Source organism: Nocardioides thalensis (assembly GCF_013410655.1).
Taxonomy (GTDB): domain Bacteria; phylum Actinomycetota; class Actinomycetes; order Propionibacteriales; family Nocardioidaceae; genus Nocardioides; species Nocardioides thalensis.
Genome location: NZ_JACCFP010000001.1, coordinates 2,374,753 through 2,430,010, shown reverse-complemented (window position 1 = coordinate 2,430,010; position 55,258 = coordinate 2,374,753). Strand labels below are relative to the sequence as shown.

General features: G+C 72.1%; 55 protein-coding genes (2 of these 55 running past the window's edge). 27 read left to right on the top strand and 28 right to left on the bottom strand.

Features of this window, described 5'->3' with window-relative positions; genetic code table 11:
* Nucleotides 1–911, bottom strand: the 5' portion of a protein-coding gene (gene pdxR, locus HNR19_RS11965) for a MocR-like pyridoxine biosynthesis transcription factor PdxR (RefSeq protein ID WP_179668126.1). It extends 424 nt beyond the left edge of the window; only the first 911 of its 1,335 coding nucleotides appear in the window; the start codon lies at nt 909–911; its stop codon lies beyond the left edge, outside the window.
* A gap of 88 nt (nt 912–999) precedes the next feature.
* Here pdxR and HNR19_RS11960 point away from each other — a divergent pair, with 88 nt between their 5' ends.
* Together HNR19_RS11960 and HNR19_RS11955 are read left to right on the top strand one after the other, a co-directional pair.
* Nucleotides 1,000–1,680: a pyridoxamine 5'-phosphate oxidase family protein gene (locus HNR19_RS11960; RefSeq protein WP_179668125.1), complete on the top strand. Its 681-nt coding sequence runs from the start codon at nt 1,000–1,002 to the stop codon at nt 1,678–1,680.
* Nucleotides 1,677–2,999: an amino acid permease gene (locus tag HNR19_RS11955; RefSeq protein ID WP_343047165.1), complete on the top strand. Its 1,323-nt coding sequence runs from the start codon at nt 1,677–1,679 to the stop codon at nt 2,997–2,999. Before HNR19_RS11960 ends, HNR19_RS11955 begins: the two co-directional genes overlap by 4 nt.
* Here HNR19_RS11955 and HNR19_RS11950 read toward each other — a convergent pair.
* From HNR19_RS11950 to HNR19_RS11940, 3 genes are read right to left on the bottom strand one after another with little or no spacing between them, the layout of a single operon-like run.
* Nucleotides 2,930–3,658 carry an NUDIX domain-containing protein gene (locus HNR19_RS11950; protein WP_179668124.1) on the bottom strand — a complete coding sequence of 243 codons (729 nt, stop codon included), beginning with the start codon at nt 3,656–3,658 and terminating at the stop codon, nt 2,930–2,932. The two genes, HNR19_RS11955 and HNR19_RS11950, sit on opposite strands and share 70 nt — an antisense overlap.
* Nucleotides 3,655–4,251: an isochorismatase family protein gene (locus tag HNR19_RS11945; protein WP_179668123.1), complete on the bottom strand. Its 597-nt coding sequence runs from the start codon at nt 4,249–4,251 to the stop codon at nt 3,655–3,657. The genes HNR19_RS11950 and HNR19_RS11945 overlap by 4 nt, the downstream gene beginning before the upstream one ends.
* The gene (locus tag HNR19_RS11940; protein ID WP_179668122.1) at nt 4,248–5,561 is read right to left on the bottom strand and encodes a nicotinate phosphoribosyltransferase; all 1,314 of its coding nucleotides are present in this window, start codon (nt 5,559–5,561) and stop codon (nt 4,248–4,250) included. Before HNR19_RS11940 ends, HNR19_RS11945 begins: the two co-directional genes overlap by 4 nt.
* Before the next feature lie 146 nt (nt 5,562–5,707).
* Here HNR19_RS11940 and HNR19_RS11935 point away from each other — a divergent pair, with 146 nt between their 5' ends.
* From HNR19_RS11935 to HNR19_RS11920, 4 genes are read left to right on the top strand one after another with little or no spacing between them, the layout of a single operon-like run.
* Nucleotides 5,708–7,111: an N-6 DNA methylase gene (locus tag HNR19_RS11935; RefSeq protein ID WP_179668121.1), complete on the top strand. Its 1,404-nt coding sequence runs from the start codon at nt 5,708–5,710 to the stop codon at nt 7,109–7,111.
* Between the two features lie 9 nt (nt 7,112–7,120).
* Nucleotides 7,121–8,059 carry an ABC transporter ATP-binding protein gene (locus HNR19_RS11930; RefSeq protein WP_425490671.1) on the top strand — a complete coding sequence of 313 codons (939 nt, stop codon included), beginning with the start codon at nt 7,121–7,123 and terminating at the stop codon, nt 8,057–8,059.
* Complete coding sequence (locus tag HNR19_RS11925; protein WP_179668120.1) at nt 8,059–8,850, top strand: ABC transporter permease; 792 nt, start codon at nt 8,059–8,061, stop codon at nt 8,848–8,850. Before HNR19_RS11930 ends, HNR19_RS11925 begins: the two co-directional genes overlap by 1 nt.
* Nucleotides 8,847–9,659, top strand: coding sequence for an ABC transporter permease (locus tag HNR19_RS11920; protein ID WP_179668119.1), 813 nt, complete (start codon nt 8,847–8,849; stop codon nt 9,657–9,659). The genes HNR19_RS11925 and HNR19_RS11920 overlap by 4 nt, the downstream gene beginning before the upstream one ends.
* A 7-nt stretch (nt 9,660–9,666) precedes the next feature.
* Here the strand turns inward: HNR19_RS11920 and HNR19_RS11915 are convergent, their stop codons facing one another.
* From HNR19_RS11915 to HNR19_RS11905, 3 genes are all read right to left on the bottom strand, one after another.
* Nucleotides 9,667–11,259 carry a non-homologous end-joining DNA ligase LigD gene (locus tag HNR19_RS11915; RefSeq protein WP_179668118.1) on the bottom strand — a complete coding sequence of 531 codons (1,593 nt, stop codon included), beginning with the start codon at nt 11,257–11,259 and terminating at the stop codon, nt 9,667–9,669.
* Between the two features lie 39 nt (nt 11,260–11,298).
* Nucleotides 11,299–12,096: a VOC family protein gene (locus HNR19_RS11910; protein ID WP_179668117.1), complete on the bottom strand. Its 798-nt coding sequence runs from the start codon at nt 12,094–12,096 to the stop codon at nt 11,299–11,301.
* Nucleotides 12,097–12,185: 89 nt separating this feature from the next.
* Nucleotides 12,186–12,947 (bottom strand): IclR family transcriptional regulator, encoded by a 762-nt coding sequence (locus HNR19_RS11905; protein WP_179668116.1) that lies wholly within the window; start codon nt 12,945–12,947, stop codon nt 12,186–12,188.
* 84 nt (nt 12,948–13,031) lie between these two features.
* On the opposite strand from HNR19_RS11905, the gene hutH reads away from it, so the two are divergent.
* The 8 genes from hutH to HNR19_RS11865 all read left to right on the top strand — a co-directional run bounded on the left by hutH (nt 13,032) and on the right by HNR19_RS11865 (nt 22,098).
* Nucleotides 13,032–14,579, top strand: a complete 1,548-nt coding sequence (hutH, locus tag HNR19_RS11900; protein ID WP_179668115.1) for a histidine ammonia-lyase — start codon at nt 13,032–13,034, stop codon at nt 14,577–14,579.
* Entirely contained in the window at nt 14,576–16,216 is a 1,641-nt protein-coding gene (gene hutU / locus HNR19_RS11895; protein WP_179668114.1) for a urocanate hydratase, read from the top strand. Before hutH ends, hutU begins: the two co-directional genes overlap by 4 nt.
* A gap of 123 nt (nt 16,217–16,339) precedes the next feature.
* On the top strand, nt 16,340–17,614 hold the full coding sequence (locus HNR19_RS11890) for an allantoate amidohydrolase (RefSeq protein ID WP_179668113.1): 1,275 nt from the start codon (nt 16,340–16,342) through the stop codon (nt 17,612–17,614).
* Nucleotides 17,611–18,822 (top strand): formimidoylglutamate deiminase, encoded by a 1,212-nt coding sequence (locus HNR19_RS11885; RefSeq protein WP_179668112.1) that lies wholly within the window; start codon nt 17,611–17,613, stop codon nt 18,820–18,822. The genes HNR19_RS11890 and HNR19_RS11885 overlap by 4 nt, the downstream gene beginning before the upstream one ends.
* Nucleotides 18,819–19,991 carry an imidazolonepropionase gene (hutI, locus tag HNR19_RS11880; protein WP_179668111.1) on the top strand — a complete coding sequence of 391 codons (1,173 nt, stop codon included), beginning with the start codon at nt 18,819–18,821 and terminating at the stop codon, nt 19,989–19,991. The genes HNR19_RS11885 and hutI overlap by 4 nt, the downstream gene beginning before the upstream one ends.
* A gap of 40 nt (nt 19,992–20,031) precedes the next feature.
* A complete protein-coding gene (locus HNR19_RS11875; RefSeq protein WP_179668110.1) occupies nt 20,032–20,589 on the top strand; it encodes a DinB family protein in 558 nt (185 codons plus the stop codon).
* A 4-nt stretch (nt 20,590–20,593) separates the two neighbouring features.
* Nucleotides 20,594–20,788, top strand: a complete 195-nt coding sequence (locus HNR19_RS11870; protein WP_179668109.1) for a DUF3046 domain-containing protein — start codon at nt 20,594–20,596, stop codon at nt 20,786–20,788.
* Nucleotides 20,785–22,098, top strand: a complete 1,314-nt coding sequence (locus tag HNR19_RS11865; protein WP_179668108.1) for an MFS transporter — start codon at nt 20,785–20,787, stop codon at nt 22,096–22,098. The genes HNR19_RS11870 and HNR19_RS11865 overlap by 4 nt, the downstream gene beginning before the upstream one ends.
* Here HNR19_RS11865 and HNR19_RS11860 read toward each other — a convergent pair.
* Nucleotides 22,088–22,501 (bottom strand): RidA family protein, encoded by a 414-nt coding sequence (locus tag HNR19_RS11860; RefSeq protein ID WP_179668107.1) that lies wholly within the window; start codon nt 22,499–22,501, stop codon nt 22,088–22,090. The genes HNR19_RS11865 and HNR19_RS11860 overlap by 11 nt on opposite strands.
* A gap of 239 nt (nt 22,502–22,740) precedes the next feature.
* Between HNR19_RS11860 and recA the strand changes: the two genes are divergently transcribed.
* Genes recA through HNR19_RS11835 form a run of 5 tightly spaced genes read left to right on the top strand, consistent with a single transcriptional unit; the run spans nt 22,741 to nt 26,357 of the window.
* The gene (gene recA, locus HNR19_RS11855) at nt 22,741–23,793 is read left to right on the top strand and encodes a recombinase RecA (protein WP_179668106.1); all 1,053 of its coding nucleotides are present in this window, start codon (nt 22,741–22,743) and stop codon (nt 23,791–23,793) included.
* Complete coding sequence (locus HNR19_RS11850) at nt 23,777–24,304, top strand: RecX family transcriptional regulator (RefSeq protein ID WP_179668105.1); 528 nt, start codon at nt 23,777–23,779, stop codon at nt 24,302–24,304. The genes recA and HNR19_RS11850 overlap by 17 nt, the downstream gene beginning before the upstream one ends.
* A 42-nt stretch (nt 24,305–24,346) precedes the next feature.
* The gene (locus HNR19_RS11845) at nt 24,347–25,195 is read left to right on the top strand and encodes a polyphosphate kinase 2 family protein (protein WP_179668104.1); all 849 of its coding nucleotides are present in this window, start codon (nt 24,347–24,349) and stop codon (nt 25,193–25,195) included.
* Complete coding sequence (locus tag HNR19_RS11840) at nt 25,192–25,959, top strand: HipA family kinase (RefSeq protein WP_179668103.1); 768 nt, start codon at nt 25,192–25,194, stop codon at nt 25,957–25,959. The genes HNR19_RS11845 and HNR19_RS11840 overlap by 4 nt, the downstream gene beginning before the upstream one ends.
* Nucleotides 25,956–26,357: a DUF3037 domain-containing protein gene (locus HNR19_RS11835; protein WP_179668102.1), complete on the top strand. Its 402-nt coding sequence runs from the start codon at nt 25,956–25,958 to the stop codon at nt 26,355–26,357. Before HNR19_RS11840 ends, HNR19_RS11835 begins: the two co-directional genes overlap by 4 nt.
* A gap of 7 nt (nt 26,358–26,364) precedes the next feature.
* Here HNR19_RS11835 and HNR19_RS11830 read toward each other — a convergent pair whose 3' ends face one another.
* From HNR19_RS11830 to HNR19_RS11815, 4 genes are read right to left on the bottom strand one after another with little or no spacing between them, the layout of a single operon-like run.
* Entirely contained in the window at nt 26,365–27,108 is a 744-nt protein-coding gene (locus HNR19_RS11830) for a sirohydrochlorin chelatase (RefSeq protein WP_179668101.1), read from the bottom strand.
* A gap of 58 nt (nt 27,109–27,166) precedes the next feature.
* Nucleotides 27,167–27,913, bottom strand: a complete 747-nt coding sequence (locus HNR19_RS11825; protein WP_179668100.1) for a phosphoadenylyl-sulfate reductase — start codon at nt 27,911–27,913, stop codon at nt 27,167–27,169.
* The gene (locus tag HNR19_RS11820; RefSeq protein WP_179668099.1) at nt 27,910–28,104 is read right to left on the bottom strand and encodes a hypothetical protein; all 195 of its coding nucleotides are present in this window, start codon (nt 28,102–28,104) and stop codon (nt 27,910–27,912) included. Before HNR19_RS11820 ends, HNR19_RS11825 begins: the two co-directional genes overlap by 4 nt.
* Entirely contained in the window at nt 28,101–29,825 is a 1,725-nt protein-coding gene (locus HNR19_RS11815) for a nitrite/sulfite reductase (protein ID WP_179668098.1), read from the bottom strand. The genes HNR19_RS11820 and HNR19_RS11815 overlap by 4 nt, the downstream gene beginning before the upstream one ends.
* A gap of 366 nt (nt 29,826–30,191) precedes the next feature.
* Between HNR19_RS11815 and HNR19_RS11810 the strand changes: the two genes are divergently transcribed.
* Nucleotides 30,192–31,652 (top strand): glycine hydroxymethyltransferase, encoded by a 1,461-nt coding sequence (locus tag HNR19_RS11810; RefSeq protein ID WP_179668097.1) that lies wholly within the window; start codon nt 30,192–30,194, stop codon nt 31,650–31,652.
* A gap of 27 nt (nt 31,653–31,679) precedes the next feature.
* Here HNR19_RS11810 and HNR19_RS11805 read toward each other — a convergent pair whose 3' ends face one another.
* Nucleotides 31,680–32,327: a class I SAM-dependent methyltransferase gene (locus HNR19_RS11805; protein ID WP_179668096.1), complete on the bottom strand. Its 648-nt coding sequence runs from the start codon at nt 32,325–32,327 to the stop codon at nt 31,680–31,682.
* A gap of 7 nt (nt 32,328–32,334) precedes the next feature.
* A complete protein-coding gene (locus tag HNR19_RS11800; RefSeq protein WP_179668095.1) occupies nt 32,335–33,486 on the bottom strand; it encodes a phosphotransferase in 1,152 nt (383 codons plus the stop codon).
* A 113-nt stretch (nt 33,487–33,599) separates the two neighbouring features.
* Here HNR19_RS11800 and HNR19_RS11795 point away from each other — a divergent pair, with 113 nt between their 5' ends.
* Entirely contained in the window at nt 33,600–34,568 is a 969-nt protein-coding gene (locus HNR19_RS11795; protein WP_343047164.1) for a YihY/virulence factor BrkB family protein, read from the top strand.
* A 4-nt stretch (nt 34,569–34,572) separates the two neighbouring features.
* On the opposite strand, the gene HNR19_RS23540 is transcribed toward HNR19_RS11795, so the two are convergent.
* Together HNR19_RS23540 and HNR19_RS11785 are read right to left on the bottom strand one after the other, a co-directional pair.
* A complete protein-coding gene (locus HNR19_RS23540) occupies nt 34,573–35,259 on the bottom strand; it encodes a response regulator (protein ID WP_343047163.1) in 687 nt (228 codons plus the stop codon).
* A 2-nt stretch (nt 35,260–35,261) separates the two neighbouring features.
* Complete coding sequence (locus HNR19_RS11785) at nt 35,262–36,851, bottom strand: sensor histidine kinase (RefSeq protein ID WP_343047162.1); 1,590 nt, start codon at nt 36,849–36,851, stop codon at nt 35,262–35,264.
* Nucleotides 36,852–36,986: 135 nt separating this feature from the next.
* Between HNR19_RS11785 and HNR19_RS11780 the strand changes: the two genes are divergently transcribed.
* Nucleotides 36,987–38,354: a cation:dicarboxylate symporter family transporter gene (locus HNR19_RS11780; RefSeq protein ID WP_179668093.1), complete on the top strand. Its 1,368-nt coding sequence runs from the start codon at nt 36,987–36,989 to the stop codon at nt 38,352–38,354.
* Nucleotides 38,355–38,446: 92 nt separating this feature from the next.
* Nucleotides 38,447–39,562, top strand: coding sequence for a potassium channel family protein (locus HNR19_RS11775; protein WP_343047161.1), 1,116 nt, complete (start codon nt 38,447–38,449; stop codon nt 39,560–39,562).
* 3 nt (nt 39,563–39,565) lie between these two features.
* Here HNR19_RS11775 and HNR19_RS11770 read toward each other — a convergent pair whose 3' ends face one another.
* The 4 genes from HNR19_RS11770 to HNR19_RS11755 all read right to left on the bottom strand — a co-directional run bounded on the left by HNR19_RS11770 (nt 39,566) and on the right by HNR19_RS11755 (nt 44,576).
* The gene (locus HNR19_RS11770; RefSeq protein WP_179668092.1) at nt 39,566–40,456 is read right to left on the bottom strand and encodes a family 16 glycosylhydrolase; all 891 of its coding nucleotides are present in this window, start codon (nt 40,454–40,456) and stop codon (nt 39,566–39,568) included.
* Entirely contained in the window at nt 40,453–41,823 is a 1,371-nt protein-coding gene (locus tag HNR19_RS11765; RefSeq protein WP_179668091.1) for a fibronectin type III domain-containing protein, read from the bottom strand. Before HNR19_RS11765 ends, HNR19_RS11770 begins: the two co-directional genes overlap by 4 nt.
* 88 nt (nt 41,824–41,911) lie before the next feature.
* A complete protein-coding gene (locus HNR19_RS11760) occupies nt 41,912–42,514 on the bottom strand; it encodes a TetR/AcrR family transcriptional regulator (RefSeq protein ID WP_179668090.1) in 603 nt (200 codons plus the stop codon).
* Nucleotides 42,504–44,576 carry a neutral/alkaline ceramidase gene (locus HNR19_RS11755; RefSeq protein ID WP_179668089.1) on the bottom strand — a complete coding sequence of 691 codons (2,073 nt, stop codon included), beginning with the start codon at nt 44,574–44,576 and terminating at the stop codon, nt 42,504–42,506. Before HNR19_RS11755 ends, HNR19_RS11760 begins: the two co-directional genes overlap by 11 nt.
* A 78-nt stretch (nt 44,577–44,654) precedes the next feature.
* Here HNR19_RS11755 and HNR19_RS11750 point away from each other — a divergent pair, with 78 nt between their 5' ends.
* The 3 genes from HNR19_RS11750 to HNR19_RS11740 all read left to right on the top strand — a co-directional run bounded on the left by HNR19_RS11750 (nt 44,655) and on the right by HNR19_RS11740 (nt 48,891).
* Nucleotides 44,655–46,133: a flavin monoamine oxidase family protein gene (locus HNR19_RS11750; protein WP_179668088.1), complete on the top strand. Its 1,479-nt coding sequence runs from the start codon at nt 44,655–44,657 to the stop codon at nt 46,131–46,133.
* Nucleotides 46,130–47,233: an SMP-30/gluconolactonase/LRE family protein gene (locus HNR19_RS11745; RefSeq protein WP_179668087.1), complete on the top strand. Its 1,104-nt coding sequence runs from the start codon at nt 46,130–46,132 to the stop codon at nt 47,231–47,233. Before HNR19_RS11750 ends, HNR19_RS11745 begins: the two co-directional genes overlap by 4 nt.
* A 77-nt stretch (nt 47,234–47,310) precedes the next feature.
* Nucleotides 47,311–48,891 (top strand): AMP-binding protein, encoded by a 1,581-nt coding sequence (locus HNR19_RS11740; protein WP_179668086.1) that lies wholly within the window; start codon nt 47,311–47,313, stop codon nt 48,889–48,891.
* A gap of 9 nt (nt 48,892–48,900) precedes the next feature.
* Here HNR19_RS11740 and HNR19_RS11735 read toward each other — a convergent pair whose 3' ends face one another.
* The 6 genes from HNR19_RS11735 to HNR19_RS11710 form a co-directional block, all read right to left on the bottom strand.
* Nucleotides 48,901–49,725 (bottom strand): MBL fold metallo-hydrolase, encoded by an 825-nt coding sequence (locus tag HNR19_RS11735; RefSeq protein ID WP_179668085.1) that lies wholly within the window; start codon nt 49,723–49,725, stop codon nt 48,901–48,903.
* Nucleotides 49,722–50,120: a hypothetical protein gene (locus HNR19_RS11730; RefSeq protein ID WP_179668084.1), complete on the bottom strand. Its 399-nt coding sequence runs from the start codon at nt 50,118–50,120 to the stop codon at nt 49,722–49,724. The genes HNR19_RS11735 and HNR19_RS11730 overlap by 4 nt, the downstream gene beginning before the upstream one ends.
* A 10-nt stretch (nt 50,121–50,130) precedes the next feature.
* Nucleotides 50,131–51,270, bottom strand: a complete 1,140-nt coding sequence (locus HNR19_RS11725; protein ID WP_218910645.1) for a zinc-dependent alcohol dehydrogenase — start codon at nt 51,268–51,270, stop codon at nt 50,131–50,133.
* Between the two features lie 24 nt (nt 51,271–51,294).
* Nucleotides 51,295–51,573, bottom strand: a complete 279-nt coding sequence (locus HNR19_RS11720) for a DUF1360 domain-containing protein (protein ID WP_179668082.1) — start codon at nt 51,571–51,573, stop codon at nt 51,295–51,297.
* Nucleotides 51,574–51,625: 52 nt separating this feature from the next.
* Nucleotides 51,626–52,084 (bottom strand): DUF4383 domain-containing protein, encoded by a 459-nt coding sequence (locus HNR19_RS11715; RefSeq protein WP_246303504.1) that lies wholly within the window; start codon nt 52,082–52,084, stop codon nt 51,626–51,628.
* Between the two features lie 199 nt (nt 52,085–52,283).
* Nucleotides 52,284–53,585 carry a glycosyltransferase gene (locus HNR19_RS11710; RefSeq protein ID WP_179668081.1) on the bottom strand — a complete coding sequence of 434 codons (1,302 nt, stop codon included), beginning with the start codon at nt 53,583–53,585 and terminating at the stop codon, nt 52,284–52,286.
* 77 nt (nt 53,586–53,662) lie between these two features.
* On the opposite strand from HNR19_RS11710, the gene HNR19_RS11705 reads away from it, so the two are divergent.
* Nucleotides 53,663–54,298, top strand: a complete 636-nt coding sequence (locus HNR19_RS11705; protein ID WP_179668080.1) for a TetR/AcrR family transcriptional regulator — start codon at nt 53,663–53,665, stop codon at nt 54,296–54,298.
* A gap of 7 nt (nt 54,299–54,305) precedes the next feature.
* On the opposite strand, the gene HNR19_RS11700 is transcribed toward HNR19_RS11705, so the two are convergent.
* Entirely contained in the window at nt 54,306–54,761 is a 456-nt protein-coding gene (locus tag HNR19_RS11700; RefSeq protein ID WP_179668079.1) for a VanZ family protein, read from the bottom strand.
* Between the two features lie 50 nt (nt 54,762–54,811).
* Nucleotides 54,812–55,258, bottom strand: partial view of an MFS transporter gene (locus HNR19_RS11695; RefSeq protein WP_179668078.1) — the 3' portion only. Its footprint extends 990 nt past the window's final position; only the last 447 of its 1,437 coding nucleotides appear in the window; the start codon falls outside the window, past its right edge; it ends in the stop codon at nt 54,812–54,814.

The following is a 55,258-nucleotide window of genomic DNA, read 5'->3' as shown; positions in this document are numbered from 1 at the left end:
ACCCAGCCCAGTCGCAGCCCCGGCCCGACCGACTTCGACGCGGTGCCCAGATAGGCCACCCGCTCGCGGTCGAGCGACGCGAGCGCCGGGATCGGCGCCACGTCGTAGCGGAACTCGGAGTCATAGTCGTCCTCGACCACCAGCACGTCGTGGGTCCGCGCGGCGTCGAGGAGCGCGACCCGGTCGGCCGCGGCGAGCACGTGACCGAGGGGGTGCTGGTGCGCGGGCGTGACGTACGCCGCCGCGAGCCCGGCGACCCGCAGCGGCGCGGTCGCGGGCAGGTCGACGACCTCCCGGCCGGCGGCGCGCGCGCACGCGACGGCGGCGCCGTAGCCGGGGTCCTCGATGCCGACCGGCCCGGGCGCGACGTGGGGGAGCAGCTGGCGGAGCCCGTCGGCGGTGCCCGCGGTGAGCAGCACATCGTCCGGGTCCACGGTGAGGCCGCGGGTGCGAGCAAGCCGGTCGGCGAGGGCGGCGCGCAGCTCGGGCATCCCGCGCGGGTCGGGATAGCCCATCGGCGGCGCGCTCGCCGACACCTCGCGCCACGCCCGCCGCCATCCCGCCCGGTGCCGCGGGTCGATCCACGGCGAGCCGGTGTCGAGGAGGTGCAGGTCGGGGCTGGCGGGTCGCCGCTGTCGCATGGGTACGGCGGCCGCGGTCGTCCCGGCGGAGGCGACGAACGTGCCGGCGCCCTGGCGAGCGGCCAGCCACCCCTCGGCGAGGAGCTGCTCGTAGGCCTGCTCCGCGACCGAGCGCGCTACGCCCAGGTCGGCCGCGAGGGCCCGGGTGCTCGGCAGCCGGTCGCCCTCGGTGAGGGTGCCGGCGACCACCAGCTCGCGGATCCGGTCGGAGAGCTGGACGCCCAACGGATCGGGGAGGTCGCGGTCGAGGCGGACCGGGATCGTGCGCACGGGGGCTCCTCACGAGCAGAAGTGGCCTGCCGAAACGGTAACGGATTGGACCGTGACGCGGGGCCAATCCGCCGGAAGGATCGTCACCATGGAGACCCTCTCGCCGACGCCGCGGACCACGCCGACCCGCGGCGCCCACCGCGCGGTCAGCGACCGCGGCCGCCTCCACGCGCTCCTCTCCGAGGCGCTCATCGCCCATGTCGGCGTCGTGGTCACCCGCGACGGGGTCACCCAGCCGCTCGTGCTCCCGATGGCCTACGCCGTCGACCTCGACGGCCCCGACGACGGCGGCACGCTCTACCTGCACGGCTCCACCGGCGCCGGCTGGCTCGCCGCCGCGCTGACGTCCGACCTCTGCGTCACCATCACCGAGCTCGACGGGCTGGTCGCGTCGCGGTGCGCGTTCGGCCACTCGATGAACTACCGCTCGGCTGTGCTGCTCGGCCGCGCGCGCCGGGTCGACGACCCCGCCGAGAAGCAGCGCTCCCTCGACCTGATCATCGACCACATGGTGCCCGGCCGGGCGCTCACCCTGCGCCCGTCGACCCGCAAGGAGCTCGCGGCCACCTCCGTGCTCGCGCTGGCGCTGCGCGAGGCCTCCCTCAAGGAGCGCGCCGGCGGGCCCGACGACGAGCCCGAGGACGTCGCGACCGGCGTCTGGGGCGGCCACATCCCGCTGCGGCGCGTCGCCGGCGCGCCGGTCAGCGGCGCCGACTCCCACGACCGGGTGCCCATCGACGTCCGGCTGCGCGCGGAGCTGCTGGCGTGAGCCGCGTGACGAGCCCGGCCGCCGCGACCGGCGGCCTCAGCGTCCTCCAGGGCACCGCGCTGACCCTCGCCGCGGTGCTCGGCACGGGCGTCATCTCGCTGCCCGCCCTCGCCATCGGCGCCGCAGGCCCCGCCTCCCTCGTCGCGTGGGTCGCGCTGCTCGTCGTCTCGGTGCCGCTCGCGGCGACGTTCGCCGCGCTCGGTGCGCGGCACCCCGACGGCGGCGGCGTCGCGACGTACGCGCGGCTCGCGTTCGGCGAGCGCGCCGCGACGATGGTCGGCTGGTCGTTCTTCCTCGCCATCCCGATCGGGGCCCCGGTCGCCGCAGGCTTCGCGGCGTCGTACGTCGCCGATGCGCTCGGCGGCGGACGCACTACCGAGGTGGCGGTCACGGCCGGGATCATCGGCATCGTCGCGGTGATGAACTGGATGGGCATCCAGGTCTCCGCCGCGGTGCAGCTCGGCATCACCGGCGTCATCGCGACCTTGCTCCTGGTCGCGGTGGTCGTCTCGCTGCCCGACATCGAGGGCGAGCGGTTCACGCCCTTCCTCACCCATGGCTGGTCGGGCGTCGGGTCCGCCGCGGCCCTGCTGGTGTGGGCGTTCGCGGGCTGGGAGATCGTCAGCTCGCTGTCAGGGGAGTACCGCCACCCGGCGCGTGACATCGGCCGCGCGACCGCGATCACGCTCGTGGTCGTCGCCGTGCTCTACCTCGGCATCGCGGTCGCCACCATCGGCGTGCTCGGCGCCGCGACCGGCGAGGCGCCGCTCGCCGACCTGCTCGCCGGGGCGCTCGGCGGCTGGGCGCGACCGGCGACGGCGGTCGTCGCGGTGCTGATGACCGTCGGCGCGATCAACTCCTACTTCGCCGGCGCCTCCCGGCTCGGCGCCTCCCTGTCGGTGGCCGGCGCGATGCCCGCCTGGCTCGGCGCCGACATCGCCGCCGGGGCCCGTACGCCGCGCCGCGCGCTCGCCTTCGTCGCGGGGCTCGGTCTCGTCGTCACCGTCGGCGGCGCGCTGCTCGGCCACGACACCGACGCCACCCTGCTGGCGACCACGGGCACGTTCGCCCTCGTCTACGTCGTCGGTACGGCGGCCGCGGTGCGCCTGCTGCCCGGCGGCTGGCCGCGCGTCGCGGCCCTGGTGTCGCTGCTGGCGTCGGCGGTGCTCGTCGTCCTCACCGGACCCGCGGTGCTGATCCCGGTCCTGACCGGCCTCGTCGGGCTCTGCTGGCCGCGGCGCCGTCGCGCTCAGCCGGCGTCCGACGCCGTCGACCGGGCCATCGGCGGCGACACCGTGGTCGCGGAGCCCCTGCGGTAGAGCAGAGCGCTGCGGCCGCCGCCGCTCGACGTGCCGTGGGTGTTGGTCGGGACCACGAACCCCTCGGTGCCGAGCACCTTGCGGCGGAAGTTGCCGAGGTCCGGGGGAGCGCCCCACACGGCCGTGTAGACCCGCCGCAGCTCCGCGAGCGTGAACGGCTCGGCCACGAACGCGGCGGCCAAGGTCGTGTACTCCAGCTTCGCCCGCACCCGCTCGCGGGCGTCGAGCAGGATCTCCCGGTGGTCGAACGCGAGCGCGAGCGCCTCGCCCTCCTCGGGCTCGAGCACGTCGTCGACCGCCCACCACCGGGCGTCGGCCGCGTCGTCACCGGCGGAGGGGTCGGGCAGGTCGGGGGCGAGCGCGACGTGCGCGACCGACACGGTGCGCCCGCGGGGGTCGCGGTCGGGAGCGGTGTAGGTGCGCAGCTGCTCGAGGTGCCACGCGGCGCGCTCGAGCCCGGTCTCTTCCTGGAGCTCGCGCCAGGCCGCGGTCTCGGCGTCCTCGTCGGGGTCGATGAACCCGCCCGGCAGCGCCCACGAGCCGGCGTACGGGTCCTTCGCCCGCTCGACCAGCAGCACCGAGAGCGCGCCGTCGCGGATCGTGAAGACCGCGATGTCGGCGGTCACCGAGAACGGCGGGTACTCGCTGACGTAGCTCACACCGTCACCCCCGCGGCCCGCATCTCCGCGACCGCCGCGGTCGACGTCTCCGGTGCGACGCCGGCGTGCAGCCCGTCGAGCAGCCGTACGGCGAAGCCCTCCTTGCGCGCGTCGAGCGCGGTCGCCCGCACGCAGTAGTCGGTGGCGATACCGGTCACGTCGACCTCGGTGACGCCGGCCGCACGGAGCACGTCGGCGAGCGCGGCGCCGTCGTCGGTGACGCCCTCGAACGCCGAGTAGGCCGGCACGCCCATGCCCTTGCGCACGTGGTGGGTCACCGCGTCGGTGACCAGCTCCGGCGCGTAGTCGGAGCCGCCCTCCGACGACACGCAGTGCACCGGCCACGTGGTCACGAAGTCGGGGTCCTCGCCCGGCGCCGCGAAGTGCCCGCCGTTGGTCTCGTGGCCGTCGGGCCCGGGTGCGTGGTGCCAGTCGCGCGAGGCGGCGATCACGGCATAGTCGCCGGCGTGCGCCGCGACGTGCTGGCTGATGCGGGTCGCCACGTCGCGGCCACCGGCGACGCCGAGCGATCCGCCCTCCACGAAGTCGTTCTGGACGTCGACGATGACGAGTGCGCGCTTGTCGTGGCTCATGCTTCCTCCAGGTGGGTGACGGTGAGGTACGGCGCGCCGGCGGCGACCGAGCGGGCGTCGGACGGGAGCGTGGCGAGCGTGGCCGCCGTGAACTCGCGGATCTCGTCGAGGGTGGGGGCGTGGACAGTCTCGCCCCCGCGCATCACGGGGATCTGGACCGGCCGCGGGTCGGCGCCCGGAGGTTTCGAGGCTCCTCGCTGCGCTCGTCGCACCTCAACCACCGGAGCGGCTGTGAAGTGCTCCGACACGAGTAGGCCGGCCTCGTCGTACCGCCGCCAGGCGAGCTTCCGCCCGCCCACCGAGATCTTGTCCTTCGACTTCTTCGACACCGGCCGGCCGGCGATCTCGACCAGCTTGTAGACCATGCTCGCGGTCGGGTGGCCCGACCCGGTGGCGACCCGGGTGCCGACGCCGTAGCCGTCGATGGGAGCGTCGGCGAGCGCCGCGATCACGAACTCGTCGAGGTCGCTGGTGACCACGATCTTCGTCGAGGTGGCGCCGAGCTCGTCGAGCAGCGCCCGCGCCTTGCCGGCCTCCTCGGCGAGGTCGCCCGAGTCGATCCTAATCGCACCGAGCTCGCGGCCGGCGACCCGCACCGCGGTGCGGATGCCCTCCGCGATGTCGTAGGTGTCGACGAGCAGCGTGGTGCCGACGCCGAGCGCCGCGACCTGGCTGCGGAACGCGTCCTCCTCGGTGGCGTGCGCCAGCGTGAACGCGTGCGCCGCGGTGCCGACGGTCGGGATGCCGTGGTCGCGGCCGGCGGCCAGGTTGCTGGTCGAGCCGAAGCCGGCGAGGTACGCCGCCCGCGCCGTCGCGATCGCGGCCTGCTCGTGGGTGCGCCGGGTGCCCATCTCGATCAGCGGCCGGCCGCCGGCGGCGTCGACCATCCGCAGCGCGGCGCTGGCGATCGCGGCGTCGTGGTTGAGCACGCTGAGCACCAGGGTCTCGAGCGCCACGCACTCGCCGAGGGTGCCGCTCACCGTCAGCACCGGGCTGCCGGGGAAGTAGAGGTCGCCCTCGCGGTAGGCGTCGATGTCACCCCGGAACCGGAAGTCGCGCAGGTAGGCGGCGGTCTCCTCGCCGACCACGCCCTGCTCCTGGAGCCAGGCCACCTCGTCCGCGTCGAACGTGAACCGCTCGATCATCGGCAGCAGCCGGCCCAGCCCGCCGAGCACGCCGTACCTCCGACCCTCGGGGAGCCGCCGGGCGAACGCCTCGAAGACCGCCGGCTCGTCGACGCTGCCGTCGCGGACCCAGGAGTCGAGCATGGTGAGCTCGTAGCGGTCCGTCAGCAGCCCGGTGCGGTCCATGTGCGGCTCCTCGATTGTAGTCACTTTGACTATACATGCCGCTGGTGGTTGAGGTGCGAGGCCGCCCGCGGCCTTGCCTTGTCCTGAGGCGCGAGGTCGCGAGCCTCGAAGGGCTCGAAACCTCCGGCGGCCCTACGCTGACGTCCGTGGACGAACGCGAGCGAGCCGAGGAGCTCGCCGCCGCCTACGAGGCGCGCCTCGCGGCCGATCGCGACGGCCGGCGCGCGAAGGGGGCGTTCTACACCCCGCCGGAGCTCGTGTCGTGGGTTCTCGACCGGGCCGTCCCGCCGGGCGCGCGCCGCGTCCTCGACCCGGCCTGCGGCACCGGGCACTTCCTGGTCGCGGCGGCTCGGATCGTCGGCGTGGCCGGGGTCTTCGGCTCCGATCTCGACGCGGAGGCGGTGGCGATCGCGCGTCAGCGACTCGCCGCGGAGGACCCGTCGGTGCCGGTCGCGCAGATCGAGCGCCAGGTGCGGGTGGCCGACGGCCTCACCGCGTGGACGGGCGAGACGTTCGACGCGGTCGTCGGCAACCCGCCCTTCCTCGGCCAGCTCAAGCGCGGTACGGCGGCCGCGGGCGCGCGTGCGCACGGGCTCGGCGCCTACACCGACACCAGCGCCGTCTTCCTCCACCGCTCGCTCGACCTCGTGGCCGACGGCGGCACCGTCGCCCTTGTCCAGCCGCTGTCCGTGCTCGCCGCGCGCGACGCCGCGAAGGTGCGCACCGCGGTCGCAGGGCGCGGGCGGGTCGGCGAGTTGTGGGTGTCCGAGGGCGCGGAGTTCGCCGGCGCCGCGGTGCGCACTTGCGTGCCGGTGGTGCGGGTGGGGGAGCCCGGCGGGCAGACCGAGTGGGGCCGGCTCGCGGCGCCCCACTTCGGGATCCCCGAGGTCGAGATGCCCCGCGGCACCGGGGTCCTCGGCGACCTGGCCGCGTGCACGGCCGACTTCCGCGACCAGTACTACGGCCTCGTCCCGCACGTGCGCGACGGCGGTGACGGCGCGCCGCTCGTCACGACCGGGCTGCTCGAACCGGGGGCCTGCGAGTGGGGCATGCGCCCGACCCGCTTCGCGCGCAGGTCGTACGCCGCCCCGGTGGTCGACGTGGCCGGGCTCCGCGCCGCGGACGCCCGCCTGGGCGCGTGGGCCGACGCGCGGCTGGTGCCGAAGGTGGTGGTGGCCGGCCAGGGGCGGGTGATCGAGGCCGCCGCCGACGAGCACGGCGCGTGGCTGCCGTCGGTGCCCGTCGTCTCCGTCGTGCCGCACGACCCCGCGGACGTGTGGCGGGTGCTCGCCGTGCTGCTCGCGCCGCCGGTCGTCGCCGACGCGGCCGCGCGCTACCTCGGCGCCGGTCTGGTGCCGGGCTCGGTCAAGGTGAGCGCGCGGCAGATCGCGGCGCTGCCGCTGCCCGCGGACGAGACGGCGTGGCGCGAGGGTGCCGCGCTCGCCCGCGCGGCGCTGCTCGAGGAGCTCGCCGGCGTGATGTCCGCGGCCTACGGCTGCGCCGATCCCGCGGTCGCCCGGTGGTGGCTCGACCGTGCGCGCCGTACCTAGGATCTTCGGGTGAGCAGCGCCGCCCCGGAGTCGATGATCCGCGCCCGCGCGCTCCGGAAGCGCTTCGGCGAGTTCGAGGCGGTCCGCGGCATCGACCTCGACGTGCGGCGCGGGGAGGCGTTCGGCTTCCTCGGCCCCAACGGCGCCGGCAAGTCGTCGACGATGCGGATGATCGCCGCGGTGTCGCCGGTCAGCGGCGGGGAGCTGCGGATCCTCGGCCTGGACCCGGCGTCCGACGGCCCGGAGATCCGCGGCCGGCTGGGCGTCTGCCCGCAGGAGGACACGCTCGACAACGAGCTCAACGTCTTCGACAACCTCTACATCTACGGCCGCTACTTCGGGCTGCCGAAGGCCGAGGTGCGCGAGCGGGCTGCCGAGCTGCTGGAGTTCGTGCAGCTCACCGACAAGCGACGCAGTCGGGTCGAGGAGCTCTCCGGCGGCATGAAGCGGAGGCTGACCATCGCGCGCTCGCTGATCAACCGGCCCGAGCTCCTGCTGCTCGACGAGCCGACCACCGGCCTCGACCCGCAGGCGCGGCACCTGCTCTGGGACCAGCTGTTCCGGCTCAAGCAGTCGGGCGTGACGCTCGTGATCACGACGCACTACATGGACGAGGCCGAGCAGCTCTGCGACCGCCTGGTCGTCATGGACAACGGAGTGATCGTCGCCGAGGGCGCCCCGCAGGAGCTGATCCGCGCGCACTCGACGCGGGAGGTCGCCGAGCTGCGCTTCGGGGTGGGCGACAACGAGGCGCACGCCGACAAGGTCTCCGACCTCGGCGAGCGGGTCGAGGTGCTGCCCGACCGGCTGCTGGTCTACGCCGAGGACGGCGAGGAGGTCGTCGCGAGGACCCACGAGCGCGGCCTCGAGCCCGTGGCGACGCTGGTGCGGCGGTCGACGCTGGAGGACGTCTTCCTCCACCTCACCGGTCGGACGCTGGTGGACTGATGGCCGACCTCACGTTCGCGGACGGGGTGGGCCGGCAGGTCGACTACTGGCTCACCGTCTGGAAGCGCACCTGGCGCTCGTCGGTCGTCACCTCGTTCATCTCCCCGCTGTTCTACGTGGTGGCGATGGGCGTGCTGCTCGGCGGGTTCGTCGACGCCGACCCGGCCGAGCTCGAGGGCGCCACGTCCTACCTCGCGTTCGTCGTGCCCGGACTGATCGCGGCCCACGCCATGCAGACCGCGGTCGGCGAGACGACCTGGCCGGTGATGGGCATGATCAAGTGGCACAAGGTCTACGACTCGATGCTCGCGACCCCGCTGGAGGTGCAGCACGTCGTCGGGGCGCACCTCGGTGCGGTCATCGTGCGGCTGGCGGCGACGTGCGGCGTGTTCACCGTCGTGCTCGTCCCGTTCGGGGTCTACGAGAGCTGGTGGGGTCCGGTGCTCGCGTTCGGCTCGCAGGTCCTGTGCGGCACCGCGTTCGCGATGGTGGTCTACGGGTTCTCCACGCGGAGCAAGTCCGAGGAGGTCTTCAACGTCGTCTTCCGGCTCGGCGTGCTCCCGATGTTCCTGTTCTCGGGCGCGTTCTTCCCGATCGCCAACCTCGGCGACGCCGGCGCCGCGGTGGCCCGGCTGACGCCGCTGTGGCACGGCGTGAACCTCTCCCGGATGTTCGCGCTCGACCACGTCACCTGGTGGGTGGCCGGCGTCAACGTCGCCGTGCTGCTCGCGCTGTGCGCGGTCGGCTGGGCGTGGTCCGTGTCCGGCCTGCGGAAGCGGCTCGTCTCGTGACGGCCCCGACCGAAGCCACCGCCCCGGCCACCGTCCGGCCGCTCTCGGCGGGCGCCGCGGCGTACCTCCTCGTGCTGCGCAACCTGATGGTCTTCCGGACGCAGTGGAAGCTCTTCGTCACCGGCTTCCTCGAGCCGGTGCTCTACCTGTTCTCGATCGGCGTCGGCGTCGGCGTGCTCGTCGACGGGTTCGAGGTCGCTGGGCAGGAGGTGTCCTACGCCGCGTTCGTCGCGCCCGGCATGCTCGCCGCGTCGGCGTTCAACGGCGCGCTGATGGACTCCACCTACCGGGTCTTCTTCAAGCTCAAGTACGACAAGCTCTACGACCAGGTGCTCGCGACTCCGATGTCGACCGCCGACGTCGCGCGCGGCGAGATCGCGTGGGGACAGCTGCGGGGCGGCACCTACTCCGCGGCGTTCCTCGTCGTCATGCTCGCGATGGGACTGCTCGAGTCGTGGTGGGCGCTGCTCGCCCTGCCGGCCGCCCTGCTCATCGGCTTCGCGATGAGCGCGGTGTGCATGGCGGCGACGACGTACATGAAGTCGTGGCAGGACTTCGACAAGATCACGCTGGTCCAGCTGCCGCTCTTCCTGTTCTCCGCGACGTTCTTCCCGGTCGACACCTATCCCGCGTCGATCCGCTGGCTGGTGGAGGCGACCCCGCTCTACCGCGGCGTCGTGCTGTGCCGCGAGCTCACCCTCGGCGCACCGACATGGGCGTCCCTCGTCTCGGTGGCCTACCTGCTCGTGCTGGGCGCGATCGGCCTCGTCGTCGTACGGCGCCGCCTGGACACCCTGCTGCTGACCTGAGGCACTCTCAGGTGATCTCGGGCAGGTCCTGCTCGACCCCGAGCAGCGCCCGGAACGGGTCGCCCCGCTCGGCGATCCGGTCGAGCACGGTGCGGATCGTCCAGCGGTCCGGCCGGAGGTCGGGGTCGTCGAGCTCGTGCCAGGCGATCGGCACCGAGACCGGCGCGCCGGCGGCCGGGCGGGTGGCGTACGGCGCGACCAGCGTCTTGTTGATCGCGTTCTGCGTGTAGTCGAGCCGCGCCAGCCCGCCCCGCGCCTTCTTCTCCCACTTCCAGCTGACGAGGTCGGGGAGCACCTTGCCGACGGTCTTGGAGAGCTTCTCGGTCCAGGCGCGGGTCTCGTCGAACGTGTAGCCCGGACGGATCGGCACCCAGACCTGGATGCCGCGCTTGCCGGTGACCTTCGCGCGCCCGGTGACGCCGAGGTGCTCCAGGGCGGTCCGGTGCAGTCGGGCGAGCTCGAGCAGCTCGTCCCAGGAGGTCCGCTCACCGGGGTCGAGGTCGATCAGGGCGTACGTCGGCTCGTGCATCGCCGTGGTGCGGGACGTCCAGGGGTGCCACTCGAGGGCGCCGAAGTTCGCCGCCCACACGAGGGCGGCCGGCTCGTCGACGACCAGGTAGGTCGTGGTCTCGCCCGGGTCGGCCTCCGGGTTGTCCCAACGGGGGAGCCACGCGGGGGCGTGCTTCGGCAGCTCCTTGTGCCAGAACCCCTTGGCGTCGGCGCCGTCGGGGTAGCGGTGCAGGTTGACCGCGCGGCCCTCGAGGTAGGGGAGCGACAGCGGGGCGACGCGGGCGACGTACGCCAGCAGCTCGCGCTTGGTCACCGGCGGCTCGTCGGGACCGCCGGGGAAGAGCACCTTGTCGAGGTTGGTCACCTTCAGCCGCCGGCCGAACACCTCCCAGGTGCCCTCCTTCCCGAGCTCCTCCAGCGCGGTGATCGCCTCGTCGGGCAGCGGGTCGGGGACCAGCACGACCTCGGCCTCGTCGGCCGGCGCGTCGGACTTCCAGAGCCGGTCGGGATCCTCGCTGACCTCGTCGTTGGTGCGGCCGGTGAGGACGGACCGCGGGTGCTCCTCCGGGTCCCAGCCCGGCACGGCGTGCTCGTCCTTCTTGTGCAGGAGCAGCCACTGCTCCTTGTCGCCGCTGCCGGCGCCGTCCGCGTCGTCGCGGCGGACGAGCACCAGCCGGCCGTGCAGCTTCTCGCCGTGCATCTCCGCGTGCAGCTCGCCCTCGGCGACCGCCTTCGCGGGGTCGTCGGTCTTGACGGGCTCCCAGGTGCCGGTGTCCCAGACGATCACGTCGCCGCCGTCGTACTCGCCCCGCGGGATCACGCCCTCGAAGTCGATGTACTCGATCGGGTGGTCCTCGACGTGCACGGCCATCCGGCGTGCCTTCGGGTCCAAGGTCGGCCCCTTCGGCACCGCCCAGCTCACGAGGACGCCGTCGATCTCGAACCGCACGTCGTAGTGGAGCCGGGTGGCCCGGTGCCGCTGCACGACGAACCGACGCCGGTCGCCGCCGGACGCAGGTGCCACTGCGCCCGACGGCTCCGGTGTGCGCCGGAAGTCACGCATCCGGCGGTAGGTCGCGAGGTCGCCCATGTGTCGTAGGTGCCCTCGCGCGGCCGGGGTATCCGCCGCTCAGGCCTCGGCAGCCGCCGGAGCGCTGATCATCCCGAACGCCTCGCCCTGGGCTCCCGTCACGACGGACATCCGCCCGAACGGCGTGTCGAACGGCTCGGCCAGGACGCTGCCGCCCAGCTCCTGCACCTTGGCGACCGAGGCGTCGCAGTCCTCGACGGAGAACCAGGCGAGCCAGATCGACGGTGCGCCCTCGGGGAGCATGTCGGCCGGGCCCATGCCGCCGACGGGCTCGTCGCCGCCGGGCACCTTGAAGCCGAAGTAGGGGCCCTGTTCGCCGGACATGTCGTCGTAGGTGTAGCCGAACGCCGACGCGTAGAACTCCTTCGCGGCGTCCAGGTCGCGCGAGTGCACCTCGTTCCAGTTGTAGGAGCCGGGCTCGTTGTAGATCTGGGCGCCGATGTGGTCGCCCGCCTGCCAGACGCCGAACGACGCCCCGTCGGGCGCGGTCGCGAAGAACATCTTTCCGAACGTCATCACGTCGAACGGATCCATCTGCAACGTGCCGCCGGCCGCCTTGACCGCCTCGGCGGAGGCCTCGATGTCGTCGCTGGCGAGGTAGGTCGCCCAGTTGCTGGGGATGTCCTGCCCCATCTTGCTGCCGATGCCGGCCGCGGCGCGGCCGTTCTTCATCGCCATCCGGTAGCCGCCGGTCTGCTCGGCGGTCTCGGGGTCGGGGTCCGCGACGTCCCAGCCGAACAGCTGGGAGTAGAACTCTGCGGCGGCCTGCGGGTCGTCGGCGGCCAGGTCGACCCAGTTCGGGGTGCCGGCGGGCCAGGCGTCGTCTCGAGTGGGCATTGCGGTGCTCCTTGCTTGTCGGTCCGTGGGGATGGCCATCGTTGCGCCGACCACCGACATCGCGCCCGCCGCGCGGTGAACATCGTGGGTCAGGACGGCTGCGGGCCGCCGAGCCGGGCGCTCACGAGGTCGGCGGTACGGCGTACCGCCCGCACCGTCGGGGCGAGGTCGACGTCCGCCTCGCCGGGGAACGTGACCGCGATCGCCGCGACCGGGTGCCCGTTGTGGTCCCGTACGGCGGCCGCGACCGACTCGAAGCCGGGGGTGACCTCGCCGCTCTCGCTCGCGTGGCCGCGCTGGCGGGTCTCCGACAGCAGCGACCGCAGGGCGGTGAGCGAGCGCGGACCGGTGCCGTGCCGGTCGACGAACGCGGCGCGGTCGGGGTAGAGCGCGCGCACCTGCGCCGCCGGCAGCGCGGCGAGGATCGCACGCCCGCTCGCCGTCAGGTGCGCGGGCAGCCGGACGCCCACGTCGGTGACCAGGGGCGGGCGACCGGGCGCCCGTTCCTCCAGCACGTAGAGCACCTCCCGCCCGTGCTGCACGGCGAGGTGCGCGGACTGGCCGACCTCGTCGACGAGGCTCGCCAACGGGCGGCGCGCGATGCGCTGGAGCGGCTCCTGCCGCACATAGCCGGACCCGACCTCGAACGCCGCGACGCCCACGCCGTACCTCCGCTCCTCGGGGAGGTGCACCACGAAGCCCTCGTCGACCATGGCCGCGAGGAGGTGGTAGGTCGTCGAGCGCGGCAGCCCGAGGGTCCGGGCGATCCGGTCCACCGGCACCGGCTCCGGCTGACGAGCCAGGAACCGCAGCACCTGGAGCGCGCGGGTCGCGGCGGGGACGTTGCTCATGCGGTGATCGTAGAGTCTCGGATACGAGACAGCATCCTGGTGCCGGGGATGGTGCCGGTCCCGCGTCGGGAGTGGAATGGGGGCATGACCCAAGAGGTGATCGTCGGGACCGGCCCCCTGTCGTTCGACGAGGTGGTGGCGGTGGCCCGGCACGGCGCGGGCGTGCGCCTGTCCGACGAGGCGCTGGCGGCGATCGACAAGGCGCGGAAGGTCGTGGACGAGCTTGCCGAGTCGCCGACGCCGGCCTACGGCGTGTCCACCGGGTTCGGCGCGCTCGCGACCAAGCACATCCCGGCCGACCAGCGCGCCCAGCTGCAGAAGTCGCTGGTCCGCTCGCACGCGGCCGGCTCCGGTCCGGAGGTCGAGCGCGAGGTGGTGCGAGCGCTGATGCTGCTGCGTCTCTCGACGCTGGCGACGGGCCACACCGGCATCCGCCGCGAGACCGCGGAGCTGATGGCCGCGCTGCTCAGCCACGGCATCACGCCGGTCGTGCACGAGTACGGCTCGCTCGGCTGCTCCGGCGACCTCGCGCCGCTGGCGCACTGCGCGCTGACGCTGATGGGGGAGGGCGACGTCGACGACGCGGACGGCGTACGGCGGTCCGCCGCCTCCGCGCTGGCGGCCGCCGGCCTGGCGCCGGTCGAGCTCGGTCCGAAGGAGGGCCTGGCCCTCATCAACGGCACCGACGGGATGCTCGGCATGCTGGTGCTGGCGATCGCGGATCTGCGGATGCTGATGCGCACCGCCGACCTCGCTGCGGCGATGTCGGTCGAGGGCCAGCTCGCCACCGACCGCGTGTTCGCCGCCGACCTGACGGCGCTGCGGCCGCACCCGGGCCAGGCCGCCTCCGCCGCCAACCTGACCGCGCTGCTCGACGGCTCCAGCGTGGTCGCCTCGCACCGCGGCCCCGACTGCAACCGGGTGCAGGACGCCTACTCGCTGCGCTGCTCGCCGCAGGTCCACGGCGCCGCGCGCGACACGGTCGACCACGCCGCGCTGGTCGCGCAGCGCGAGCTGGCGTCGGCGATCGACAACCCGGTCGTGCTCCCCGACGAGGCGCGGCTGGAGAGCAACGGCAACTTCCACGGCGCGCCTGTCGGCTACGTGCTCGACTTCCTGGCGATCGCGGCCGCCGACGTGGCGAGCGTGAGCGAGCGGCGCACCGACCGCTTCCTCGACAAGACGCGCAGCCACGGGCTGCCGCCGTTCCTGGCCGACGATCCGGGCGTCGACAGCGGCCACATGATCGCGCAGTACACCCAGGCCGGGATCGTCTCGGAGATGAAGCGGCTCGCCGTGCCCGCGAGCGTCGACTCGATCCCCTCCAGCGCGATGCAGGAGGACCACGTCTCGATGGGCTGGGCCGCCGCCCGCAAGCTGCGCCGCTCGGTCGACGGGCTGGCGCGGGTGCTGGCCGTCGAGATCCTCACCGGTGCGCGGGCTCTCGACCTGCGCCGGCCGCTGACGCCCGCGCCCGCGACGGGCGCCGTCGTCGACGTACTCCGCTTCGCCGGCGTCGAGGGCCCCGGCCCCGACCGCCACCTCGCCCCCGAGATCGAGAACACCCTGTCCCTCATCCGTGACGGCTCCCTGCTGGCTGCCGTCGAAGAGACGATCGGAGCCCTGCAGTGACCACCGAGATCCGAGCCCCGCGGGGCACCGAGCTGTCCGCCCGCTCCTGGCAGACCGAGGCGCCGCTGCGGATGCTGATGAACAACCTCGACCCCGAGGTCGCCGAGCGGCCCGAGGACCTGGTCGTCTACGGCGGCACCGGCAAGGCGGCCCGCAACCGCGATGCGTACGACGCGATCGTGCGCGCGCTGCGCGACCTGCACGACGACGAGACCCTCCTCGTGCAGTCCGGCAAGCCGGTCGGCGTGATGCGCACCAACCCGTGGGCGCCGCGGGTCCTCATCGCCAACTCCAACCTGGTGGGCGACTGGGCCAACTGGGAGGAGTTCCGCCGGCTCGAGGACCTCGGGCTCACGATGTACGGCCAGATGACGGCCGGCTCGTGGATCTACATCGGCACCCAGGGCATCCTCCAGGGCACGTTCGAGACGTTCGCGGCCGTGGCCGACAAGCGCTTCGGTGGCACCCTCGCCGGCACGCTCACCGTCACCGCCGGGCTCGGCGGCATGGGCGGCGCGCAGCCGCTCGCGGTCACCATGAACGACGGCGTCGCGCTCTGCATCGAGTGCGACGACTCCCGCATCAAGCGGCGCATCGAGCACCGCTACCTCGACGTGCAGGCCACCGACCTCGACGACGCCGTACGGCGCGCGACCGCCGCCCGCGCTGCGCGGGAGCCGCTGTCGATCGGCCTCCTCGGCAACGCCGCAGAGCTGCTGCCGCGGCTGCTCGAGATGGACGTCCCGGTCGACATCGTCACCGACCAGACCTCCGCCCACGACCCGTTGGCCTACCTCCCGGTGGGTGTCCCCTTCGAGGAGTGGGAGGCCCGCCGTACCGCCGATCCCGTCGGGTTCACCAAGGAGGCGCAGGCCTCGATGGCCGCGCACGTGCGGGCGATGGTGGGCTTCCTCGACAAGGGAGCCGAGGTCTTCGACTACGGCAACTCCATCCGCGACGAGGCGCGCAAGGGCGGCTTCGACCGCGCCTTCGACTTCCCGGGCTTCGTGCCGGCGTACATCCGGCCGCTGTTCTGCGAGGGCAAGGGCCCGTTCCGCTGGGCCGCTCTGTCGGGCGACCCGGCCGACATCGCGGCCACCGACCGCGCCGTGCTCGAGCTTTTCCCCGACAACGAGCGGCTGCGGAAGTGGATCACGATGGCGCAGGAGCGCGTGCACTTCCAGGGCCTCCCGGCGCGGATCTGCTGGCTGGGCTACGGCGAGCGTCATCTCGCCGGCCTGAAGTTCAACGAGATGGTCGCGTCCGGTGAGCTGAAGGCGCCGGTCGTCATCGGGCGCGACCACCTCGACTGCGGGTCGGTCGCCTCGCCGTACCGCGAGACCGAGGCGATGCTCGACGGCTCCGACGCCATCGCCGACTGGCCGCTGCTCAACGCGCTCGTCAACACCGCGTCGGGCGCGACCTGGGTGTCGATCCATCACGGCGGCGGCGTCGGCATGGGCCGCTCCATCCATGCGGGCCAGGTGATCGTCGCCGACGGCTCCGACCTCGCCGCGGAGAAGATCGAGCGGGTGCTCACCAACGACCCGGGCATGGGCGTGGTCCGCCACGTCGACGCCGGCTACGAGCGCGCCGCCGAGGTCGCCGCCGAGCGGGGTGTCAAGATCCCCCGATGATGCGTCGAATCCCCCTCCATGGTCCGCTGAATCCGCCCTCATGGTTCGTCGAGTCCGCCGCCATGGTTGGTCGAGTCGGCCTCGGTGGCGCTCGCCAGCGGGAGGCCGACACGGAGTGTGACGATGCCTGACGACTTCGAACGGATGTGGCGCGACCTCGCGCCCATCGGACGGTCGGCCGCGTCGGGTGGCTACTTTCGTCCCGGGTGGGGCGCCGCGGAGCTCGAGCTGCGCGGATGGTTCCGCGACCAGGCCGCCGCTCGCGGTCTTGGAGTCGAGGAGGACTCGTTCGGGAACTTCGTCGCCTGGTGGCGACCACCAGGGTCAACTGGGCGAACCATGAGGTCGGATTCGGCGAACCATGAGGGCGGACTCGACTCGGTTCTCACGGGCAGCCACCTCGACTCCGTCCCCGACGGAGGCGCGTTCGACGGGCCGCTGGGTGTTGTCTCCGCGCTCGCGGCGGTCGACATGCTGCGCGGGCGCGGGGTCGAGCCGGCCCGCCCGCTCGGGGTCGCGGTGTTTGCCGAGGAGGAGGGGTCGCGGTTCGGGCGCGCCTGCCTCGGCTCCCGGCTCGCGACCGGTGCCACCACCTGGGAAGACGCCCGCGAGCTGCGGGACGCCGACGGCATCCGGCTCGGCGACCTCGTGGAAGGTGGCGAGTCGGCTGGTGATCACGGGCCGACTCGGCACGCTGAGGGCGTGAAGACGGGACGACTCGGCGGATGGCTGGCACAGGTGGGGTGCTACGTGGAGCTCCACGTCGAGCAGGGCCGCGGCCTCGTCGACCTCGACGCGCCGGTCGGCGTCGCAAGTGGGATCTGGCCGCACGGGCGCTGGCGGTACGACGTGCGCGGGCGGGCGGACCACGCCGGCACCACGCGGATGGAGGATCGCGCCGACCCGATGCTGACCTACGCGATGACGGCTCTCGCGGCCAACAAGCAGGCTCGCCTGGCCGGGCAGCGCGCGACGTTCGGCCGCGTCGAGGTGGCGCCGAACGGGACCAACGCGGTCCCGTCGCGCGTGACCGCGTGGCTCGACGCGCGGGCCGAGAGCGAGGCGGCGCTCGACGAGATGGTCGCCGTGATCGGCCGGATCGCGGCCGAGCGGGCGGACCGCGACGGCACGTCGGTGACGATCACGGCCGAGTCCGTCTCCGGCGACGTGCGCTTCGACGACGACCTCACCACCCAGGTCGGCGGCGGCGTACCCAAGCTTCCGACGCAGGCCGGGCACGACGCCGGCATCCTCCAGGCCGCGGGCATCCCGAGCGCGATGCTGTTCGTGCGCAACCCGACCGGCGTCTCGCACTCGCCGGTCGAGCACGCCGAGACGGCCGACTGCCTCGTCGGGGTCGACGCCCTGGCGGACGCGTTGCAGAGGCTCCTCACATGACCGCCCAGCTGCTCGAGCACGCCTGGCTCGGCGACACCGACGGCGAGGTCCGCGACGTCGTCCGGGTGGACGCCGAGGACGGCGTCATCACCTCCGTGGAGGTCGACACCGAGCGTCCGGCCGCGCCCCGGCGCGGGCTGACGCTCCCCGCCCTCGCGAACGGCCACTCGCATGCCTTCCACCGCGCGCTGCGCGCCCGCGCCCAGCGTCGCGGCAGCTTCTGGAGCTGGCGCGAGGAGATGTACCGGATCGCGGCGGAGCTCACCCCCGACACCTACTTCGAGCTGGCCCGCGAGGTCTACGCGGAGATGCGGGACGCCGGCATCGGAGCGGTCGGCGAGTTCCACTACCTGCACCATCAGCCCGACGGCACGCCGTACGACGACCCGAACGAGATGGGTCGCGCGCTCCTGGCGGCGGCCGACGACGCCGGGATCCGGATCCGGCTGCTCGACACCTGCTACCTCGCCGCCGGCATCGGGCGCGCGCCCGAGGGCGTGCAGCGGAGGTTCAGCGACGGGTCGGCCGACCGGTGGGCGGAGCGGGTGGACGCCTTCGACGACCCGCGGGTCGGCGCGGCGATCCACTCCGTCCGCGCGGTGCCGCGCGAGCAGCTGAAGGCGGTCGCCGCCTGGGCCGCCGGCAGGCCGCTCCACGTGCACCTGTCCGAGCAGCCCGCGGAGAACGAGGAGTGCCTGGCCGCCCACGGCCTCACGCCGACCGCGCTGCTTGCCGAGGAGGGCGTCCTGGGCCCGAACCTGACGGCGGTGCACGCCACCCACCTCACCGACGACGACGTGCGGCTGCTGGGCGAGGCGCGCGCGTTCGTGTGCATGTGCCCGACCACCGAGCGCGACCTCGCCGACGGGCTCGGCCGGGCGCGCGCGCTGGCGGATGCCGGTGCGCGCCTGACCCTCGGCTCCGACAGCCACGCCGTGATCGACCTGTTCGAGGAGATGCGCGCCGTGGAGATGCACGACCGGCTGCGCACTGGCGAGCGTGGCCACTGGTCCGCGTCCGAGCTGCTGGCGGCAGCGACGTACGACGGCCACGCCTCGCTCGGGTTCGACGACGCCGGCCGGCTCGCGCCCGGGCAGCGCGCCGACCTGGTCACCGTCGACCTGACGACGCCGCGCACGCGCGGGTGCGGCGCGACCCCGGAGACGCTGGTGTACGCCGCCACCGCCGCGGACGTGGTGCCGCGATGAGCACCGTCGTCACGAACATCGGCGAGCTGGTCACCAACGACCCCGCCGCCGACGACCTCCTCGGGATCGTCACCGACGCAGCGCTGGTGATGGACGAGGGCGCCGTCGCGTGGGTGGGCCGCGCCGCCGACGCACCGGCGGCCGACGAGGTCGTCGACGCGGGCGGACGGGCGGTGCTCCCCGGCTTCGTCGACAGCCACAGCCACCTCGTCTTCGCCGGCGACCGTGCACCCGAGTTCGCGGCCCGGATGGCGGGGGAGTCGTACGCCGCAGGTGGCATCCGCACCACCGTGGCCGCCACCCGCGCGGCCTCCGACGACGAGCTCATCGCCAACACTGCGCGCCTGGTGCACGAGATGCGACGCCAGGGCACCACCACCGTCGAGATCAAGTCCGGCTACGGCCTGTCGGTGACCGACGAGGCCCGGTCGCTCGCGATCGCCCGGCAGTTCACGGAGGAGACGACGTTCCTCGGCGCCCACGTGGTGCCGCCCGAGCACGCCGGTGACCCGGCGGCGTACGTCGACCTCGTGACCGGCCCCATGCTCGAGGCCGCGGCGCCGTACGCCCGCTGGATCGACGCGTTCTGCGAGACGGGCGCGTTCGACGCCGACCAGGCGCGGACGGTGCTGGCTGCCGGCGCCGATGCCGGTCTCCGCGGACGGCTGCACGCCAACCAGCTCGGCCCCGGTCCGGGCGTCCGGCTAGCCGCGGAGCTCGGGCTGGTCGCCGTCGACCACTGCACGTACCTCACCGACGACGACGTCCATGCGCTGCGCGACGCCGGCACGGTGGCCACGCTGCTGCCGGGCGTGGAGTTCTCGACGCGTCAGCCCTATCCCGACGCGCGCCGGCTGGTCGACGCCGGCGTGACGGTGGCGCTGGCGAGCGACTGCAACCCGGGCTCGTCGTACACCTCGTCGATGCCGTTCTGCATCGCCGTCGCGGTGCGCGACATGGGGATGACGCCGGCCGAGGCGGTGCACGCCGCCACCGCCGGGGGAGCGCGGGCCCTGGACCGCGACGACGTCGGGCACCTGACGGTCGGCAGCCGCGCCGACCTGGTGCTGCTCGACGCGCCGAGCCACGTGCACCTGGCCTACCGGCCCGGAGTCCCGCTGGTGCGGGAGACCTGGATTGGCGGTCGATCGACGACCGGTGGCCGGTAATCCCTCGTCGGCCGTCGGCGCCGCTTGGGAGGATGGAGCCATGAGCGAGCCCTCGATGATCGAGCCCGACACCAAGGACTGGACCTGGGTGCTCGAGCGCCCCTGCCCCGACTGCGGGTTCGACGCCACCACGGTCGACCCCGCCGGCATCGGCGACGTCATCCGCGACAACGCCGAGCGCTGGCAGCAGGTGCTCGCCACCCCGGACGCGGCGAGGCGCCCCGAGCCGACCGTGTGGTCCCCGGCGGAGTACGCCGCCCACGTCCGCGACGTGCACCGCACGTTCGGTGCCCGCGCCGCGCTGATGCTCGGCCGCGACGACCCGGAGTTCGCCAACTGGGACCAGGACGAGACCGCCGTCGCCGAGCGCTACGACCTGCAGCAGCCCGACCAGGTCGCGCCCGAGCTGCTCGAGGAGGCCGACCGCGTCGCGGCGACCTACGACGACGTCGAGGGCGAGGCGTGGCAGCGCCGGGGGCGGCGCAGCAACGGCAGCGAGTTCACCGTCGACACCTTGGGTCGCTACCATCTGCACGACGTCGTCCACCACCTCTGGGACGTCCGGTGGGTGCATGACGCCGACCGTGGGGGAGCATGACCACGTGAGGCACACGGAGTTCTGGGCACGGCTCGACCACACCCTCGGGCGCGACTACTCGCGTGTCTGGGCCGACCAGTTCGTGATGGCCGAGCTCGGCGGGCGTACGGCGCGGCAGGCGCTCGACGCCGGGGTCGAGCCCAAGGAGGTCTGGCGCGCCGTGTGGAGCGCCCTGGAGCTGCCGGCGCGCGAGCGATGACGCTCTCCGCTGGTCGAGGAGATCGCCCCGCGACGGTCACGCGACCGCCCGAGGACCTCGCACGGCTCCAGCGCCGCACCGTCCGCGTCCTGGTGCTGACCCAGGCGGTCGGCGCCGTCGGCATCACCATCGGCATCGCGACCGCCTCGCTGCTCGCGCGCGACCTCTCCGGCTCCGAGGCGCTCTCGGGCCTCGCGCAGACCGCGCAGGTGCTCGGCGCCGCCGTGATCTCGTTCCTGCTCGCCTCGCTGATGGGCCGACGCGGCCGCCGGATCGGGCTCACCACCGGCTACCTCGTGGCCGCAGGGGGCGGCGCGATCGCCGTGCTTTCCGGAGTCGTCGGGTCGATGGTGCTGCTGATCCTGGGCGCCGTCATGCTCGGTGCGGCGACCTCGGCCAACAACGCGGCCCGCTACGCGGCGACCGACCTCGCCACCGACGACAACCGTGCCCGTTCACTGTCCGTCGTGGTGTGGGCGACGACCATCGGCGCGGTGCTGGGGCCCAACCTCACCGGCCCCGCGGGCGCGTTCGCCGAGGCGGTCGACATCCCGGAGCTCACTGGCCCGTTCGCGTTCGGCGCCATCGGCCTCCTGCTCGCCGCGCTCGTCTCCGGGCTGCTGCTCCGCCCCGACCCGCTGCTGGTCGCCCGGGCCGCGGAGCGCGCGCAGGCAAACGCCGAGGCCGCGGAGCCGTCCGGGAGCTCGTGGTCCCGGGCGGTGGCGGCGACGCGTGAGCGCCCCGTGATCGCCTACGCCGTCGCCGGGCTCGCGCTCGCCCACGCGACGATGATCGCGGTGATGGTGATGACCCCGCTGCACATGGAGCACGGGGGAGCCGGGCTCGAGGTGATCGGCCTGGTCATCAGCGTCCACGTGCTCGGCATGTTCGCGTTCTCCCCGCTGGTCGGCGTGCTCGCCGACCGCGTCGGCCGGCCACCGGTCCTCGGTGTTGGCGCGCTCGTGCTCGTCTGTGCCCTCGTGCTCTGCGCCTCGTCGCCCGACGGGATGTCCTGGCAGGTGACGGCGGGCCTGTTCCTGCTCGGCGTCGGCTGGTCGCTGGCGATGGTGTCCTCGTCGACGATGGTCGCCGAGCACGCGCCGCTCGCGTCGCGCACCGACGTGCAGGGCGCTGCCGACCTGGTGATGGGCCTGACGGCCGCGGCCGCCGGCCTGGTCGCGGGCGTGGTGGTCGACGTCTCGGGCTACCCCACGCTGGCCCTGGTCACGCTGGTGCTCGCGCTCGGCGTGCTCGGCTCCGCCGTACGAGCGCACGCTCTTGCCGAGCCGTCCGCAGCGGTCAGCGGGTGACGGCGGCGACGGCGCTCACCTCGACCAGCGCGCCCGGCACGCCGAGCGCCGAGACGATCGCGGCGGTGACGAGCGGCGGCGTCTCGGTCCGGGGGAGCGCGGCGGCTGCCGCGCCGTAGGCCGCGGCGATGTCGGTGCCCTGCGCCAGCAGCACCGTGACCGACACCAGGTCGTCGAGCGTGGCGCCTGCCGCCTCGAGCGCGACGCGGAGGTTGGTCATCACCTGCGCGGTCTGGGCAGCTGGGTCGTCACCGCCGACCAGCGACCCGTCTGCGGTCACGGCGTTCTGGCCGCCGACCAGGATGGTGGTCGCGCCCGGAGGCACGACGGCCACGTGGCTGAACGCCGGGCTCTGCACGAGGCCTGCGGGCTTCAGCAGCTGGATGTCGCTCGTCTGGCTCATGCCAGCAACGTAGGAGCCGCCGCCGACAACGCGACACGCCGGACCCGCCTCCCCGTTGTGTCGAACACTTGTTCTAGGTTGTGTCGTACGGCGGAGGTGCGAGCCACCTGCCGCCCACAGGTATGACGCGCGGACCACTCGTCCACACCCACGACCCGGCTGACCAGGCTGTGTCGGGACCCCGTCCTAGCGTCGCCGATGTACCTGGCCCGATCACGACAGACGAAGGACTGAGGCACATGGCCGCCGGAGACGACCGCACCAAGGCGCTCGACGCAGCGCTGCTCAACATCGAGAAGGCTTACGGCAAGGGGTCGGTGATGCGCCTCGGTGACGAGAGCCGCGCCCCGCTCGAGATCATCCCCACCGGGTCGATCGCACTCGACGTGGCGCTGGGCCTCGGTGGCCTGCCGCGTGGTCGGGTCGTGGAGATCTACGGGCCGGAGTCCTCCGGAAAGACGACCGTCGCCCTCCACGCGGTCGCCAACGCGCAGGCCGCCGGCGGCATCGTGGCGTTCATCGACGCCGAGCACGCGCTCGACCCTGAGTACGCGAAGGCCCTCGGCGTCGACACCGACGCCCTGCTGGTCTCGCAGCCCGACTCCGGTGAGCAGGCCCTCGAGATCGCCGACATGCTGATCCGCTCGGGCGCGCTCGACCTGATCGTCATCGACTCCGTCGCCGCGCTCGTGCCCCGCGCCGAGATCGAGGGCGAGATGGGCGACAGCCACGTCGGCCTCCAGGCGCGGCTGATGAGCCAGGCGCTGCGCAAGATGACCGGTGCCCTCAACAACTCCGGCACCACCGCGATCTTCATCAACCAGCTGCGCGAGAAGATCGGCGTCATGTTCGGGTCCCCGGAGACCACCACGGGTGGCCGGGCACTGAAGTTCTACTCCTCGGTGCGTCTCGACGTGCGCCGGATCGAGACCCTCAAGGACGGCACCGACATGGTCGGCAACCGCACCCGGGTCAAGGTCGTCAAGAACAAGGTGGCCCCGCCGTTCAAGCAGGCCGAGTTCGACATCATGTACGGCAAGGGCATCAGCCGCGAGGGCGGGCTGATCGACGTGGGCGTCGAGGCGGGCCTCGTCCGCAAGGCCGGCGCCTGGTACACCTACGAGGGCGACCAGCTCGGGCAGGGCAAGGAGAACTCGCGGAAGTTCCTCAAGGACAACCCCGACCTCGCCAACGAGCTCGAGAAGAAGATCCTCGAGAAGCTCGGCGTCGGCCCGCAGGTGGACGCCGAGAACGACCTCTCCGACGAGCCCATCGGTGTCGACAGCTTCTGACCCCGAGTTCGACCCCGAGGCCGACCACGAGTCGGTCGCGCGGAAGATCCTGCTCGACCAGCTGACGGGCCAGGCCCGCAGCCGGCACGAGCTGGCCGAGCGGCTGACCCGCCGCAACGTCCCCGACGACGTGGCGGGTCCGCTGCTCGACCGGTTCGAGGAGGTCGGGCTGATCGACGACGAGGCCTTCGCCCGGTCCTGGGTCGACAGCCGCCAGCGCACGCGCGGCCTGGCCCGGCGCGCCCTCGCGCAGGAGCTGCGGCGCAAGGGCGTCGCCGACGAGACCGCGCGCGAGGTGCTCGACGAGGTCGACCCGGCGTCCGAGGAGGAGGCCGCCCGGGCGCTGGTCCGCAAGAAGCTGCGCTCGATGCGCGGCGTCGACGAGACGACCGCGGCGCGCCGCCTGGCCGGGATGTTGGCCCGCAAGGGCTACCCGGCGGGGATGGCGTTCGCGGTGGTGCGGTCCGAGCTCGACCTCGACGCGCACGGTTCCGCCGACGAATCGCTCTGACGGAGGTAGGAGCGGGCTGGCCCGCTCTGCAAGGATCGCGCCATGAGCGATCTCGTGCCCGCGCTCCGCGCGCAGTCCGGTCCGGTCGACCTGTCGGCGATCGCGACCGACGCCACGCCGGGCTTCTCCGGCAAGAAGCACGAGGGCATCGACGCCCTCGAGGCGCTCGGGCCCGATCTCGCCGACCTCCAGGAGCGGCTCTTCGCGCACGGTCGCTCCGGCGGCCACCGCAGCCTGCTCCTGGTGCTCCAAGGCATGGACACCTCGGGCAAGGGCGGCACGCTGCGCTCGACCGTCGGCCTGATCGACCCGCAGGGCGTGCGGATCACCTCGTTCAAAGCGCCCACGCCCGAGGAGCTCGAGCACGACTTCCTCTGGCGCATCCGCAAGGCGCTCCCGGGCCCGGGCTACGTCGGCGTCTTCGACCGTTCGCACTACGAGGACGTGCTGATCGCGCGCGTCCGCGGGCTCGCGAAGCCGGAGGAGATCGAGCGCCGCTACGACGCGATCAACTCCTTCGAGGAGGAGTTGGTCGAGCACGGCACCGTCGTGCTGAAGTGCATGCTGCACATCTCGGCCGAGGAGCAGAAGGAACGGCTACTCGCCCGGCTCGACGACCCGACCAAGCACTGGAAGTACAACCCCGGCGACATCGACGAGCGTGAGCACTGGCCGGCCTACCAGGAGGCCTACGAGCTCGCCATCGAGCGCACCCACACCGACGCGGCGCCGTGGTACGTCATCCCCGCCGACCGGAAGTGGTACCGCAACCTCGCGATCGGTCACCTGCTCCTCGACGCGCTGTCCTCGTTCCAGCTCGGGTGGCCGGCCGCCGACTTCGACGTCGAGCACGAGAAGCGGCGCCTCGCCGAGGAGGACCCGCTGTCGTGACGCTTCCCTCCGTCACGGTCACCCGCTACGTCACCCCGCTGCGCGAGGGCGGCAGCCTCCCGGGGATCGTCGAGGCCGACGACCTCGGCACGTACGTCTGCAAGTTCCGCGGTGCCGGCCAGGGCCCGCGGGTTCTCGTCGCGGAGGTCATCGCCGCCGGGATCGCCCGGCGGCTCGGGCTGCGCACGCCGGACCTCGTGGTGCTCGACCTCGACCCCGACCTCGCCCGCTACGAGGCCGACGAGGAGGTCCAGGACCTGCTCACCGCCAGCGCGGGCGCCAACCTGGGCATCGACTTCCTGCCGGGATCCTTCGGCTTCGACGGCGCCAGCGACGTCGACCCGACCGAGGCGGCGACGGTGATCTGGCTCGACGCCTTCATCGCCAACGTCGACCGGTCGTGGCGCAACCCCAACCTGCTGCGCTGGCAGGACGACCTCTGGGTCATCGACCACGGCGCGTCGCTCTACTTCCACCACTCCTGGCCGGGCGGGGTGGGTGACCCGGAGCGGTTCGCCCGCCAGCCCTGGGACGCCTCCGACCACGTCCTCGGCTCCGCGCTCGGCAAGGTCGCCGACGTCGACGCGGACCTCCGCGCCCGGTTGACGGACGACGTCCTCACCGAGGTCGTCGCCGAGGTCCCCGACGTGTGGCTCGAGCCCGTTCCCGGGGCGGACTCGCCCGAGGAGCTGCGGGCGGCGTACGTCTCGTTCTTCGCTGCCCGGGTGCGCTCGCGGGCCTGGCTGCCGGAGGTCGCGTCGTGACGAGGGAGACGACGAGGACCCCCACGCAGGCCTATCAGTACGTCGTCCTGCGGTGCGTGCCGCGGGTCGATCGGGAGGAGTTCGTCAACGTCGGGGTGGTGCTCTACTGCCAGGCGCTCGACTACCTCGCCGCGCTCTGGCACTGCGACGCCGACCGGCTGCGCGCCCTCGACCCGACGCTCGACATCGACCGTGTCTGCGACGCCCTCACCTTCATCGACGGGGTGTGCGCGGGTGACGAGCGCGGCGGAGCGGTGGCCGGCCACACCCAGAGCCAGCGCTTCGGGTTCCTCAAGGCGCCCCGCAGCACGGTCGTGCAGCCCGGACCGGTCCACGGCGGGGTGACCGCCGACCCGGCCCGGGCGCTCGAACGGCTGCTGGAGCGACTCGTCGGTTAGCGCCCGATCAGACGGGCACCAGCTCGACGGCACCGACGGCGTAGCGCGCCAGCACCGTGCGCGCGACCTCAGGGTGGGCGCCCAGCGGGTCGGACACCGCGACAGCGCCGGCCTCGAGGGCGAGCTCGGTGGCTCGGTCGAGCAGGGTGCCCGGCGCGAGGAAGAGCGACGCGACCGCGATGTGGCGGCGACCCTCGGCGCGGAAGGCGCGCACCGCCTCACCCGTCGCCGGGGGAGCGCTGGTGGCGTACGCCGCGGTGACCGGCAGCTTGTGGTGCGTGCCCCAGACCCGGGCCAGCCGGGCGACGGCCTGGTTGGCCAGCGGGTCCGACGTGCCGGCGGCCGCCAGCACCAGGGCGTCGAGCTCGCGCACCCGGGCGTCCTTGAGCGCGGCGCGGAGCCGCTCGTCGAGCACCTCCAGGAAGCGCGCCTCGAGCCCGAGCACGTCGGTGGCGCGGATCTTCAGCCCGGGGTGACGGGCCGTCGCCGAGGCGATCAGCTCGGGCACGTCGACCTTCGCGTGGAACGCCTCCACGAGCAGGAGCGGTACGACGACGATCTCTTCGTGCCCGGCGCGGACGAGCTTGTCGACGACCGTGTCGAAGCTCGGCTTCGAGAGCTCGAGGAACGCCCTCTCGATGCGGAGGTCCGGGCGCTGAGCCTTGACCTCGTTGACGAGGGCGGTCACCGTAGCGGCGGAGCGTGGGTCCCGGCTGCCGTGAGCCAGGGCCACCAGTGCAGGAGCGGCCATCAGAATCCCCTCTCTGATGTGTCGGTACGTGCGATGTAACGGGTGGGGGCCTTCGGCGTCACGAATGGATCCCGCACTCGGTCTTGTTGGTGCCGGCCCAGCGCCCGCTGCGAGGGTCCTCGCCCGGGGCTACTCGGCGCGTGCACGGCCAGCACCCGATCGAGGGATAGCCGTCGTACACCAGTGGGTTGACGAGGACGCCGTTGTCCTGGATGTAGCTCTCGACCTGCTCGTCCGACCAGCGTGCGATCGGCGAGACCTTGACCTTCTGCTTCTTCGCGTCCCAGCCGATCACCGGCGCGATCACCCGGTTGTGGGTCTCGGCGCGGCGCAGGCCGGTCGCCCAGGCGTCGTAGCCCGCGAGCGACTCGGTGAGCGGCTGGACCTTGCGCAGCTTGCAGCACAGGTCGGGGTCGGTCTTGTAGAGGTCCTTGCCATAGGTGGCGTCCTGCTCCTCGACGCTCTGCACGGGCGTGATCGTGAGCAGGTTGACCGGCAGCGTGTGCTTGACGGCGTCGGCGGTGCCGACGGTCTCGGCGAAGTGGTAGCCGGTGTCGAGGAAGACGACGTCGATGCCGGGCACGACCTTCGACGCGAGGTGGGCGAGCACGGCGTCGCCCATCGACGAGGTGATGCAGAAGCGGTCGCCGAACGTCGCGGCGGCCCACTCGATGATCACCTCGGCCGGGGCGAGCTCGAGCTCGGCGCCCCAGTGGGACACCAGCTCGCGCAGCTCCTCGGGGGAGCGGCCCTCGGTCTGGGTGCCGCGGGCCCGGCGCGCGCGGGCGGTGGTCGCAGCGCTCATCGCAGGCCTCCTTCGGGTCGCAGCAGTCCGATCAGCTTCAGGGAGAAGGCGCGCAGGCAGGAGCGGCACTCCCAGCCGCCCGCGGCGTCGCCCGGCTTGCCCTGAGGAGCCGAGGTACGAGGCGTCTCGAAGGGTCGCAGGTCCTCGTCCCCGCAGTAGGGGCAGTGGAACGGAACGGCGCGCTCGCTCATGACGTGGCCGTCTCGAGCGTCTTGTCGCCGCGCAGCAGCTCCTCGTCGGCCCGGGCGACCCAGTCCGCGAAGATCTCGTCGTCCTTGCGGTCGACCAGGTAGTTGGTCACGACCGTGGTGACGTAGTCGTCGAGGCCGGCGCTGGTGACCTTGTGCGCCCGCAGCTTGCGGCCGAAGTTGGCGTTGAGCCCGGTCGCGCCGCCGAGGTGCACCTGGAAGCCCTCGACCTGGTTGCCGTCTCCGTCGACCACGAGCTGGCCCTTGAGCCCGATGTCGGCGACCTGGGTGCGGGCGCAGGCGTTGGGGCAGCCGTTGACGTTGACCGTGATCGGGGTGTCGAGGTCGGGGAAGCGGTGCTCGAGCTCGGCGACGAGCTTGCGGGCGCGCTCCTTGGTGTCGACGATCGCGAGCTTGCAGAACTCGATGCCGGTGCAGGCCATCGTGTTGCGGCGCCACTGCGACGGCCGGGCGGAGAGGCCGATCTCGTCGAGGCGCTCGACCAGCGCCTCGACCACCTCGGGCTTCGCGCCGATCAGCACGATCTTCTGGTACGGCGTTAGCCGGGCCCCGGCGAGGTCGAACTCCTCGATGACGTCGGCCAGCCGGACCAGCAGGGTGCCGGAGATCCGGCCCGCCGTGGGGGCGACGCCGACGTAGAAGTTGCCGTCCTTCTGCGCGTGCACGCCGACGTGGTCGCGGTGACCGACCGGCGACGGAGGCGACGGGTTGGTGACGAGCTCCTTGCCGAGGTACTCCTTCTCGAGCACCTCGCGGAACTTCTCCACGCCCCAGTCGGCGACCAGGAACTTCAGGCGGGCGCGCGAGCGCAGCCGGCGGTAGCCGTAGTCGCGGAAGATGCCCGCGACGCCGGCCCACACGTCGGGAACCTCGCCGACCGGGATCCAGACGCCCAGCTTCTGCGCGAGCATCGGGTTGGTGGAGAGGCCGCCGCCGACCCACACGTCGAAGCCGGGACCGTGCTCGGGGTGGACGGTGCCGACGAACGACACGTCGTTGACCTCGGGCGCGACGTCGTGGCTCGGGTGGCCGGTGAGCGCGGTCTTGAACTTCCGCGGGAAGTTCGAGAAGTCCTTGTTGTTCAGGTAGCGCCGCTCGATCTCCCGCAGCGCCTCGCTGCCGTCGATGATCTCGTCGGCGGCGACACCGGCGACGGGGGAGCCGAGGAACGGTCGCGGCGAGTCGCCGCACGCCTCCATGGAGTGCAGCCCGACCGCGTCGAGGCGCTCCCAGATCGCCGGGACGCTCTCGATCTCGATCCAGTGGTACTGGATGTTCTCGCGGTCGGTGACATCGGCGGTGTCGCGGGCGAAGTCCTGGCCGATCGTGCCGAGCGCGCGCACCGCGTCGGCGGAGAGCAGCTTGCCGTCGGAGCGGACCCGCATCATGAAGTAGCGGTCGTCGAGCTCCTCCTCCTCGAGGATCGCCGTCTTGCCGCCCTCGATGCCGGGCTTGCGCTGGGTGTAGAGACCCATCCAGCGGAACCGGCCGCGCAGGTCGGCCGGGTCGATCGAGTCGAAGCCGCGCTTGGAGTAGATGTAGAGGATGCGGTCGCGGACGTTGAGGGGGTCGTCGTTCTTCTTCGACTCCTCGTTCTTGTTCAGCGGCTCGCGGTAGCCGAACGCCCACTGGCCCTCGGCCCGGCGGGGGCGGGGCACGTCGGTGTGCTGCGGCGGCTGGGACTGGAAACGCTGATCAGACATGCGAAGACTTGGTCCTTCTCGAACAGGCGCTGCTCGCGGTCGCGGCGCGCGGAGACGTCGGGGTCGGAACTGACGGAACTCAGAAGGGCCAACACATCATGCTGCGGGTGCGCCCGAAGTCCACGTGGCGACGTACCACGAGGTGCGCATGGGTTGCAGCAGAGACCATGTCAATGAGTCTCATCTTTCGGACCGAGGCTCCACAACTCGCAATCTCATGATGTGGACGAGCGTCCCGGATATTGGACGGAAGGCCCCGCCTGCCACGCTCAGAGGGCGGCGCCTGCGACCGACGTCACACGCCGGACGACGCCGCGCAGCAACCGTGCTGCCCGACTCCGGGCCGTCGGCCCTAGGCTGTCGCCCATGAGCGACGCGTCGAACAGCACCCCCTCGAACGGCCTGGTCAGCAGCGCCTACCAGCAGGCGCTGGAAGTCATCGCCAGCGTGGAGCCCCGCGTCGCGGAGGCGACGCGCAAGGAGCTGGCCGACCAGCGCGCCTCGCTCAAGCTGATCGCCTCGGAGAACTACGCGTCGCCGGCCGTGCTGCTGACGATGGGCAGCTGGTTCTCCGACAAGTACGCCGAGGGCACCATCGGCCATCGCTTCTACGCGGGCTGCCAGAACGTCGACACCGTCGAGGCGCTCGCGGCGGAGCACGCCCGCGAGCTGTTCGGCGCCGAATACGCCTACGTGCAGCCGCACTCCGGCATCGACGCCAACCTGACCGCCTACTGGGCGATCCTCGCCCACCGCGTCGAGGGACCCTGGCTGACCGACGCCGGCGTGAAGAACATGAACGAGCTGTCCGACGAGGACTGGGAGAAGCTCCGCAAGGAGCTCGGCAACCAGCGTCTCCTCGGCATGAGCCTCGACGCCGGCGGCCACCTGACGCACGGCTTCCGCCCCAACATCAGCGGCAAGATGTTCCACCAGCAGCAGTACGGCACCGACCCGGAGACGGGCCTGCTCGACTACGACGCGCTCCGCGCCAAGGCCAAGGAGTTCAGGCCGCTGATCCTGGTGGCCGGCTACTCCGCCTACCCGCGCCGCGTGAACTTCGCGAAGATGCGCGAGATCGCCGACGAGGTCGGTGCGACGCTGATGGTCGACATGGCGCACTTCGCGGGGCTGGTCGCCGGCAAGGTGTTCACCGGCGACGAGGACCCGGTGCCGCACGCCCACGTGGTCACCAGCACCTCGCACAAGTCGCTCCGCGGTCCGCGCGGCGGCTTCATCCTCGCCACCGAGGAGTACGCGCCGAGCGTCGACCGCGGCTGCCCGATGGTGCTGGGCGGCCCGCTCTCGCACGTGATGGCCGCGAAGGCGGTCGCGTTCGCCGAGGCGCGCCAGCCCGCGTTCCAGACCTACGCGCAGCAGATCGCCGACAACGCCAAGTCGCTCGCCGAGGGATTCCTCTCCCGCGGCGCCAAGCTGGTCACGGGGGGCACCGACAACCACCTGGTACTGCTCGACGTCACCTCGTTCGGCCTGACCGGCCGCCAGGCCGAGTCGGCGCTGCTCGACGCCGGCGTGGTCACCAACCGCAACTCGGTCCCGGCCGACCCCAACGGCGCCTGGTACACCTCCGGCGTGCGCCTGGGCACCCCCGCGCTCACCACGCGCGGGTTCGGCCACGACGAGTTCGACCGGGTCGCCGAGCTGATCGTCCACGTCCTGCAGAACACCGAGCCCGGCACGACCAAGGCAGGCACGCCCTCGAAGGCGTCCTACACGCTGGCCGACGGCGTCGCCGAGAAGGTCAAGGACGCCTCGGCCGAGCTGCTCGACAAGCACCCGCTCTACCCCGGTCTCGAGCTGGCCTGACCTCCGGGCCGGGCGCCGGGGGCGCTGTCACCGCGTCGGGCGGCACACCAGCAGGTGGAACCGCGGCCCCTCGCGGTCGACCTCGCGTCGTTCCACGGCGAGCCCTGCTTCCTCGAACGTCGCGACGACCTCCGGCACCGGCCGCAGGTTGAAGTTGTAGCGGGTGAAGGGCTGCTCGGCCATCCAGTCCGGGTCGGCGATGCCGAGCACCCCACGACCCGACGGCGCGAGCACGCGGGCGAGCTCCCGCGCCGCGGGCGCGAGGTCGCCCTTCACGAAGTAGACCGTGTTGAGGCTGATCCAGCCGTCGAGCGCGCCGTCGGCCATCGGCAGCTCCTGCATCGAGGCCTCGTGCAGGGTGAGGCGGCCGTCGCGGACCGCCGCCTCGTGCGTACGGCGCGCCAGGGCCAGCATGTCCCGTGACGGCTCGACCCCGTGCACCTGTCCCTCCGGCAGCGCGGTCAGCAGCAGGTCGAGACCCAGCCCGCCGCCGAACCCCACGTCGGCGGTGACCTCCGTGCCCGCGAGCTCGAGCGCCTCGACCGCGGCCGCGATGGCGGCGCCGTTGTTCTGGTTGAGCTTGCGCGCGACGACGAGCTTGCCGAACAAGCCGGACGGACCGCCCAGCTGGCGGCTGAGGGCCTTCATGAGGAAGTCGGGGGGCGCGAACGGCATGACCGAACTATCCCAGTTGCTCGCCGCTGCGGGCCGTCTTGTCGAGCATGTCGAGGCTGAATCGGGTGATCGCCGCTCGGTCGGCCGCCACGCGGTGGACCTCCGGCGTGGGCTCGAGCTCCAGGAGCTCGAAGGGCAGCGCGGACAGCCCGGTGAACAGGGCGACGTGCAGTGCGTGCGCGCGCCGCAGCGTCGCGGGATCGACGTCGACGCCCTCGGCGGCCAGGCCGTCCCGGTAGGCAGCGAGCATCGTCGCGTCGCGCTCGGCGAGGTCAGTCGCGTCGCGGCGGCCGATCTGCACGTCGCCCACGAGCAGCTGCCCGAGGTCGAACCCGACCGGCAGCAGGGTGAAGAACCCGAAGTCGATGAGCGTGAAGCCGTCGTGGCCCGCGGTGAGGAGCAGGTTGTTGGGGCAGGCGTCGCCGTGGCCCGCCAGGTGCGGCATCGCGAGCAGCTCGTCGGTGACGGCATCGACGCCCTCGGCCGCCGACCGCATCCGGTCGCGCAGGTCGGCGAACGCGCCCGCGACGACGGGGTGCTGCCAGATCCCGTCGTCCTGCAGCATCGGCAGCACCTGGTTCTTGAAGCGGCCCTCGGCGTAGTTGCGGATCGTGAACGGGTGGCTCACGGACGCGGCCACCTCGCGCACGTGCCCGGAGGCCGCGAACCGTCCCATCAGGTGCGCGGCGCGGCGGTAGCGGGCGAGGTCCCAGGCGGCGTCGTACGTCGGGACGACCTCGAGCCAGACGGCGTACGACGACTCGTCGATCTCGTGGACCCCGAGCGTCCGCGGCATCTCCAGCCCGTCGGGCAGGTGCCCGGCCAGGTCGGAGGCGTAGACCTCGGCCTCGGTGCGCCACGGCACTGCCGCTCGTGCCATCTCGCGCATCTCCTCCGGCACCGATGCGAAGAAGGGCGAGCGTGACCACTCGTGCACGTGCTTGACGAACAAGGCGAACGACCGCGACTCCCCGGCGGCGACCGCGGTACCACTGACCGAGTAGCGCCCGGCGGTCGTGATCGCCGGGAGCTCGTAGGCGAACTCGACGGCGACCGACGACCTCAGGTCGACGGCATCGACGCCGAGCAGGTCGGCGACCATGCCGGCCAGGACGTCGTCCGGCACGTCTGCGGCCCCGAGGGCGGCGCGGTCGTGCATGTCCCGACTATCGCAGCGGACAGCCACCAGCGCCGGAAGTTTCAGGTCGCCGCGCCCGCCGACGTCGCGCGGCGCCAGCGCTGACGGTCGCGGGTGCGGCTACGGTAACGCGCGTGCAGGACGAGGATTCGCAGACGCCGGAGGCGGCTGACCGCACCCTCCTGCAGCGGGTCCGGCACACGATCTGGCGGCTGATCGTCACCACGGTCGGGTCGTGCCTGAAGTACCGGGTGACCGGGCTTGCCGCCGAAGGTGCGTTCTTCGCCGTGCTGTCGGTGCCGCCGCTGATCTTCGCGCTCGCCGGCGCGATCGGGTATGTGTCCGACACGTTCACGGCCGCGCAGATCGAGGACGTGCGGCGCGCGGTCATCGACCTCAGCTCCAGCTTCCTGACGGAGCGGGCGGTCGAGAAGGTGATCGAGCCGACCATGGAGGACGTGCTCAAGGGCGGGCGCTTCGACGTGATCTCGCTCGGCTTCGTGCTCGCACTGTGGTCGGGGTCGCGGGCCCTCAACGTCTTCGTCGACACCATCACCGTCATGCACGGGCTCGGCGGCAGCCGGGGCATCGTCAAGACCCGGGCGCTGTCGTTCTTCCTCTACATCCTGGCGGTTCTCACCGGAGCGGTGTCGATCCCGCTGATCGTGGCGGGCCCGAAGATCGTGCGGAGCTGGCTGCCCAACCGCGCCGAGTTCCTCATGAGCTTCTACTGGCCGGTCGTCATCATCGTCTGCATCTGCTTCCTCGCGACGCTCTACCACGTGTCGGTGCCAGTCCGGACGAACTGGAGCTTCAACCTCCCCGGCGCCACGTTCTCGCTCATCGCGTGGATCCTCGGCTCCTACCTGTTGCGCTGGGTGCTGACGGTCACCGCTGCTGAGTCGAAGTCGATCTACGGCCCGCTCGCCGCGCCCATCGCGGTGCTGCTGTGGCTCTACATCGCTGCCCTGGCCGTGCTGATCGGCGCGGGGGTCAACGCCGCGTTCGACACCGTCTTCCCGCAGCAGGCGACCTCGCGCGCGCGGCGGGAGCTGATGGCCCGGTTGCGCGAGCGCGTCGTCCAGGCGCGCGACCGCTGGTGAGACGTCACCGCCAGCGGTAGGCCACCTCGGGCCGCCCGCCGCCGCCGCTGTAGCGCGGCTGCCGCTCGACGAGGCCGCTGGACGCGAGGTGCTCGAGGTAGCGGCGCGCGGTGACCCGGGAGGTCCCGATGGCCGCGGCCGCCTCGCTGGCCGACAGGCCCCCGGGCGAGGCCCGCACCGCCGACGTGACCTCGCGGAGCGTCTCCGCGCTCATGCCCTTCGGGAGCGGCGCGGTGCCGGAGGGGCGGAGGGTGCCGAGCAGGCGGTCCACCTCGTCCTGCACGAACTCGCGGGGTGACTCGTCGAGGTGCGTCCGGTAGGCGGCGTACTGCTCGAGCTTGGACCGGAACGTCGCGAACGTGAACGGCTTGAGCAGGTAGAGGACCACGCCCTGCGCGACCGCGTGCCGGACGACATCGGTGTCGCGCGCCGCGGTCACCGCGATCACATCGGCGAGGTGACCAGCGGCGCGGACGCTCGTGACCAGCCCGAGGCCGTGCCTGTCCGGCAGGTTCATGTCGAGCAGCAACAGGTCGACCGGTCGGCCCTGCGCGCGCTCGGCCTCGAGGATGCGCATCGTGTCAGCGACGGAGTGGGCGACGCCGGCGACCTCGAACCCGGGAACGCGGCCGACGTACGACGCGTGCGCCTCGGCCGCTCGCACCTCGTCCTCGACGACGAGCACCCGCACGGTCACGAGCCTGCTCCCGGCCGCAGCACGACGGTGAACCGCGCACCGCCGAGGTCGGACCGGCCGATGCGCACCTCGCCGCCGTTGCGACGGGCCACCTGACTGACCAGGGCGAGCCCGAGCCCGCGACCGGCACCCGGCGCCGCCTTGGTCGTCCAGCCGCGCTCGAGCACGCGGGCCGCGTCCTCGTCGCCGAGGCCGGGACCGCTGTCGTCGACCTCGATGGTCAGCGTGCCGCGGTCTCCCTCGAGCCGGACGGCGACCCGCTTCTCGGCCGCGTCGGCGACGGCGTCGAACGCGTTGTCGACGAGGTTGCCCAGCACGGTCACGAGGTCGCGACCGGGCACGTCGGCACTTCCCTCGACGTTGCCCGAGACGGTGAGCTCGATCGCCCGTTCCGCGGCCTCGGCGGACTTGCCGAGCAGCAGCGCCGCGACGACGGGGTCGTCGACCGCCCCGACGACCCGGTCGGTCAGGAGCTGGGCGACCTGGAGCTCCTCGGTGGCGAAGTCGACCGCCTCCTCGGCGCGCCCCATCTCGATGAGGGACACGACGGTGTGGAGCCGGTTGGCCGACTCGTGGTTCTGCGAGCGGAGCGACTCGGTGAGCCGCCGGACCAGGTCGAGCTCGCCCGTCACCGACCTCAGCTCGGTGTGGTCGCGCAGGCTCACCACCGAGCCGACCTCCCGACCCTCCCAGAGAGCGGGAGCGGTGGAGACCACGAGCATGCGGTCCCCGGCGAGGTAGAGGTCGTCGGACTCGGGTGTGCGACCGAGCGCCGCCGCGACGAGGCCGGGTGCCAGGCCGAGGTCACCGACCTCCCGCCCGACGACGTCCTCGGGCAGGTCCAGAAGGCGGCGCGCCTCGTCGTTGACGAGCTCGACCCGGCCGTCCTGGTCGAGCAGCAGCAGTCCTTCGCGCACCGCGTGGAGGACCGCCGAGTAGTACTCGTACATCCGGGCGATCTCGCGCTCGCCCATCCCATGGGTCATCCGCCGCAGCCGGCGGCTGACGAGGCCGGCGCCGACGACGCCGACGGCCAGCACCCCGCCGGCCACCGCGAGGATCACCACCACGTCACGCCACAGCTGACGGTAGACGTCGCTCACCTCCACCCCGACGGAGACCAGCGCGATGACCTCGTCGCCGTCGCGGACCGGGACGACGGCGCGGATCGACGGCCCGAGGGTCCCGGTGTACTGCTGGGTGAAGACCTCCCCCTCGGGCGCACCGCCGAGGTCACCGACGAACGGCTCGCCGATCCGGTCGGGGTCCGGGTGGGTGTAACGGATCCGGTCGAGGCCCATGACCACCACGAAGTCGGTCTCGGTGTCGATCCGCACGTCCTCGGCGTAGGGCTGCAGGACCCGGGTCGGGTCCGCGGTCCGGACCGCGCCGCGAACGGTCGGGGAGTCCGCGACCGCTTCGGCGACGGCTGCCGCTCGGTCGGCGGCGTGGTCGCGGACGTCACGACGGGCGTCGTACGTCGCGAGGGCGATCGCGACCCCGACCAGCAGCAGGACCACGCCGACCTGCAGCAGCAGGATCTGGCGGGCGACCGAGAGGTCGGCCATCGGTCGGGGGCGGCGCACCTCCGCATTCTCGCGCAGCACCCGGCGGTTCTTGTGGCGCAGGTCACGAACACAACGAACGCAACGGTGACGCACGTCACGCGGCTCGCGAGAGTCGGTCACGAGCCGGGAAGGCCGGCACCAGGAGGTCAAACGATGAGCAACCACAGCCGTGCGGCGCGCAGGGATCGCACGCACTTCCTCTACATCGCCGTGATCGCCGCGGTCGCCGCCGGCATCGCGGTCGGACTGCTCGCTCCGGCGTTCGCCGTCGAGCTCAAGCCGCTCGGCGAGGCGTTCGTGGCGCTGATCAAGATGATGATCCAGCCGGTCATCTTCTGCACGATCGTGCTCGGCGTCGGGTCGGTGCGCAGCGCCGCCCGGGTCGGCAAGGTCGGCGGTCTCGCGCTCGGCTACTTCGTGGCGATGTCCACCGCGGCCCTCGCGATCGGCCTGCTGGTCGGCAACGTCCTGCACCCCGGCTCGGGGCTGAGCATCACCGAGGAGACCGCGTCGGCGGGGGCGGAGCAGGCGGCGGGGGTCGAGCACACCAGCACGACCGACGTCCTGCTCGGGATCATCCCCGACTCGATGCTGTCCGCGCTGACGTCCGGCGAGGTGCTGCAGACCCTGCTCGTCGCTCTGCTCGTGGGCTTCGCTCTGCAGGCCATGGGCCGCACCGGCGAGCCGGTCCTGCGCGGCGTGGGCCACGTCCAGCGGCTCGTCTTCCGGGTGCTGGGGATGGTCATGTGGGCCGCGCCGATCGGCGCGTTCGGGGCGATCGCCGGCGTCGTGGGGGAGACCGGTGTCGAGGCGCTCAAGAGCCTGGCCGTGCTGATGCTGGGCTTCTACGCGACGTGCGCGCTGTTCGTGTTCGTCGTCCTCGGGGTCCTTCTCAAGGTGACGACCGGCATCAACCTGTTCGCGCTGCTGCGCTACCTGGGCCGGGAGTTCCTGTTGATCGTGTCGACGTCCTCGTCCGAGACCGCCCTGCCGCGGCTCATCGCGAAGATGGAGCACGCCGGTGTCGACAAGTCCACCGTCGGCGTCGTCGTGCCGACCGGCTACTCGTTCAACCTCGACGGCACGGCCATCTACCTGACGATGGCGTCGTTGTTCATCGCCTCGGCGATGGGTGACCCGCTCTCGCTCGGGGAGCAGGTCTCGCTCCTGCTGTTCATGATGATCGCCTCGAAGGGCGCCGCCGGCGTCACCGGTGCCGGCATGGCAACCCTGGCGGGTGGGCTCAGCTCGCACCGGCCGGACCTGGTCGACGGCGTCGGGCTGATCGTCGGGATCGACCGCTTCATGTCGGAGTGCCGCGCAGTGACGAACTTCGCCGGCAACGCGGTCGCCACCGTGCTCATCGGGACCTGGACCGGTGGTCTCGATCGCTCCCAGCTCGACCGGGTGCTCGCCGGGGACGACCCGTTCGACGAGACCACCATGGTCGACGACCACGGCGCGCCGCCGGCCGAGGAGGACGAGAAGGAGGCCGGGACCAGGGCCCCAGCGCTGGTCTGAGCCCGTCGCTTGTCGCGAGCCGCCGCCCCGTCGGGGCGGCGGCTCGTGGCGTCTCCGACGATCGGCACCGGGCCTGCACTAGATTCACAGCCGTGAGCGAGGACCCCCAGGCCGCAGCGGTCGTCGAGACCCGCGGACGGGTGGCTCTGCCGGAGCGGACCCGGTCGCCCTGGTGGGAGCTCGGGCGCCGCATCCTCGCGGCTCTCGCGATCCTGGTGGGCACCGTGTTGCTCGTCTACTTCGACCGGGACGGCTACAAGGACGGCGGCGACGCCACCGCTGCCGACCCCAACGGCACGATCACGCTCATCGACGCGATCTACTACACGACCGTCACCCTGTCGACGACGGGGTACGGCGACATCGCGCCCCTGAGCGACACGGCGCGACTCGTGAACGCCTTCGTCATCACCCCCGCCCGCATCGCGTTCCTGGTGCTGCTCATCGGCACCACCCTCGAGGTGCTGGCCCAGCGCGGCCGGGAGCTGTTCCGGATCGCCCGTTGGAGGAGACACATGGGACACCACGTCGTGGTCGTCGGCTACGGCACCAAGGGCCGCAGCGCCGTCGACACGCTCGTCAACAACGGACTGGAGCGGGAGAGCGTCGTCGTCGTCGACCCCAGCCCCGAGGCCATGGCCGACGCGCATGCCGACCAGCTCGCGGTCGTCACCGGCGACGCGACCCGCCGCGAGGTGCTGCGCCGCGCGGGGGTCGCCACGGCCGACCAGGTCATCGTCACCACCGACCGCGACGACACCAACGTGCTCGCGACGCTCACCGTCCGCCAGCTCAACCCCGACGCGTTCATCGTCGCGGCGGTGCGCGAGCAGGAGAACGCCCCGCTCATGCGCCAGTCCGGCGCCGACTCGGTGATCATCTCCGCCGACGCAGTCGGACGCCTGCTCGGCCTGTCGACGCTGTCGCCCACCCTCGGCACGGTGATGGAGGACCTGCTGACCTACGGCGACGGGCTCGAGGTCGCCGAGCGGGACCTGCTCGTCACCGAGGTCGGCCGTCAGCCGCAGTCACTGCCCGACCAGGTGATCGCGGTGGTCCGCGACGAGAAGGTCTACCGCTACTTCGACCCGGTCGTGGCGCTGCTCGCTCGGGGCGACCGGCTGATCGTCGTGCGGCCCGCGGAGGAGAAGCCGTGGGCACCTCGGCCGGGCACCCACAACGAGGACTTCGCCGACGACCAGGGCTGATCCTCAGCAGGGGTAGTTGTGCTTCCCGGCCTTGAGCCCGGGGCCGGACCTCACCTGCTTGCCCTTGCCGATCGGGAACCCGCGGATCCAGTCCTGGATCACGTAGGTGTGCTGCATCTCCTTGTCGTTGCTGCCGATCAGGGAGAGCCGCAGTGTCAGCGGCACCTTCGGGATCGCCGCCTTGGTCTTCACGACGCCGACGACCTTGCCGTCGAGGAACCAGGAGATGTGGTCCTTGCCGACCTCGACCGCGTAGGCGTGGCTGTTCGTCTCGCTGCGGACTCCCTGGGGGACGCCGCCCATGGACTTGCGCCATGCGCGCTTCTTGTTGGGCGTGTACGCCCCGAACGAGTAGGAGTCCTTGGCGCGGGAGAACTGCGCGATCGTGATCGACCGCGCGGTGCAGTCGGGATCCTTCTCCGGCACCAGCGAGTAGCGCACCGTGTAGTGGCCGCCGCTGTCGTTCTGCCCCCAGACGTTGCCGCGCAGCTCCCACCGGCCGTAGGTCTGCGGGTTGCCCTGGAGGGTCAGCGTCGTGGTGCCGTGGTCGCCGGAACCCGAGTCGGCCGGGGCGACGATGCCGTACTTGCTCTCGATCATCAGGCCGCCGTTGTGACGGGCGGCGCGACCGGACCCGGTGGTGACGTCGAGCCACCGGCCTTGGCGCTTCGTCCCGCGTCCGGGCCGGTCGGTGAGCGACTCGCCGTACTCCCAGGCGAAGTCGAAGAGCGACGGCGCCCACCCGTAGTTCTGGGACGCGGTGCCCTGGCCCGCCTTGCGTGCGTCCGGCGCCCGGTCGGAGACGTCGGCGGTGCCCGGCAGGATCAGCGTCCCGACGAGGAGGGCCGCGGTCATGATCGCGCCGCGCGCGATGCGGCTGGTCGTCGTCTTCACGGGGTCACCTCCGGCGGGGTCTGGACGAAGGCCGTCTCGTGCGGTGATTCCACGTCCCAGTGATTGACCGTGTAGATCTCGTAGGTGAAGTTGCCTTCGGGCCAGACCGTGGTGTCCGTATAACTCGTCTCAGTCGGCGGGAGCGCTGTAACGAACGCACCGTCCCGGTAGATCAATAGACTCGTGAGCTGCTGGCCTTCCGGTGGCGCATCACTGATCGGGTTCCACGTGAGCTTGACCTCGCGGGGTGCGAGAGCGGTAGCAGAGAACCCCTCTACCGGCAGTGGTTGAGGGATCGGGTCGGTTTTCTCCGTATCCGATTCAGCCTTCGAGCAGATTCCCTGGTCGCTGCGCGTGAACACCGCAAACGAATAGTTCTTGTTCGGTTGCAGGTCGTTCAAAGCGAGCTGCGTCGCGCTCGGCGCCCGGAAGGCCCGGTCATCGGCGGAGCCCGGACGGTCCGGGGGCGTGGGACCCTGGTTCCAGGCAATGATGATGTCATCGACCAATGCGTCGGTGACGGTGGGCCATTCGACGATCAGACTTTCGGGATCTGCCCAGGGGTCGGCGGTCGGATCCTTCGCCTCGACGATCGTCACGGCGTTGGGGCGCTCTTGCGCGTCGACGTACGTCGGGAACGATGGGTACCAGCCGATTTCGCTGTCGTTGTCCGTCCACTCGGCGAGGCGGGCGCGGTAGGCGACCTGGCCGGTACTGGCGGACCCAGGGAGGTCGAAGGTCGCCTTGCCCTTGTCGTCGATCGTGGCGGTGGCGACCTCTTGCCAGTCGGTGCCCTTGACCCGCTTCTCGAGCCGCACTCCGCGGCCCTCGAGCACCGGCTCTCCGTCCGGTGTCGAGTCGACGGTGAGCGTGTAGCCCTCCGCCGCCACCGCGTCGTAGCTGATGAAGTGGCGGCGGCTGCCGCCGCAGTAGCTGTCGCCGTAGTCCAGGTCGTCCGGCTGGACCGCCAGGGTCACCGCCTGGTCGTGCGCGGTGAAGTTCTTCTGCTCGGTGGCGAGCCCGCCGGCCGCAGCGACGCGCAGCTTGATGTTGTTCATGCCGCGGGCGGGGAACACGAACTCGAAAGAGCCGTCGGCTTCCGTCTCCCGTGTGGAGCCCTCGATCCGGGTCCAGTCGTCGCCGGCGCGGCCCATGTGGAACTCGAGCCAGATCGACCTCTTGCCGGCGGTGCCGATGTTGCCCTTGAACGTGACGCCCTGGCCGCCGTAGAACTCGCCCGGGGAGATCGTGAGGTTGCCCGCCCGGCGGGCCTCCGACGAGCCGGGCGCCGTCGACAACGACAGCGCCACCAGGCAGAGCACGGGCAGCCACGCGTAGAGCGCGGCGCGCTTGGTGCGGATCTTCATCTGTCGAGAAACCCCCAGAGCGGGACCTGTCCGAGATGAGCCCTTCGAGCCTAGGACCGCGCCGCTGGGGTGTCTGCCGAATGGCCGATCAGGCCAGCATCTCCTCGACGTGGTCTCCGAGGAGGTCCAGGATCCGCCGCGCCTGGGCGTCGTCGCGCCGCGCCAGCCAGTCGGCGGTGAGGCCGTCGACGACCACCGCGAGGTAGCGGCCGACGTCCTCGAGCGGCACCCGGCCGCGGACGCCGAGCCCCTCGAGGATGGTCACGAACGTGAGCCCGTAGTGCTCGTACTGGTGGCGCGCGACCTCGGCATAGCCCGGCGTGCGCAGGCAGTACTGGGTGAGCTCGTAGGTCAGCAGGTGCTCGAGCGGGTGGCTCGTCACGTGGTCCCAGTACGCCGTGAGGCCCGCCCTGATCAGCTCCCGGCGCGGGGCGCCCGGCTCGAAGGACGCCTCCGCGAGGTCGACCGTGGTGCCGACGAGCTGGCGGATGACCGCGTCGAGCAGGTCCTGCTTCGAGGCGAAGCAGTAGTGGAAGACGCTCAGTGAGGTGCCGGCCTCGTTGACGATCGCGCGGGTGGTCGCCTTGCGGACGCCGTCCCGGGTCATCACGGCGATGGCGGCGTCGACGAGCTGGCGGCGGCGCTCGGCCTGCGGCAGGCGGCTGGTCGCCCGCTCGTGCTCAGTCGACATGGAACACCGGGCTCGTGCCGCTGATCGGGGTGAGGGCGTCGCCGGACGTGCGCGCGTCGCCGAAGTAGCGGATCCGGTAGCGGCCGGCCGGCGTACCTCCCGGGACCTGCCACTCGATCGTGATCGTCGAGCCGCTGGAGCCCGTCCGCTTCCAGTGGAGCTTGGTCGACCAGTCGCCGTCGTCGGCGACCCGGCGCCACCGCCCGTCACGGAGCCGCTCGACCTTCAGGTACGTCGAGCCGTGCCGCAGGTCGTTGTTGGGGTAGGCGCCCGCGAACGCGACCGTCACCACCTCGCCCGGCTCGTACGACGACTCCGGCGCCTGCGTGACGTCGCCGAACTCGCCGCCGGACGGGGGCGTGTCCGCCGGCACCAGCCCGTTGTCGGCGAACGGCGTCGGCTGGTCGTCCTTGGCGCCGAGCGGGACGGCTCGCCCGCTCCGCATCGCCCGCGCGAGGCCGACGCTCACCTGGGTCAGGGCGGGCAGCTCGTTGCGTCCGAAGATCGTCGACGCACCCTCGTACTCCTGCGCGTCGTACTCCTCGGGCGTCGTCAGGTAGTGGATGTAGTGGTTGGCGTAGCCCTGCACGAGCACCTGCCGCACGGGCACGCCGACGACGTCGGCCACCGCGCGGCGCAGCCTCAGCCCGGCGACGATCGTGACCTCGGCCGGCAGGCCGATCAGGTACAGGTCGCCGATCCGCACGAGCTGCACGGGCACGACGGACGACGCGAGGCCGAGGTCGCCCACGGGGAGCAGGATCTCCTTCGGCGCCTGGCAGTCGCGCAGCGCGGGGCTCGCCGTGTAGAGCGCGTTGCTGATCAGGTCGAAGATCGGGTTCCCGCCCCCGGCGCCCTCGTGGAAGATCGGGAGCCCGCCGCCGCCGTCCTCGGTGCTGCCGGCGGCGAACGCGGCGCCCAGTGCGGGAGCGCAGGTCGTCGCGGCCTCGCCGTCGGGGGTCCACCGCCCGTCGATCTCGTAGCCGTCGAGGTCGACGTAGACCGTCCGCGAGTCGACGCCGCCGGTCACGGCGCGAGCCCCGTCGGCTCCCCGTGCTGCCCGCAGCTGGCGGGAACCGATGATCCGGGTGTTCTTGAACTCGTCGGTCGTCGGACCGTCGCTCGGCCGCAGGTTGAGGTTCGGCGACATGTCGCCGGCGTTGGTCTGCGCGAACGACGCGACGAAGCGCGGGTCGCGGTCGGCGAGGTGGTCGACGCCCGCCACTTCCTCCCACCGGTACTCGGCGTAGCCCTTGTTGTCGGGGCTGATCAGGTGGTTGTCCGTCGACATGCTCGTCGCGTGGACGGGGAACCAGTTGATCGCCCCGACCACACGCCCGTCGCGGATGACCCGCAGCGTGGTGCTCTGGGTGTCGGTGGCGTCGTCGAAGAAGCGGCGGTCCCGCCGAGGGTTGAGGGCGAAGGCGGTGCGCGAGCGGTTGACGTTCGCGTTGTCCAGCCGGCTGGTCGCGACGGTCAGCCGCGCGGGTGCAAGGTCCTCGTGCGCGCGGACGATCGAGGCGACGACGCCCTCGACGATCGCGCGATAGGTCCGCTCGTGGAAGAACCCGCTGAAGATGTTGTACATGTTGTGGTGCGAGTAGCCGCCCACCCCGGCATGCGTGTGCGTGGCGGTCAGCATCACGTTGCGCTCGCCGTACAGCGAGCCGAACCGCTCCCGGACCTCGCCCAGGATCTCGTCGTGGATCCCCTGGAAGAACATCCCGATGTCGGCGACGACGTGGACGACGCGCTCGCCGGTGCGACGGTCGACGATGATGAACGCGCGGGAGCGCTGCCGCATGTGCAGGCCCTCGGTCACCTGGCTGGTGTCGGCGTACCCCATCATCCCGGTCTGCGCGGGCTCCCCGGTGACGTCCGCGATGCCGCGACCGACGAGGTACGGCGCGCCGCCGGCCCGCCGTTCCGGCTCGTGCACGGGCCGCGGACCGGCCTCGGCAGCGCCATCCGGCGCGGCGTCGGTGCCCGGCGGCACGGCTAGGGCGAGGCTCGCCGCGACCGCGACGGCCAGTGCGCGGGGGAGCGTGCGGGTGAGGAGCATGGCGGGAGCATACGACCCCCATCAGGTCAGTTGACCTGAAAACCGTGACCGATGGAGGCGTGCTCCGTTTGTCGGTTCATGGCAGACCCCTTCGCCCTCGGCCGCCGCGGTTTCCTCGGTGGCGTGACCGCGGCCGCCGCGGTCGGCCTCGCTGCCGAGGAGGCCGCTCTCGCCACTACCACGCGCGGCCCGCTGCCCGAGCGGGTCGACGTGGTCGTGGTCGGCGCCGGCATCTCCGGGCTGACGGCGGCCCGCCGCCTGACCCGCGCCGGTCACCGGGTGCTCGTGGTCGAGGCCAGGGGCCGGGTCGGCGGGCGCGTGCTCAACCACCACCTGCGCGCCGGCGGCGTGATCGAGGCCGGCGGCGCGTTCGTCGGGCCCACGCAGGACCACATCCTCGGGCTGGCCGACGAGCTCGGTGCCGAGACGTTCAAGGAGTACGTCGAGGGCCAGAACGTCTACGTGAAGAACGGCCGGCGCTCGACCTACACCGGGACCGTGCCCACCGATCCGGCGATCCTCCTCGACGCGGCGCTGCTGCAGATGAAGCTCGACCAGATGGCGGCCGAGATCGCCGTCGACGCGCCGTGGAGCCATCCGCGGGCGGCGGAGTGGGACGCGACCACCGTCAAGGACTGGGTCGCCCAGCAGTCGCTGGTGCCCGACGTCGACGACCTCCTCAAGTGCTACTTCCAGCCGAGCTTCGGGTCCGACGCGGGCAACGTGTCGCTGCTGTTCCTGGCCTGGTTCATCGCGACCGCCGGCAACGAGCGCAACGTCGGGACGTTCACCCGGTCCTCCAGCACGGCCGGCGGCGCCCAGGACTCGCGCTTCGTGCTCGGGTCGCAGATCGTGCCGATCCGGCTGGCGAAGAAGCTGGGTGACCGGGTCGCCCTGCGGGCGCCGGTACGACGGATCGCGCAGCGCGACCGGCACGTCGAGGTCCACACCGACCGCGGCACCGTGCGCGCGAAGCGGGTCGTCGTGGCGTGTCCTCCGCCGCTCGTGCTCGACATCGACTGGTCGCCCGGGCTGCCGGTGCGGCGCCGGCAACTCCTCGAGCGGATGCCGATGGGCAAGCTGATGAAGTGCGACGCCGTCTACGAGACGCCGTTCTGGCGCGAGGCCGGGCTGTCCGGCTCCGGCCTGTCCAACCGCGGCGCGACCCGGGCGGTCTTCGACAACACGCCCGCCGACGGCGGCCCCGGCGTGCTGCTGGCGTTCGTCGGCGGCTCCACCTGGCGTGAGTACGGGCGCCTGCCGCTCGCCCAGCGTCGCCGCGCGATCCTCGAGGGCTTCGCGGAGATGTTCGGCGAGCAGGCGCTGCACCCCGTCGAGTACACCGAGCACGACTGGACGCTCGAGCCGTGGACGACCGGCGGCCCGATCGCCCTGCCGGCGCCGGGGGTCGTCTCGACGCTCGGGTCGGAGATCCGCAAGCCGTTCGGCCGCGTCCACTGGGCCGGCACGGAGACATCGACGTACTGGTCAGGGTTCATGGACGGGGCCGTCCGCGCCGGCGAGCGCGCGGCCCGAGAGGTGGCGGATCTGCTGTGAGGTCTCGGGTTCTCTCGGTACGACGGGCCGCCGCGACCGCCGTGCTCCTCGTGGTGGGGGCGTCCGCCCTCGTGGCGACGCCGGCGTCCACGGTGGCTCGGCCCGACCGCGAGGTCGGGCACACGAAGGTGCTGGCCCTGGTCGAGGCGCCGGGCTACCCGGCCAACGTGTTCCGGCACCCCAACGGCCGCGTCTATGCCGGCACGTTCTCCAACCCCCGCGGCGACGCCGTCCCCTCGGTCGTGCGCGAGTGGACCCGCGGCGGCACGCTGCTGCGCTCGTGGACGGTGCCCGGCCAGGACCTGACCCAGCCGCACGGGGTGCAGGTCGCGACTGCCGACGCCCGCGGCCGGCTCATGGTGCTCGACAAGGGCTCGGGGCGGATCCTGATGCTCGACATCCGCACCGGCCGCTGGTGGACGTACGCACAGGTCCGCGACGTGCCCGGCGGCGCCGGCCCGATCCCCAACTACGCGGCGTGGGGTCGCGACGGCAGCCTCTACGTCACCGACTACGGCCAGCCGGTCATCTGGCGGATCCCGCGCGGCGGCGACCGAGCGTGGGTGTTCCACCGCGACCAGAAGCTCGACGGCGGGACGTTCGGCACCACCGGGATCGTCTACCGGCCGCAGCAGCAGGCCCTCTACGTGATGCAGCAGTCGTCGCTCGGCCTGGGGGAGCCGACCGTCGCGCAGGGCAAGCTCTACCGCCTCTTCATCGGCGAGGATCCCAACGGGGACGTCGCGCCACCCTCGCTGGACCGGCTCTGGACGTCCGGACTGCTCGACCTGCCCGACGGGTTCTCGTTCGGCGAGTCCGGCAACGTCTACGTCGCCCTGGCCGGCACCAACCAGATCGCGGTGCTCGACAAGCACTACCGCCCGGTCCGCAAGATCGGCGCGCTGGTGAGCGGCGACAACGGCTCCCCGGTCCCGTTCGACACACCGTCCAACGTGACGTTCGCCGGAGAGAGCGTGCTGGTGGCCAACCAGAGCTACCTCACCGGCACCGAGGCGCACCACGCGATCCTCGACGTCCACGTGGGCGAGAGCGGCGTGCCGGTCTACATCCCGGAGAGTGCCGGACGTCCGCGCCGCTGACGGTGCTGTCGGGGGCGGCCCGGCGTCGCTAGTGTGATCGCGCACACGCCGTCGCACCTACCCGAGGGAGTCCTCCCGTGCCGTTCCCGAGTCCCTTCTCCGACGTCGAGATCCCCGACCAGTCCCTCTACGACTACCTGTTCGGGAGCCTGAGCGACGAGGACGCGGCACGGGTCGCGATCACCGACGGCGACCGCACGTTCACCTATGGCGAGCTCAAGGGCGCGATCGACGCGGTGGCGGGTGCGCTGGCCGCGAAGGGCATCGGGAAGGGCGACGTCGTCGCGCTCCACGCGCCGAACGTCCCCGTGTGGCCGATCATCTTCCACGGCATCCTGCGCGCAGGCGCGGTCGTCACCACGATCAACTCGCTCTACACGCCGCCCGAGATCGCCAGCCAGCTGCGGGACTCGGGCGCCCAGCTCTACGTCACGGTCTCGCTGCTGCTGCCCGGCGCGCTCGCCGGGTGTGCGGAGGTCGGGCTCGGCGCCGACAAGGTGATCGTGCTCGACCCGACCGAGGGTCACGAGTCGTTCCTCGACCTGCTCGGGGCCGGCCAGGCTCCGCCCGAGGTCGAGATCGACCCGGCCACGGACCTCGCCGTCCTGCCCTACTCGTCGGGCACCACGGGCAAGGCCAAGGGCGTGATGCTCACCCATCGCAACCTGGTCGCCAACATCGCGCAATTCGAGCCGATGATCCAGCTCAGCCGGGACGCGGTCGTGCTCGCCGTACTGCCGTTCTTCCACATCTACGGGATGAACGTCATCCTCAACACCACCCTCCACCTCCGCGCCAAGCTCGTGACCATGCCGAAGTTCGACCTGGAGCAGTTCCTGGGCCTGATCCAGGACCAGAAGATCGACATGCTCTACATCGCCCCGCCGATGGCGGTCGCGCTGGCCAAGCACCCGGCCGTCGAGTCCTACGACCTCTCCAGCGTCACGCGGATCATGTCCGGCGCCGCGCCCCTCGACGAGGCGCTGGGCGAGGCCGTGCACGCCAAGCTCCAGTGCGACGTGCTCCAGGGCTACGGCATGACGGAGCTGAGCCCGGTGACCCACGTCATCCCGCCCGACCGCAAGGACCTGTCGGTCGGGTCGATCGGCTTCGCGATCCCCAACGTCGAGACGAAGGTGGTCGACCCCGGCACCGGCGAGGAGATCGTGCCTGTGTCGGGCGAGCGCTCCGCGCCGGGCGAGCTCTGGCTCCGCGGTCCGATGGTGATGAAGGGCTACCTCGGCAACGAGCAGGCGACGAGCGAGACGATCGACGCCGACGGCTTCCTGCACACCGGCGACATCGTCGAGGTGGGGGAGCAGGGCGAGATCTTCGTCGTTGACCGGCTCAAGGAGCTCATCAAGTACAAGGGCTACCAGGTGCCGCCGGCCGAGCTCGAGGCCGTGCTGCTGACGCATCCGGCGATCGCCGACGCGGCCGTCGTGGCCCACCCCGACGAGGAGGGCGGCGAGATCCCGCGCGCGTTCGTCGTGCTCCAGCCGGGCCAGGAGCTCTCCGCCGACGACGTGATGGCCTACGTCGCCGAGAAGGTCGCCCCGCACAAGAAGGTGCGGATGGTCGACTTCATCGACGCCGTGCCGAAGTCAGCCTCCGGGAAGATCCTGCGCAAGGACCTCAGGGGCGCGCCGACGAGCTGACCCCAAGCACTAGCTCGCCGGAGGGCCGAGAGCGACCGACTCCCCGCGCTCTACCACGCTGATGGCAGGGCGCAGGCCGGCGGTCCGGGCGCGCTCGAGGAACGTGCTGAGCTGGGACTTGAACACGGTGTAGTCGTCGTAGTGCACGGGGATGGCCTGCCCCGGACGGGTCCGTCGGAGGAAGTCGACGCCCTGGTCCGCGTCCATCGTGACGGTGTGGAACAGCACCTTGGTGCCGCCCAGGTGCACCACGGCGGTGTCGAGGTCGGGGTGACGCTCCGCGATGTGGGAGACGTGCTCGCCGGTCAGCGTGTCGCCGCTGATGTACACGCGGCGTCGTACCTCACCCCGCACCCGGTGCTCGAGAACGGAGCCCATGACCGGCGGCAGCATCCGGCCGAGCACGCCACGGGCGTGGATGCCCGGCACCGCCTCTACGAACAGGGTCTCCTCGCCTTTGGTGAGCTTCGTGCGCTCCCAGTCGCGCAGCCCCTCGGCGTCGAAGCCCCAGCGGCGCAGCTTGTCGGCGGCCTGGGGCGTGGTGAGGACGGGCTGGTCCCGGACCAGCTCGCGGCGCGCGACGCGGTCGAAGTGGTCACCGTGCAGGTGCGAGAGGACGATCGCGTCCAGCGGTGGCAGGTCGGACGGCCCGAGCGCGGGATCGGTGAGGCGTCGTGACCACAGGCCCTTGCCGAGATAGGCGCGTTGGCCGCGGTGCAGGAAGTTCGGGTCGGTGAGCAGGGTGAACCTGCCCAGGCGGAGGACGGTCGTCGCGGTGCCGACGAACGTGAGGGTGTCCGTGCCCGGCCCAGGAGCTTCCGCAGGTTCGTTCACGGCGTACGTCGGCTCAGGAGAGACCGTAGGGCCTGGCCCTTGCTCTCGACGCGGTCCGCAGCGAGGAGCAGCAGCCAATGGGCGGCACGGGCCTCGCTGTACCGGCGGTAGGCCAGTCGGCGGATCGCCCCAGAGACCCCACGCGGGGGCAGCGTGGAACCGAACACCGGCGTGAGCCTGGCGTGCTCGATCGACCGCTCCCGCGGCCACCGCTCGGGCTGGTTCTCCGGAACCTCCCCTGCGCTGCCGGACCGGATCGCGCCCGGGACCTCGCGCGGGTGCGACGGTCGGTCGGCGGGGTCGAGGTCGGCGCCCCATCCTGGGATCCGCGCTCGGAGGTCGTCAGCTGACGGGATGCCCGCCCGGTGGCCTCCGGCGTACGGGATGTTCGTCATCGTGTGCTCCTCACGCTGCCGTCGGCACGACGATCGGCTTGACGCAGCCGTCGAGCTTCCTGGAGAACAGGTGATAGCCCTCCGTGATGTCGTCGAGCGGGATGCGGTGGGTGATGATCTCACTCGGCTTGAGGTAGCCCGCGCGAATGTGCTCGAACAGGCGTGGCCACTGGCGCTTCACCGGGCACTGGTTGGCGCGGATGGTGAGGCCCTTGTTCATGGCATCTCCGAACTTCACGGCACTGAACATGGGTCCGTAGGCCCCCATGACCGACACCGTGCCACCCTTGCGGACCGAGTCGATCGCCCAGTTGAGCGCGATGGGTGATCCGCCCTGAAGCTTCAGCTTCGTGCCGGTCACATGCTGGAGGAGGCTCCCGTCGGCCTCGGCACCGACGGCGTCGATCACGACGTCGGCCCCGAGGTGATCGGTGGTTCGCTTGAGGTGCACGACGACGTCGTCGACCTGCGCGAAGTTGCACGTCTCGGCGTGAGCGAACCGGGCGGCGAGCTCGAGCCTGTCGTCGAGATGATCGACGACGATCACCCTTCCGGCACCCATCAGCCAGGCCGACTTCGCGGCGTACAACCCGACCGGTCCGGCGCCGAGGACCACGACGACGTCACCTTCGCTGATCTCGCCGAGCTGCGCCCCGAAGTAGCCCGTCGGCAGCGCGTCGGTGCACATCAGGGCGTCCTCGGAGCCCATCCAGTCCGGGATCTTCGTCGGGCCGACGTCGGCGAACGGGACTCGGACGAGCTCGGCCTGTCCGCCGTCGTAGCCGCCGGAGGTGTGGGAGTAGCCGTAGATTCCGCCCACCGCCGTGGCGTTCGGGTTGACGTTGTGACAGTTGGAGTAGAGGCCGCGCTCGCAGAAGTAGCAGGTCCCGCAGAAGACGTTGAACGGCACCATCACCCGGTCGCCGGGGGAGAGGTTCTGCACCGACGGTCCGACCTCGTCGACCACGCCGATGAACTCGTGACCGAACGTGGTGCCGACCCGGGTGTCGGGCATCATCCCGTGGTACAGGTGGAGGTCGGACCCGCAGATCGCGGCCAGCGTGACACGCACGATGGCGTCGTTGGGGTGCTCGATCCGGGGACGTTCCTTCTCTTCGACGCGGATCCGGTACGGACCTCGATAGACCATCGCCTTCACAGGTTCTTCCCTTCGTCAGTCCTGGTCGAGGTACTGCGTCGCGAGTCCGGCGGCGGCGGACAGCGCGAGGGTGCGCGCGAGCGCGTCGACGCCGGTGCGCCACCTGCGACGGCCCAGGGTGAGGACGGCCCCGAAGTAGACGGACAGGCACCACGGGCAGTCCAGCAGGTAGGACACCTTCGACTTCTCGGGCGGGCCCTGGCGGTCGATCACCGCCTGCCGCACCGGCTGAGTGATCCGGTCGTCCCGGACGAGCTTGACCAGGCGGTAGCAGGCGAGGGCGTCGATGATCAAGCGCGTGAGCGCGACGGTGCCGGAGCGCCCTGTCCGGCCCGTCGCGACATCGTCAGTGATGGCGGACCGTCGTCGCGTCCCGGCCGCGCCCCAGGGCGAGCCCGAGCGCGATCATGCCGATGCCGAGCACCAGGTGCAGCCAGTTGTCCGCCATGTCGAGCGGCACGAAGTTCGCCTGGTCGTGGCGGTCGACCAGCCAGCCGTAGACCGTCAGGACCAGATAGATCGCGCCGCCGCCGATGAGGAACGCCCGCGCGCCCTGCCACGAGCGCGCGAGAGCGAGGCCGGCGACGCCGAAGAGCAGGTGCACGATGTTGTGGAGCACGGAGACGTCGAACAGGCCGAGTAGCTCAGCGCCGGAGTGGTGGCCGGCGAACTCCATGCGGTCGTAGTCGGTGGTGATCCCGGGGATGAAGCCGAGCACGCCGACGAGCAGGAAGGTGGCAGCAACCACGGTCGCCGCCTTCTGGAGAGGCGTGGCCGTCATCGGTCGCGCGGTGGTTTCGGTCATGGTTCCCAGGTACCCGAACCCGCCCCGACCAACGTTCGGCAGGCCTTGTCGCGAGGAGATCAACGTCCGGGTGTCGGATCGCCCGCCCCGGGTATCGCGCCGCCCATGAACGTCCAGATCCGCCCTCTCGGCGGGGCCGTCGGCTGCCTGGTGATGATCCTGGTCTCGATCGTCCTGTCGGTGTTGCTGACCGTGGTGCTCAATCTGCTCCTGTAGCGCGGTCGCCCCGACCGCCGGAGGCGAGGCCCACGACGATCTGCTCGACGCCGGCCAGACCAGGTGCGGCGGCGACCTCCTCGGCCAGCTCGCGTGCGCGGGCGCGGTAGCGCTCCACGCTGAGCACGGCGCGGATTGCCCGGCGCATCTGGCGCGGCGACGGTCGGTCCGACCGGATCCGTCGCCCGATGCCGGACCAAGCGACCCGGGCGCCCACCTCCGGCTTGTCCTCCTTCCCGCCCGTCGCCACGACCGGGACCCCGTGCCGGAGCGCCTCCTGCACCCCGCCGTAGCCGCCGTTCGTGACGAAGACGTCGGTCCGGGGGAGGAGCTCGTCGTACGGCAGCATCTCCGCGGCGCGCGCGTTGGCCGGTAGCGGCGGCAACGTGTCGAGCGGCCGTCCTCCGGTGGCCACGACGACGAGCACGTCCTCGTCGGCGAGCGCCGTGAGTGACGGCTCGACGACCTGCGTCCAATCCCGATTGGCGATGGTCCCCTGGGTGAGGTGCACGACGGGGCGCGACCCGTCGAGCTCGTGCCACCAGTCCGGCGTGGGGATCGACGACGCCGAGACCTGTTGCGGCCCGACGAAGTGCAGGTTCGGCGGCGCGTCGGAGCGCGGGTACTCGAAGGCGGGCACGGTGAATTGGGCAATAGCCTCGGCGCGGCCCATCCAGTCCATGACCGACCCCGGCAGCGGCCGGCCGTGCAGCTCCTGGTGTGCCTGCTGCGCCACGGCCTCCGGCCCAGCCATGATCCTGTCGGCGAGCGCTGCGAGGATCCGGTTGCGGGCGCGGTTGAGGATGCGCGCCGGAGGCAGTCCCATGCCGAACGGCGCGGTGTCGCGGCTTCCGACAGGAAGAGGGACCACCCCGCAGACCACGATCGGCGGCCGTCGCTCCAGGCTGGCGAAGTAGGCCCCGCCGCTGAATCCGGGGTCGACCAGGACGACGTCCGCGGCCCGGGCGGCGTGCGCGGCCAGGAGGGCGTCGTACTGACCCCGACCCGGGCGGATGAACACGTTCTCGAGATCGAACGCGATCGCCTTCGTGCCCTTGAGCCGCGCGCGCTCGGGGAACACCCGGCTCCAGTCCTGCCGGTCGTCGTAGTCCGCCTCCGGGGGAAGCGGCAGGTGCTCGGCACCTGCCGCCTCGACTGCCGATGCGAACCGGGCACCGGTCAGGAACCGGACGTCGTCGCCGCGGGCGGCGAAGTGCCGGGCCACACCGAGGAGGGGAGTGACGTGCCCGTGGATCGGGACGCTGCCGATGATGATCGATGCCATGGAGAGCTCCGGTGTGCTCGCCCGAGATCAATTGATTCCGGTACCATAGGATTCACCACGGCGAGACAGGAGTCAATATGGTCGCCACCACGAAGCGGACCTATCGCTCCGCCCTGCGAGCGCGCCAGGCGGGCGAGACGCGTCGGCGGATCGTGGAGGCTGCCGGCTCTCTCTTCTCCGAGCACGGGTACGCCGGCACCACGCTCGCCAAGATTGCCGCCGAGGCCGGCGTCTCGCCCGAGACCGTCCAGGCCCACGGTCCCAAGGCCGCGCTGCTGCGCGCCGCGATCGAGGTGGCCGGGTTCGGTACGGAGGGGCTCGACGACGCGCCGCAGCAAGACGAGGCCGCACGGGCGCTGCTGGCACTGAGCGCGGACGAGATGCCCGCCGCGGTCGCCGCCTACCTGCGCGCCCTGCACGAGGCAGTGGCCGGCGTGACGCGCGCCCTGGTCGGGGGAGCGGCCAACGACCCGGCACTGCGGGACTACCAGCGCGCCATGGTCGCCAACGTCCGCGAGCAATGGGCTGGAGTGTTCACGCACTTCGCTGACCGGGGCCTCGTGCGGGGCTCCCAGGCTTTCGACGACATCGTCGACGAGTGGTGCGTGCTCGCCGGTCCCGAGACCTACCTCCGCTTGGTCGACGACTACGGCTGGTCGGGCGAGAGGTATGCCGCTTGGTTGGCCGACAAGTTCCGCACGTTCCTCGCGTGAGGGGCGGTCAGTAGCTGCCCGCCGCCAGCGTTGAACGCCTGCGTCGTCGGCGCAGGGTGGCGGGAAGGGTGAGCACCAGGGCCACGGCGATCCCGATCGCCGCGCCGAGGCCGTTGGCGAAGATGTCGCGGTCGTCGGGCACGCGACCGGGGATCTGGGTCTGCAGCGACTCGATGCCGACGGTCATCGCGACGGCAGCCGCCAGGGCGAGCCACCAGTTGCCCGCCCCGAAGAGCAGCAGCAGGAAGATGCCCGCGGGCACGAACAGCGCGATGTTGGCGAGGAACTCGAATCGTGCGTAGTCGATCGACTCGGCATAGCCGCGTCGGTGCAGCGCGTCGAGCACCCGCTGCACGAAGGCCGCCTCGTCGTAGTGGTCGGCCTGCGGCGTGAGCGTGAGCCAACCGAGGAACACGAGGTACGCGCCGGTCAGCAGGCTCAGGAACGGGTGTCGGTGGAGCATCGCTCCCGAGTATCCGGGGGCGCGCCAAGGAGCGCGCCCCCGGTCGGGTGTCACGCGACGAGCTGTCCGGCGTCCTCGTCCGCGGCGACGGTGGTCGGCCGCCGGAACAGCGCGATCGTGGCGAGCGCCCCAGCGCCGGCGACGATGGCCGCGCCGACGAACGCCGCGGAGTAGCCCTCGGTCAGGGCTGCCTTGTCGCCGAGCCGGTCGGCACCGTTGGCAGCCGCGACGGCCGTCATGACCGCGAGCCCCAGGGCGGAGCCGATCTGGTAGCTCGTGTTGACGATCCCCGAGGCCAGACCGCCCTCCTCAGGCCGGGCCGCCGAGATCGCCGTGCCGAGCGTCGGGATGAACGCCAGCGACATGCCGAGTGCGGCGACCAGGGACGCCGGCAGGACGTCCGCGGCGTAGCTGCCGTCGGGGTCGATGAGCGCGAGCCAGGCCATGCCGCCGGTCAACAGGGTCATGCCGGCCACAGTGGCGGCCTTCGGTCCGAT

Bases quoted from the DNA above. Each gene is read 5' to 3' on its own strand.
- HNR19_RS11765 (WP_179668091.1), bottom strand. From the start codon at position 41,823: ATGAAGATCCGCACCAAGCGCGCCGCGCTCTACGCGTGGCTGCCCGTG.
- HNR19_RS11715 (WP_246303504.1), bottom strand. From the start codon at position 52,084: ATGACCGAAACCACCGCGCGACCGATGACGGCCACGCCTCTCCAGAAG.
- HNR19_RS11910 (WP_179668117.1), bottom strand. From the start codon at position 12,096: ATGCCCACTCGAGACGACGCCTGGCCCGCCGGCACCCCGAACTGGGTC.
- HNR19_RS11830 (WP_179668101.1), bottom strand. From the start codon at position 27,108: ATGGCCGCTCCTGCACTGGTGGCCCTGGCTCACGGCAGCCGGGACCCA.
- recA (WP_179668106.1), top strand. From the start codon at position 22,741: ATGGCCGCCGGAGACGACCGCACCAAGGCGCTCGACGCAGCGCTGCTC.
- HNR19_RS11945 (WP_179668123.1), bottom strand. From the start codon at position 4,251: ATGAGCCACGACAAGCGCGCACTCGTCATCGTCGACGTCCAGAACGAC.
- HNR19_RS11860 (WP_179668107.1), bottom strand. From the start codon at position 22,501: ATGAGCCAGACGAGCGACATCCAGCTGCTGAAGCCCGCAGGCCTCGTG.
- hutH (WP_179668115.1), top strand. From the start codon at position 13,032: ATGACCCAAGAGGTGATCGTCGGGACCGGCCCCCTGTCGTTCGACGAG.
- HNR19_RS11915 (WP_179668118.1), bottom strand. From the start codon at position 11,259: ATGGGCGACCTCGCGACCTACCGCCGGATGCGTGACTTCCGGCGCACA.
- HNR19_RS11960 (WP_179668125.1), top strand. From the start codon at position 1,000: ATGGAGACCCTCTCGCCGACGCCGCGGACCACGCCGACCCGCGGCGCC.
- HNR19_RS11845 (WP_179668104.1), top strand. From the start codon at position 24,347: ATGAGCGATCTCGTGCCCGCGCTCCGCGCGCAGTCCGGTCCGGTCGAC.
- HNR19_RS11825 (WP_179668100.1), bottom strand. From the start codon at position 27,913: ATGAGCGCTGCGACCACCGCCCGCGCGCGCCGGGCCCGCGGCACCCAG.
- HNR19_RS11810 (WP_179668097.1), top strand. From the start codon at position 30,192: ATGAGCGACGCGTCGAACAGCACCCCCTCGAACGGCCTGGTCAGCAGC.
- HNR19_RS11940 (WP_179668122.1), bottom strand. From the start codon at position 5,561: ATGGACCGCACCGGGCTGCTGACGGACCGCTACGAGCTCACCATGCTC.
- HNR19_RS11780 (WP_179668093.1), top strand. From the start codon at position 36,987: ATGAGCAACCACAGCCGTGCGGCGCGCAGGGATCGCACGCACTTCCTC.
- HNR19_RS11875 (WP_179668110.1), top strand. From the start codon at position 20,032: ATGAGCGAGCCCTCGATGATCGAGCCCGACACCAAGGACTGGACCTGG.
- HNR19_RS11925 (WP_179668120.1), top strand. From the start codon at position 8,059: ATGGCCGACCTCACGTTCGCGGACGGGGTGGGCCGGCAGGTCGACTAC.
- HNR19_RS11710 (WP_179668081.1), bottom strand. From the start codon at position 53,585: ATGGCATCGATCATCATCGGCAGCGTCCCGATCCACGGGCACGTCACT.
- HNR19_RS11705 (WP_179668080.1), top strand. From the start codon at position 53,663: ATGGTCGCCACCACGAAGCGGACCTATCGCTCCGCCCTGCGAGCGCGC.
- HNR19_RS11885 (WP_179668112.1), top strand. From the start codon at position 17,611: ATGACCGCCCAGCTGCTCGAGCACGCCTGGCTCGGCGACACCGACGGC.
- hutI (WP_179668111.1), top strand. From the start codon at position 18,819: ATGAGCACCGTCGTCACGAACATCGGCGAGCTGGTCACCAACGACCCC.
- HNR19_RS11730 (WP_179668084.1), bottom strand. From the start codon at position 50,120: ATGACGAACATCCCGTACGCCGGAGGCCACCGGGCGGGCATCCCGTCA.
- HNR19_RS11750 (WP_179668088.1), top strand. From the start codon at position 44,655: ATGGCAGACCCCTTCGCCCTCGGCCGCCGCGGTTTCCTCGGTGGCGTG.
- HNR19_RS11760 (WP_179668090.1), bottom strand. From the start codon at position 42,514: ATGTCGACTGAGCACGAGCGGGCGACCAGCCGCCTGCCGCAGGCCGAG.
- HNR19_RS11820 (WP_179668099.1), bottom strand. From the start codon at position 28,104: ATGAGCGAGCGCGCCGTTCCGTTCCACTGCCCCTACTGCGGGGACGAG.
- HNR19_RS11890 (WP_179668113.1), top strand. From the start codon at position 16,340: ATGCCTGACGACTTCGAACGGATGTGGCGCGACCTCGCGCCCATCGGA.
- HNR19_RS11905 (WP_179668116.1), bottom strand. From the start codon at position 12,947: ATGAGCAACGTCCCCGCCGCGACCCGCGCGCTCCAGGTGCTGCGGTTC.
- HNR19_RS11700 (WP_179668079.1), bottom strand. From the start codon at position 54,761: ATGCTCCACCGACACCCGTTCCTGAGCCTGCTGACCGGCGCGTACCTC.
- HNR19_RS11865 (WP_179668108.1), top strand. From the start codon at position 20,785: ATGACGCTCTCCGCTGGTCGAGGAGATCGCCCCGCGACGGTCACGCGA.
- HNR19_RS11725 (WP_218910645.1), bottom strand. From the start codon at position 51,270: ATGGTCTATCGAGGTCCGTACCGGATCCGCGTCGAAGAGAAGGAACGT.
- HNR19_RS11755 (WP_179668089.1), bottom strand. From the start codon at position 44,576: ATGCTCCTCACCCGCACGCTCCCCCGCGCACTGGCCGTCGCGGTCGCG.
- HNR19_RS11805 (WP_179668096.1), bottom strand. From the start codon at position 32,327: ATGCCGTTCGCGCCCCCCGACTTCCTCATGAAGGCCCTCAGCCGCCAG.
- HNR19_RS11815 (WP_179668098.1), bottom strand. From the start codon at position 29,825: ATGTCTGATCAGCGTTTCCAGTCCCAGCCGCCGCAGCACACCGACGTG.
- HNR19_RS11800 (WP_179668095.1), bottom strand. From the start codon at position 33,486: ATGCACGACCGCGCCGCCCTCGGGGCCGCAGACGTGCCGGACGACGTC.